General features: G+C 60.9%; 61 protein-coding genes and 1 pseudogene. 23 read left to right on the plus strand and 39 right to left on the minus strand.

The annotated features are described in order from the left end of the window. The 3 genes and pseudogenes from PMI11_RS07635 to PMI11_RS07645 all read right to left on the minus strand — a co-directional run. Positions 1–376 (minus strand): annotated as a pseudogene (locus PMI11_RS07635) (ABC transporter permease); the annotation flags it as partial. Next, positions 373–1,257 carry an ABC transporter permease gene (locus PMI11_RS07640; protein WP_007815209.1) on the minus strand — a complete coding sequence of 295 codons (885 nt, stop codon included), beginning with the start codon at positions 1,255–1,257 and terminating at the stop codon, positions 373–375. The gene PMI11_RS07640 and the pseudogene PMI11_RS07635, both read right to left, overlap by 4 nt. A gap of 228 nt (positions 1,258–1,485) precedes the next feature. Then, positions 1,486–2,268, minus strand: coding sequence for an ABC transporter ATP-binding protein (locus tag PMI11_RS07645; protein WP_007815211.1), 783 nt, complete (start codon positions 2,266–2,268; stop codon positions 1,486–1,488). Positions 2,269–2,362: 94 nt separating this feature from the next. Here PMI11_RS07645 and PMI11_RS07650 point away from each other — a divergent pair, with 94 nt between their 5' ends. Then, entirely contained in the window at positions 2,363–2,776 is a 414-nt protein-coding gene (locus tag PMI11_RS07650) for a cupin domain-containing protein (RefSeq protein WP_007815213.1), read from the plus strand. Between the two features lie 2 nt (positions 2,777–2,778). On the opposite strand, the gene PMI11_RS07655 is transcribed toward PMI11_RS07650, so the two are convergent. The 4 genes from PMI11_RS07655 to PMI11_RS07670 are packed head-to-tail and all read right to left on the minus strand — an operon-like array spanning position 2,779 to position 6,455. Beyond that, positions 2,779–3,156 (minus strand): hypothetical protein, encoded by a 378-nt coding sequence (locus PMI11_RS07655; protein WP_037070883.1) that lies wholly within the window; start codon positions 3,154–3,156, stop codon positions 2,779–2,781. Positions 3,157–3,161: 5 nt separating this feature from the next. After that, positions 3,162–4,616, minus strand: coding sequence for a dihydropyrimidinase (gene hydA / locus PMI11_RS07660; protein WP_007815217.1), 1,455 nt, complete (start codon positions 4,614–4,616; stop codon positions 3,162–3,164). Between the two features lie 16 nt (positions 4,617–4,632). Beyond that, positions 4,633–5,202 (minus strand): endonuclease domain-containing protein, encoded by a 570-nt coding sequence (locus PMI11_RS07665; protein WP_037070897.1) that lies wholly within the window; start codon positions 5,200–5,202, stop codon positions 4,633–4,635. Then, on the minus strand, positions 5,202–6,455 hold the full coding sequence (locus PMI11_RS07670; protein WP_007815221.1) for a Zn-dependent hydrolase: 1,254 nt from the start codon (positions 6,453–6,455) through the stop codon (positions 5,202–5,204). Before PMI11_RS07670 ends, PMI11_RS07665 begins: the two co-directional genes overlap by 1 nt. 310 nt (positions 6,456–6,765) lie before the next feature. On the opposite strand from PMI11_RS07670, the gene PMI11_RS07675 reads away from it, so the two are divergent. Continuing rightward, positions 6,766–7,416 (plus strand): TetR family transcriptional regulator C-terminal domain-containing protein, encoded by a 651-nt coding sequence (locus PMI11_RS07675; RefSeq protein WP_007815224.1) that lies wholly within the window; start codon positions 6,766–6,768, stop codon positions 7,414–7,416. A 29-nt stretch (positions 7,417–7,445) separates the two neighbouring features. On the opposite strand, the gene PMI11_RS07680 is transcribed toward PMI11_RS07675, so the two are convergent. The 3 genes from PMI11_RS07680 to PMI11_RS07690 all read right to left on the minus strand — a co-directional run bounded on the left by PMI11_RS07680 (position 7,446) and on the right by PMI11_RS07690 (position 11,220). Continuing rightward, on the minus strand, positions 7,446–10,019 hold the full coding sequence (locus PMI11_RS07680; RefSeq protein WP_007815225.1) for an HWE histidine kinase domain-containing protein: 2,574 nt from the start codon (positions 10,017–10,019) through the stop codon (positions 7,446–7,448). Then, positions 10,019–10,552 carry a biliverdin-producing heme oxygenase gene (locus PMI11_RS07685; RefSeq protein ID WP_007815227.1) on the minus strand — a complete coding sequence of 178 codons (534 nt, stop codon included), beginning with the start codon at positions 10,550–10,552 and terminating at the stop codon, positions 10,019–10,021. Before PMI11_RS07685 ends, PMI11_RS07680 begins: the two co-directional genes overlap by 1 nt. A gap of 257 nt (positions 10,553–10,809) precedes the next feature. Next, positions 10,810–11,220 carry a rhodanese-like domain-containing protein gene (locus PMI11_RS07690; protein ID WP_007815229.1) on the minus strand — a complete coding sequence of 137 codons (411 nt, stop codon included), beginning with the start codon at positions 11,218–11,220 and terminating at the stop codon, positions 10,810–10,812. 72 nt (positions 11,221–11,292) lie between these two features. Between PMI11_RS07690 and ftrA the strand changes: the two genes are divergently transcribed. Continuing rightward, positions 11,293–12,294, plus strand: a complete 1,002-nt coding sequence (ftrA, locus tag PMI11_RS07695) for a transcriptional regulator FtrA (protein WP_007815231.1) — start codon at positions 11,293–11,295, stop codon at positions 12,292–12,294. A 68-nt stretch (positions 12,295–12,362) separates the two neighbouring features. Here the strand turns inward: ftrA and preA are convergent, their stop codons facing one another. From preA to PMI11_RS07715, 4 genes are all read right to left on the minus strand, one after another. Further along, entirely contained in the window at positions 12,363–13,676 is a 1,314-nt protein-coding gene (gene preA / locus PMI11_RS07700) for an NAD-dependent dihydropyrimidine dehydrogenase subunit PreA (RefSeq protein ID WP_007815233.1), read from the minus strand. A 15-nt stretch (positions 13,677–13,691) separates the two neighbouring features. After that, positions 13,692–15,053 carry an NAD(P)-dependent oxidoreductase gene (locus tag PMI11_RS07705; protein WP_007815235.1) on the minus strand — a complete coding sequence of 454 codons (1,362 nt, stop codon included), beginning with the start codon at positions 15,051–15,053 and terminating at the stop codon, positions 13,692–13,694. A 458-nt stretch (positions 15,054–15,511) separates the two neighbouring features. After that, positions 15,512–16,507: a sensor histidine kinase gene (locus PMI11_RS07710; protein ID WP_037070884.1), complete on the minus strand. Its 996-nt coding sequence runs from the start codon at positions 16,505–16,507 to the stop codon at positions 15,512–15,514. A 193-nt stretch (positions 16,508–16,700) separates the two neighbouring features. Beyond that, entirely contained in the window at positions 16,701–17,495 is a 795-nt protein-coding gene (locus tag PMI11_RS07715) for a response regulator (protein WP_007815240.1), read from the minus strand. A gap of 274 nt (positions 17,496–17,769) precedes the next feature. On the opposite strand from PMI11_RS07715, the gene PMI11_RS07720 reads away from it, so the two are divergent. After that, the gene (locus tag PMI11_RS07720; protein ID WP_007815242.1) at positions 17,770–17,976 is read left to right on the plus strand and encodes a NepR family anti-sigma factor; all 207 of its coding nucleotides are present in this window, start codon (positions 17,770–17,772) and stop codon (positions 17,974–17,976) included. 10 nt (positions 17,977–17,986) lie between these two features. Then, entirely contained in the window at positions 17,987–18,541 is a 555-nt protein-coding gene (locus PMI11_RS07725) for an RNA polymerase sigma factor (RefSeq protein ID WP_007815244.1), read from the plus strand. A 224-nt stretch (positions 18,542–18,765) separates the two neighbouring features. On the opposite strand, the gene PMI11_RS07730 is transcribed toward PMI11_RS07725, so the two are convergent. The 7 genes from PMI11_RS07730 to hemP all read right to left on the minus strand — a co-directional run bounded on the left by PMI11_RS07730 (position 18,766) and on the right by hemP (position 23,768). Further along, on the minus strand, positions 18,766–19,167 hold the full coding sequence (locus PMI11_RS07730) for a hypothetical protein (RefSeq protein ID WP_007815246.1): 402 nt from the start codon (positions 19,165–19,167) through the stop codon (positions 18,766–18,768). An 8-nt stretch (positions 19,168–19,175) separates the two neighbouring features. Further along, entirely contained in the window at positions 19,176–19,520 is a 345-nt protein-coding gene (locus PMI11_RS07735) for a DUF883 family protein (RefSeq protein WP_007815248.1), read from the minus strand. A gap of 134 nt (positions 19,521–19,654) precedes the next feature. After that, positions 19,655–20,449 (minus strand): heme ABC transporter ATP-binding protein, encoded by a 795-nt coding sequence (locus tag PMI11_RS07740; RefSeq protein WP_007815250.1) that lies wholly within the window; start codon positions 20,447–20,449, stop codon positions 19,655–19,657. Positions 20,450–20,459: 10 nt separating this feature from the next. Then, complete coding sequence (locus PMI11_RS07745) at positions 20,460–21,569, minus strand: FecCD family ABC transporter permease (RefSeq protein WP_007815252.1); 1,110 nt, start codon at positions 21,567–21,569, stop codon at positions 20,460–20,462. A gap of 2 nt (positions 21,570–21,571) precedes the next feature. Further along, the gene (locus PMI11_RS07750) at positions 21,572–22,501 is read right to left on the minus strand and encodes a heme/hemin ABC transporter substrate-binding protein (protein WP_007815254.1); all 930 of its coding nucleotides are present in this window, start codon (positions 22,499–22,501) and stop codon (positions 21,572–21,574) included. An 11-nt stretch (positions 22,502–22,512) separates the two neighbouring features. Beyond that, positions 22,513–23,562: a hemin-degrading factor gene (locus PMI11_RS07755; RefSeq protein WP_007815257.1), complete on the minus strand. Its 1,050-nt coding sequence runs from the start codon at positions 23,560–23,562 to the stop codon at positions 22,513–22,515. 20 nt (positions 23,563–23,582) lie between these two features. After that, complete coding sequence (gene hemP / locus PMI11_RS07760; RefSeq protein ID WP_007815260.1) at positions 23,583–23,768, minus strand: hemin uptake protein HemP; 186 nt, start codon at positions 23,766–23,768, stop codon at positions 23,583–23,585. Between the two features lie 180 nt (positions 23,769–23,948). Between hemP and PMI11_RS07765 the strand changes: the two genes are divergently transcribed. The 6 genes from PMI11_RS07765 (at position 23,949) to PMI11_RS07790 (ending at position 27,281) form a co-directional block, all read left to right on the plus strand. Next, complete coding sequence (locus tag PMI11_RS07765) at positions 23,949–24,377, plus strand: hypothetical protein (RefSeq protein WP_037070899.1); 429 nt, start codon at positions 23,949–23,951, stop codon at positions 24,375–24,377. 55 nt (positions 24,378–24,432) lie between these two features. After that, positions 24,433–25,809 (plus strand): energy transducer TonB, encoded by a 1,377-nt coding sequence (locus PMI11_RS07770; RefSeq protein WP_007815265.1) that lies wholly within the window; start codon positions 24,433–24,435, stop codon positions 25,807–25,809. 108 nt (positions 25,810–25,917) lie between these two features. Then, complete coding sequence (locus PMI11_RS07775) at positions 25,918–26,325, plus strand: DUF2325 domain-containing protein (RefSeq protein WP_007815267.1); 408 nt, start codon at positions 25,918–25,920, stop codon at positions 26,323–26,325. Then, positions 26,322–26,594, plus strand: a complete 273-nt coding sequence (locus PMI11_RS07780) for a hypothetical protein (RefSeq protein ID WP_007815270.1) — start codon at positions 26,322–26,324, stop codon at positions 26,592–26,594. Before PMI11_RS07775 ends, PMI11_RS07780 begins: the two co-directional genes overlap by 4 nt. A gap of 10 nt (positions 26,595–26,604) precedes the next feature. Beyond that, complete coding sequence (locus PMI11_RS07785; protein WP_007815272.1) at positions 26,605–26,919, plus strand: antibiotic biosynthesis monooxygenase family protein; 315 nt, start codon at positions 26,605–26,607, stop codon at positions 26,917–26,919. Further along, complete coding sequence (locus PMI11_RS07790; protein WP_007815274.1) at positions 26,916–27,281, plus strand: bleomycin resistance protein; 366 nt, start codon at positions 26,916–26,918, stop codon at positions 27,279–27,281. Before PMI11_RS07785 ends, PMI11_RS07790 begins: the two co-directional genes overlap by 4 nt. Positions 27,282–27,284: 3 nt before the next feature. Here PMI11_RS07790 and PMI11_RS07795 read toward each other — a convergent pair whose 3' ends face one another. Beyond that, positions 27,285–27,656 carry a DUF423 domain-containing protein gene (locus tag PMI11_RS07795; protein ID WP_007815276.1) on the minus strand — a complete coding sequence of 124 codons (372 nt, stop codon included), beginning with the start codon at positions 27,654–27,656 and terminating at the stop codon, positions 27,285–27,287. A gap of 2 nt (positions 27,657–27,658) precedes the next feature. After that, complete coding sequence (locus tag PMI11_RS07800) at positions 27,659–28,060, minus strand: group II truncated hemoglobin (RefSeq protein WP_007815278.1); 402 nt, start codon at positions 28,058–28,060, stop codon at positions 27,659–27,661. A 247-nt stretch (positions 28,061–28,307) separates the two neighbouring features. On the opposite strand from PMI11_RS07800, the gene PMI11_RS07805 reads away from it, so the two are divergent. The 5 genes from PMI11_RS07805 (at position 28,308) to PMI11_RS07825 (ending at position 32,272) form a co-directional block, all read left to right on the plus strand. Beyond that, positions 28,308–28,871 carry a TetR/AcrR family transcriptional regulator gene (locus tag PMI11_RS07805; RefSeq protein WP_007815280.1) on the plus strand — a complete coding sequence of 188 codons (564 nt, stop codon included), beginning with the start codon at positions 28,308–28,310 and terminating at the stop codon, positions 28,869–28,871. A 19-nt stretch (positions 28,872–28,890) separates the two neighbouring features. Further along, positions 28,891–29,232: a DMT family transporter gene (locus tag PMI11_RS07810; RefSeq protein WP_007815282.1), complete on the plus strand. Its 342-nt coding sequence runs from the start codon at positions 28,891–28,893 to the stop codon at positions 29,230–29,232. A gap of 183 nt (positions 29,233–29,415) precedes the next feature. Next, complete coding sequence (locus tag PMI11_RS07815; RefSeq protein ID WP_007815285.1) at positions 29,416–30,201, plus strand: ThuA domain-containing protein; 786 nt, start codon at positions 29,416–29,418, stop codon at positions 30,199–30,201. 9 nt (positions 30,202–30,210) lie between these two features. Further along, positions 30,211–31,254, plus strand: a complete 1,044-nt coding sequence (locus PMI11_RS07820; RefSeq protein WP_007815287.1) for a Gfo/Idh/MocA family protein — start codon at positions 30,211–30,213, stop codon at positions 31,252–31,254. Between the two features lie 178 nt (positions 31,255–31,432). After that, on the plus strand, positions 31,433–32,272 hold the full coding sequence (locus PMI11_RS07825) for an aspartyl/asparaginyl beta-hydroxylase domain-containing protein (protein WP_007815288.1): 840 nt from the start codon (positions 31,433–31,435) through the stop codon (positions 32,270–32,272). A 37-nt stretch (positions 32,273–32,309) separates the two neighbouring features. On the opposite strand, the gene PMI11_RS07830 is transcribed toward PMI11_RS07825, so the two are convergent. The 6 genes from PMI11_RS07830 to PMI11_RS07855 all read right to left on the minus strand — a co-directional run bounded on the left by PMI11_RS07830 (position 32,310) and on the right by PMI11_RS07855 (position 38,560). After that, positions 32,310–32,705 carry a DUF1236 domain-containing protein gene (locus PMI11_RS07830; protein ID WP_007815290.1) on the minus strand — a complete coding sequence of 132 codons (396 nt, stop codon included), beginning with the start codon at positions 32,703–32,705 and terminating at the stop codon, positions 32,310–32,312. Positions 32,706–32,889: 184 nt separating this feature from the next. Continuing rightward, a complete protein-coding gene (locus tag PMI11_RS07835; RefSeq protein WP_007815292.1) occupies positions 32,890–34,002 on the minus strand; it encodes an ABC transporter permease in 1,113 nt (370 codons plus the stop codon). A 1-nt stretch (position 34,003) separates the two neighbouring features. Continuing rightward, positions 34,004–35,128 (minus strand): ABC transporter permease, encoded by a 1,125-nt coding sequence (locus PMI11_RS07840; protein WP_007815294.1) that lies wholly within the window; start codon positions 35,126–35,128, stop codon positions 34,004–34,006. Then, positions 35,125–36,870: an ATP-binding cassette domain-containing protein gene (locus tag PMI11_RS07845; protein WP_007815295.1), complete on the minus strand. Its 1,746-nt coding sequence runs from the start codon at positions 36,868–36,870 to the stop codon at positions 35,125–35,127. The genes PMI11_RS07840 and PMI11_RS07845 overlap by 4 nt, the downstream gene beginning before the upstream one ends. Beyond that, positions 36,867–37,874, minus strand: a complete 1,008-nt coding sequence (gene hlyD / locus PMI11_RS07850) for a secretion protein HlyD (RefSeq protein ID WP_007815298.1) — start codon at positions 37,872–37,874, stop codon at positions 36,867–36,869. Before hlyD ends, PMI11_RS07845 begins: the two co-directional genes overlap by 4 nt. Then, positions 37,871–38,560: a CerR family C-terminal domain-containing protein gene (locus PMI11_RS07855; protein WP_007815299.1), complete on the minus strand. Its 690-nt coding sequence runs from the start codon at positions 38,558–38,560 to the stop codon at positions 37,871–37,873. The genes hlyD and PMI11_RS07855 overlap by 4 nt, the downstream gene beginning before the upstream one ends. A gap of 192 nt (positions 38,561–38,752) precedes the next feature. On the opposite strand from PMI11_RS07855, the gene PMI11_RS07860 reads away from it, so the two are divergent. Then, a complete protein-coding gene (locus PMI11_RS07860) occupies positions 38,753–39,040 on the plus strand; it encodes a hypothetical protein (RefSeq protein ID WP_157179600.1) in 288 nt (95 codons plus the stop codon). 64 nt (positions 39,041–39,104) lie between these two features. On the opposite strand, the gene PMI11_RS07865 is transcribed toward PMI11_RS07860, so the two are convergent. From PMI11_RS07865 to PMI11_RS07885, 6 genes are all read right to left on the minus strand, one after another. Continuing rightward, on the minus strand, positions 39,105–39,983 hold the full coding sequence (locus PMI11_RS07865) for an SDR family NAD(P)-dependent oxidoreductase (RefSeq protein WP_007815301.1): 879 nt from the start codon (positions 39,981–39,983) through the stop codon (positions 39,105–39,107). After that, positions 39,980–40,765: a hypothetical protein gene (locus tag PMI11_RS07870; protein ID WP_007815303.1), complete on the minus strand. Its 786-nt coding sequence runs from the start codon at positions 40,763–40,765 to the stop codon at positions 39,980–39,982. The genes PMI11_RS07865 and PMI11_RS07870 overlap by 4 nt, the downstream gene beginning before the upstream one ends. Before the next feature lie 114 nt (positions 40,766–40,879). After that, on the minus strand, positions 40,880–41,467 hold the full coding sequence (locus PMI11_RS07875) for a protein-S-isoprenylcysteine O-methyltransferase (RefSeq protein ID WP_037070906.1): 588 nt from the start codon (positions 41,465–41,467) through the stop codon (positions 40,880–40,882). A 60-nt stretch (positions 41,468–41,527) separates the two neighbouring features. Then, positions 41,528–42,112 carry a hypothetical protein gene (locus tag PMI11_RS07880; protein WP_007815307.1) on the minus strand — a complete coding sequence of 195 codons (585 nt, stop codon included), beginning with the start codon at positions 42,110–42,112 and terminating at the stop codon, positions 41,528–41,530. Positions 42,113–42,272: 160 nt separating this feature from the next. After that, the gene (locus PMI11_RS36360) at positions 42,273–42,395 is read right to left on the minus strand and encodes a hypothetical protein (protein WP_007815309.1); all 123 of its coding nucleotides are present in this window, start codon (positions 42,393–42,395) and stop codon (positions 42,273–42,275) included. A gap of 164 nt (positions 42,396–42,559) precedes the next feature. Next, positions 42,560–43,156 carry a L,D-transpeptidase gene (locus PMI11_RS07885; RefSeq protein ID WP_007815312.1) on the minus strand — a complete coding sequence of 199 codons (597 nt, stop codon included), beginning with the start codon at positions 43,154–43,156 and terminating at the stop codon, positions 42,560–42,562. Between the two features lie 275 nt (positions 43,157–43,431). Here PMI11_RS07885 and fabG point away from each other — a divergent pair, with 275 nt between their 5' ends. From fabG to PMI11_RS07910, 5 genes are all read left to right on the plus strand, one after another. Continuing rightward, positions 43,432–44,187 carry an SDR family NAD(P)-dependent oxidoreductase gene (gene fabG, locus PMI11_RS07890; RefSeq protein ID WP_007815314.1) on the plus strand — a complete coding sequence of 252 codons (756 nt, stop codon included), beginning with the start codon at positions 43,432–43,434 and terminating at the stop codon, positions 44,185–44,187. A gap of 148 nt (positions 44,188–44,335) precedes the next feature. Continuing rightward, positions 44,336–45,526 (plus strand): M14 family metallopeptidase, encoded by a 1,191-nt coding sequence (locus PMI11_RS07895; protein ID WP_007815318.1) that lies wholly within the window; start codon positions 44,336–44,338, stop codon positions 45,524–45,526. Between the two features lie 215 nt (positions 45,527–45,741). Beyond that, the gene (locus PMI11_RS07900; RefSeq protein ID WP_007815320.1) at positions 45,742–46,824 is read left to right on the plus strand and encodes a substrate-binding domain-containing protein; all 1,083 of its coding nucleotides are present in this window, start codon (positions 45,742–45,744) and stop codon (positions 46,822–46,824) included. A gap of 102 nt (positions 46,825–46,926) precedes the next feature. Next, positions 46,927–49,182 carry an ABC transporter permease gene (locus tag PMI11_RS07905; RefSeq protein ID WP_007815322.1) on the plus strand — a complete coding sequence of 752 codons (2,256 nt, stop codon included), beginning with the start codon at positions 46,927–46,929 and terminating at the stop codon, positions 49,180–49,182. Continuing rightward, positions 49,175–49,957: an ATP-binding cassette domain-containing protein gene (locus PMI11_RS07910; protein ID WP_007815323.1), complete on the plus strand. Its 783-nt coding sequence runs from the start codon at positions 49,175–49,177 to the stop codon at positions 49,955–49,957. Before PMI11_RS07905 ends, PMI11_RS07910 begins: the two co-directional genes overlap by 8 nt. A 151-nt stretch (positions 49,958–50,108) precedes the next feature. Here PMI11_RS07910 and PMI11_RS07915 read toward each other — a convergent pair whose 3' ends face one another. Together PMI11_RS07915 and PMI11_RS37685 are read right to left on the minus strand one after the other, a co-directional pair. Further along, the gene (locus PMI11_RS07915; RefSeq protein ID WP_007815325.1) at positions 50,109–50,792 is read right to left on the minus strand and encodes a hypothetical protein; all 684 of its coding nucleotides are present in this window, start codon (positions 50,790–50,792) and stop codon (positions 50,109–50,111) included. Between the two features lie 344 nt (positions 50,793–51,136). Further along, entirely contained in the window at positions 51,137–51,283 is a 147-nt protein-coding gene (locus PMI11_RS37685) for a hypothetical protein (RefSeq protein WP_007815328.1), read from the minus strand. A gap of 231 nt (positions 51,284–51,514) precedes the next feature. On the opposite strand from PMI11_RS37685, the gene PMI11_RS07920 reads away from it, so the two are divergent. Then, entirely contained in the window at positions 51,515–51,745 is a 231-nt protein-coding gene (locus PMI11_RS07920; protein ID WP_037070895.1) for a hypothetical protein, read from the plus strand. A 372-nt stretch (positions 51,746–52,117) separates the two neighbouring features. Here PMI11_RS07920 and PMI11_RS07925 read toward each other — a convergent pair whose 3' ends face one another. Together PMI11_RS07925 and PMI11_RS07930 are read right to left on the minus strand one after the other, a co-directional pair. Continuing rightward, positions 52,118–52,381: a DUF982 domain-containing protein gene (locus PMI11_RS07925; RefSeq protein ID WP_007815330.1), complete on the minus strand. Its 264-nt coding sequence runs from the start codon at positions 52,379–52,381 to the stop codon at positions 52,118–52,120. Positions 52,382–52,765: 384 nt separating this feature from the next. Continuing rightward, positions 52,766–53,584 (minus strand): alpha/beta fold hydrolase, encoded by an 819-nt coding sequence (locus PMI11_RS07930; RefSeq protein WP_007815332.1) that lies wholly within the window; start codon positions 53,582–53,584, stop codon positions 52,766–52,768. Positions 53,585–53,629 lie beyond the last annotated feature (45 nt).

Consider the following 53,629-nt stretch of genomic DNA (forward strand, 5'->3'; position numbering starts at 1 on the left):
GCACCAGCCACTGGCTGGCGGGGGTTGTCGGCTTGAGTTCCGAAAGCTCCGTCACGCAGCGCCAGGCAAGCAGCCAGCAGGCGGCCAGTAGCAGGAAGAAGGAGGTACCGGCGAAGCCTTCATTGCCGGAGAGCGTGCCGAGCAGCAGCCATGCCGTGCCATGGGCGCCGATGAAGAGGGCGGTTGCGACAAGCGATGTGGACAGGGGTGCGAAGGAGATCAGTGCCGCGACGATCGCAATCAGAGCGATCAGGATGACGGTTCCTGCGGACGGAGGCTGTGTGGCACCGGCCCCAAAGACAGGCAGCATGACCATTGCGCCTGTCACGCAGAGGAGGGCGATCAGGCCCTGCCAGGACAACACGACTTGCTTCATGCCGGCCTCCCGCCCATGGCGCGGTCGACGATCTTCGCGACGAGGCCGACGATGGCGACAAGGATGGCCGCGAGGACCGAGCCGGCGACCAGTGCTGCCCAGATATCGATCGTCTGGCTGTAATAGGAGCCGGCAAGCAGCTTGGAGCCAATGCCAGCGACAGCGCCGGTCGGCAGTTCGCCGACGATAGCGCCGACGAGGCTTGCGGCGATCGCCACCTTCATCGAGGTGAAGAGGAAGGGGATGGAGGCGGGCACGCGCAGCTTCCAGAAGGTTTGCGCGGCCGTGGCATTATAGGTGCGCATCAGATCGAGATGCATGACCTCGGGCGAGCGCAGCCCCTTCACCATGCCGACCGTGACCGGGAAGAAGGAGAGGTAGGTGGATATCAGCGCCTTCGGGATGAGGCCGGTGATGTTGATCGAGCCGAGCACCACGATGACCATCGGCGCGATCGCCAGGATCGGCACGGTTTGGGATGCGATAATCCAGGGCATCAGGCTGCGGTCGAGCGCCTTGATATGGATGATGCCGACGGCGATCACGATGCCGAGCAACGTACCGAGCGCAAAGCCAAGCGCGGTGGAAGAAAGGGTGACGCCTGCGTGGTAAACGAGGCTACGATTGCTGGAGAGCTTTCGCAGGAAGGTGTTTTCGAAGACGTTCTGCGCCACCTGATGCGGCGCCGGCAGGATGGGCTTCGGCTGAGAGAGTGTCCTGCCGATGAAGTCCGCCGTCGTCGAGGTGATGTTGTTGCGGGTATCCATGTCACGCTGGAACGGCGCGTTGAGGAAGACGGCGGCGACATACCAGATGGCGATCAGCACCAGCAGGATGGTGAGGACGGGGATGATCTTGTCCTTGAGGGTGTCGGGTTTCATGCGGCCTCCCTCCAAGTATGGAGTACGCGGCTACCCCCCTCTGTCCTGCCGGACATCTCCCCCACAAGGGGGGAGATCGACAAGCGGCCCGACTTTCGCACATCTTTAAGGCTGCGCAGTTCGCAATGTTCGTTGTTTGGAGAAACCGGCGCCCCCAGCCAATCTCCCCCCTTGTGGGGGAGATGTCCGGCAGGACAGAGGGGGGTAGCAACCGAACGCAAAGTCTTATTACTCATAACTATGCCCCGCCCTCAGCCCTTCGCGCACGCGATGGGCGATTTCCAGGAATTCCGGTGTCTCGCGGATGTCGAGCGGTCGCTCCTTCGGCAGTGTCGAGTCGATGACGTCGGTCACGCGGCCGGGGCGTGGCGACATGACGACGATCTTGGTGGAGAGGTAGACAGCTTCCGGAATGGAATGGGTGACGAAACAGATCGTCTTGTTGGTGCGCGACCACAGTTTCAGAAGTGCTGCATTCAGATGATCGCGGACGATTTCGTCAAGGGCGCCGAAGGGTTCGTCCATCAAGAGCAGGTCTGCATCGAAGGCGAGCGCGCGGGCGATCGAGGCACGCTGCTGCATGCCGCCTGAGAGCTGCCAGGGAAATTTCTTCTCGAAGCCGGAGAGTTCGACGAGGTCAAGCGCCCCATCAATGCGCTTCTTCTGTTCGGGTTTCGAATAACCCATGATCTCCAGTGGCAGCGCGATGTTCTTCTCGATCGTGCGCCACGGATAAAGTGCCGGCGCCTGGAAGACATAGCCATAGGCACGGGCCTTGCGGGCCTCATCCGGTGTCATGCCGTTGATGGCGATGTCGCCGGAGGTCTTGCGCTCGAGATCGGCGATGACGCGCAGGAAAGTCGTCTTGCCGCAGCCGGAAGGGCCAATGAAGGAGACGAACTCGCCCCTGCGGATATCGAGATTGACATCAGCAAGCGCGTGCACCGCGCCGTCATTCGTCTGGTAGCTGAGACAGAGATCCTTGGCGGATACGACGGAGGGTGCTTGCATCAATAAACCAGTCTTGTTTTCGCCGCGCCGTCGCGGTTTTCCGTGATATCATTGCCGCCGGTCTGACCGACAGCACGGTCCTTGGAGGATGAGGATGGACGTAAAATCAAAGCCCACCTGCCATATTGTTCGCCCCAACCACACCTATGACGGCAAGCAGGGGCTGAGCTATTTCCAGGGCATCGCCGCCGAGACGGTCGGTGCGAAGGGCATCTGTATGCATCTTCTGACGATCCCGCCCGGCGTGCGCGCCAAGGCGCATCTGCATGAGGCGCATGAAACGGCGATCTACATGCTCTCCGGCGAGGCGCATACCTGGTACGGCGACAAGCTCGAGAACCACGTTGTCGTGCATGCCGGCGAACTCTTCTACATTCCGGCCGGTGTGCCGCATCTTCCGGCAAACCTCAGCGGCACGCCCTGCACGGCGATCATTGCCCGCACCGATCCGAACGAGCAGGAAAGCGTGATCCTGCTGCCGGAGCTCGATGCGCTGGTGCCGGCGTGAGGCTATTTGCATAGCGGCAGCGGCCCCCACTTGATTGCGGCATCGGCCACGAACCCGATCGTATAGCCTTTAGGCCCTGATGTGATCTTGACGGTGTCGTCGTTACTGCTCTCTTCGCCCTCCGCCTGGCAAGCGACCGTGGCGGTGAAGTCCTTGCCTTCGGTCTTCAGGACTTTCTTGATTTCGCAGTAAGAGGCCGCCGTGGTGATGCCCTCGGAAGTCAGCAGAAAGAAGTTGTCGGAACCTGTGCTTTCGCCGCTCTTGGCGTAGGTGCAGCCATCCTTGTTGCCGTAGCTGCCCTTGATGGGCAGCGTGTCAGCATTCGCCGCGGTGGAAAGCGCGGCCAGGGAAACGATCGTCAGAAGCAGATGGCCGCGCATATGTGTCACACCCCGCTCGCCGGGATGCCCGTGCGTTCGACCTTGCGGGGAGCGGTGATCTCCTTCCAGGTCGACAGTGCCTTGCTGACGGCGGTGACCGGCTCGCGCTTGACGAATTCGCCGTGGCCTGAGCGGGTCTTGACCGTATCCTCCTCGATCGCCACGACGCCACGCGTCAGCGTATAGCGCGGCAGGCCGGTGACCTGCTTGCCTTCGAAGACGTTGTAATCGATCGCCGATTGCTGGCTCTTCGACGAGATGGTCTTGGAGCGCTTCGGGTCCCAGACCACGAGATCGGCATCGGCGCCGACGAGGATGGCACCCTTCTTTGGGTAGATGTTGAGAATCTTGGCAATGTTGGTGGAGGTGACGGCGACGAACTCGTTCATCGTCAGGCGGCCGGTATTGACGCCGTAAGTCCAGAGCATCGGCATACGGTCTTCGAGGCCACCAGTGCCGTTCGGGATCTTGGTGAAGTCACCGACGCCGAAGCGCTTCTGCGCGGTGGTGAAGGCGCAATGGTCGGTCGCCACCACTTGCAGTGAACCCGAGGCGAGGCCGGCCCAGAGGCTGTCCTGATGCTGCTTGTTGCGGAAGGGCGGGGACATGACGCGGCGGGCGGCATGATCCCAGTCCTTGTCGAAATATTCGGTCTCGTCGAGCGTCAGGTGCTGGATCAGCGGCTCGCCATAGGCGCGGATGCCCTTCTGGCGGGCGCGGCGGATCGCTTCATGGGCCTGTTCGCAGGAGGTGTGGACGATATAAACGGGGCAGCCGGCCATGTCGGCGATCATGATGGCGCGGTTGGTCGCTTCGCCCTCGACTTCGGCCGGGCGCGAATAGGCATGTGCCTCGGGGCCGTTATTGCCTTCCGACAGCAGCTTGGCGGAAAGCGAGGCAACGACATCGCCGTTTTCGGCATGGACGAGCGGCAGGGCACCGAGCTCGGCGCAGCGCTGGAAGGAGGCGAACATCTCGTCATCGTTCACCATCAGCGCGCCCTTATAGGCCATGAAGTGCTTGAAGGTGTTGATGCCCTTGTCCTGCACGATCGTCTTCATTTCATTGAAGACCTGTTCGCCCCACCAGGTGATCGCCATGTGGAAGGAATAGTCGCAATTGGCACGCGTGGATTTGTTGTCCCACATGGTCAGCGCTTCGAGCAGCGATTGGCCGGGAGAGGGAAGGGCGAAATCGACGACCATGGTCGTGCCACCGGAAAGGGCCGCCCGCGTACCGCTTTCGAAATCGTCGGAGGAATAGGTGCCCATGAAGGGCATTTCGAGATGGGTGTGCGGATCGATGCCACCAGGCATGATGTAGCAGCCTGTGGCATCCAGCACCTCGTTGCCGGAGAGGTTCTGGCCGATCTCGACGATCTTGCCGCCGTCGATCTTCACATCCGCCTTATAGGTGAGGTCGGCCGTGACGATGGTGCCGTTCTTGATGACTGTAGCCATGATCGTTCCCTACTCTTTATCGTTGTTCGGCAGGCGAATAAAAGCTCGGCAGTTTGGAGCTGAACTCAAGTCGGTCCTGTAGTGCTGCTAGGATCGTTTCAAGAACCGAGCGTCGTTCTCGCGAGATTTCCTGATTCCAGAAGCGCAGGATCGAATAGTTATTTGCGTTGAGCCATTCGGTTCGACGTTGATCGCTGACGCTTTCGGCATGCTGGAAGCCGTCGATCTCAACAATCAGCCGCTCTTCGCGACAGAGGAAATCGACGATGAAGGGGCCGAGCGGAACTTGTCGCGCGAATTTGTAGCCGTTCAGGCGGCGCGCGCGTAAGTCGCTCCAGAGGCGGTATTCCTCTTCGGTTTCGTTGCGGCGAAGTTGACGGGCTTGTCCGGTCTTATTGCTACGATGTTTCCGGATATCTTGCTTGATAACTTTCGTTGCGTCCGGAGCCCCCTCATCCGCCCTTCGGGCACCTTCTCCCCGAGGGGAGAAGGGGGAGACCGCGACGTCTACCGATACCTTCTCCCCAGCGGGGAGAAGGTGGCCCGAAGGGTCGGATGAGGGGGCTCCGGGTGAGACATCAACCATCATACGACAATCTCCGCCGTCTCGACCACCGCATGGAAAAGCACGTCCGCCCCAGCCGTCGCCCACTCCTTGGAAATGTCTTCCGCCTCGTTGTGGCTGAGGCCGCCAACGCAAGGACACATGACCATGGTGGCAGGCGCAACCTTGGCGGCCCAGCAGGCGTCGTGGCCGGCGCCGGAGATGATGTTCATGTGGCTGTAGCCGAGGCGATCCGCGGCGGAACGAACTGACGTGACGAGTTTCTCGTCGAAGGTGACGGGCTCGAAATGGCCGATCGCCTCGACGGAACAGCCGACACCCAGAGCGTCGCAGATCTTCGGGGCTTCGGCCTCGATCTTTGCCCGCATGCGGTCGAGCTTGGCCTTGTCGGGCGAGCGGATATCGACGGTGAAGACCACCTTGCCGGGCAGCACATTGCGGGAGTTGGGCGAGAAGAAGACCTGGCCGACGCCGCCGACGGCGCCCGGCTGTTCGCCCATGGCCACGCCTTGCACCATTTCAAGGATGCGGGACATGGCAAGGCCGGCATTGACGCGCATCGCCATCGGCGTGGAGCCGGTATGGGCTTCCTTGCCGGTCAGCGTGAATTCCAGCCACCACAGGCCCTGACAGTGGGTGACGACGCCGATCTGCTTGTTTTCGGCTTCGAGGATCGGGCCCTGTTCGATGTGATATTCGAAATAGGCGTGCATCTTGCGGGCGCCGACCTCTTCGTCGCCGACCCAGCCGATGCGCTTCAACTCGTCGCCGAAGAGATTGCCTTCGGGGTCTTTGCGATTATAGGCGAAATCTAGGCTGTGTGCGCCGGCGAAAACGCCGGAGGCCAGCATGGCGGGCGCGAATCGGGCGCCTTCCTCATTGGTCCAGTTGGTGACGACGACTGGGTGCTTCGTCCTGATGCCGAGGTCGTTCATGGTCCTGACGGCTTCAAGCGCGCCGAGCACGCCGAGCACGCCATCATATTTGCCGCCGGTCGGCTGAGTGTCGAGATGCGAGCCGACGTAGACGGGCAGAGCATCGGGATCGGTGCCGGCGCGGGTCGCAAACATGGTGCCCATCTTGTCGACGCCGAGCGTCATGCCGGCGTCTTCGCACCATTTTTTGAAAAGGCTGCGGCCTTCAGCATCCGCATCCGTCAGTGTCTGGCGGTTATTGCCGCCGGCAATTCCCGGGCCGATCTTCGCCATGTCCATGAGACTGTCCCAGAGACGGTCCCCATTGACGCGCATGTTTTCGCCTGGCGCTGCCACCATACTGAAAGTCCTCACCTGTTTTGCGGCAGTCATGCGAAGTACATGGCCGCCTTGTTCCCGTGGTCAAATTCCGCTGCTGCTTCTTGTTCTGTCAGCGCCGGAAAATCGCCAGTTGCCTTTGTTTTTTATCTGGCGGATAATTTGACCGATTGGTAAACATTACAACTTCCGTCGCTGCGCTCAAGACGAAATCACGAAAAATAGACACAAAAATACAGGCAAAAATACCGGCAGTTGCCTTTTAAAGCGGCAGGGGAGGCCGCTCTTCCAATCTTGAGCGAAGGAGTTGAATTTCAAGGGGAAAGAGCGAATGGCAATACCGAGAGCGGCGAAGACACTGCGGCGGACGCGCATTCAGGAAGAAAAGGAAGAACAGATCCTGGAAGCGGCGCTCGATGTGTTTTCGGTCAGCGGCTTCCGTGGCTCGACCATCGACCAGATCGCCGAAGTCGCCGGCATGTCGAAGCCGAACCTGCTCTATTATTTCCGCACCAAGGAAGCCATGCATCGGGCGCTGATCGACCGGGTGCTGTTCAACTGGCTTGAGCCGCTGAGGGCCTTCGACGCGGAAGGCAATCCGGAATCGGAGATCCGCAGTTATATCCGCCGCAAGCTGGAAATGGCGCGGGATTTTCCCCGCGAGAGCCGGCTCTTTGCCAACGAGATGCTGCAGGGGGCACCGCACGTTCTCGATATGCTGAAAGGACCGCTGAAAGAGTTGGTCGACGAAAAGGCGGCCGTGATCCGCACCTGGATCAAAAGCGGCAAGATTGCCCGCTGCGACCCCTATCACCTCATCTTCTCGATCTGGTCGACGACGCAGCACTATGCCGATTTTGACGTGCAGGTTCGCGCCGTTCTGGGCGAGGAACGTTCCGGCGACGGGCGCTTCGAGGATGCGGCGCGCTTCCTGGAGCAGCTTTTCATCAATGGTCTGCGCCCGGATCATTCGGGCGCCTGATCGGACGCAAAACCGCTGCGTGCTTTACTTCAGGGCCTTGCCGGAATCGGTATTCGTGCGAGCAAGTCCGTCATCCCCTCTATCGTGTAGGGCTTCTGCAGGACCGGCGCATCCGAATGGCTGTGGGCCTGTGCTATTCCTTCGCCGTAACCAGTCGCAAAAACAAAGGGTACGTTGTTGGCAGCCAAACGGTCGGCAATGGCAAAACTGGTTTCGTCGCCGAGATTGACGTCGAGAAGCGCAAGATCGAAGGACTGGCCGGCAAGGTATTCCATCGCATCGGCAACACTAGGTGCGGTTGCGACTTCCGCACCCAGACGACGCAGTATGTCTTCGCCGTCCATGGCGATGATGAGGTTATTTTCGACAAGCAGCACATTCAGGCCGGCAAGCGGTTGGTTATTTGCGGCGGCCGTCCGGGTGCGTTCGGCAATTTCCAGCGGAGCAGGAATCGAACCTTCGCTTGCGGCGGGCACCGCATTGACATGCTTGCCGGGGATGCAGAAATCGGCCTCCAGCCCATGCTCGATATAGCGGACCTCGGCCTTGCCGCCGAGATCGTAGGGGATCGAGCGAAGGATGATCGTCGAGCCAAAGCCGTGACGCGTCGGTTCAACAACTGGCGGGCCGTCCTTTTCGCGCCAGCGGATATGGAGATTGCCTTCTTCATCCCGCTCCCAGCCGAGTTCGACAAAGCCCGATCCGGACAGGCTTCCATATTTGGCACTGTTCGTCACCAGTTCATGGAAGACCAGAGCCGTGGTCGAAAAGGCTTGCGGTTCCAGTAGCACATCGTCCCCGATCATCCGGATACGCTGGACATTTTTGCCAAGATAGGCGCCGGCTTCCGCCAGCAGCAGCTGCCGCAACGAAGCCGGCGCCCAGTGATCACGGGTGATCTGGTCGTGGGCTCTGGAGAGGGACTGAACGCGGCCTTCGAGCTGCCGGACGTAATCCGGCAGGCCGATCGCTGATGATTGCGATTGCCGGATCAACCCGCCGATAAGGCCGAGAATATTGCGGACGCGATGGTTCAGCTCGGCAATCAGCAGTTCCTGCCGCTCGTTGGCGAGCTGGCGTGCCATGCTTGCTTCGTCGGTCAGGCGCAACACGACTTCGATGAGCGTGACGCGGATGGTTTCCGCAACGCGCCGCTCTGCTTCGGTAAAGGGCAGCGAGCGGCCCCGCACCAGCTCGGACCAGGCTTCAAAACTCTTGCGCGGGGTCAGGCGCGGTCCGTTCGGGCCATATTCGATCGGCTTATGCGGATCGCCGGCCCAACGGACGGTGCGCACGATCTCCTGGCGAAACAGCACGACGTAGTCACGCGGTGAACGGGAGATCGGAATGGCGAGCATGCCCGCGACGGCATCATCGATTTCGAGATCGGGATAGGTTTCTGCAAGCCGATCCACCGCATAAACCCGGCCGGCTGCATTGCGATTGAGGTGTCGGACGAGGGCGGCAAAGCTCTTTTCATCCGGGCCGAGGCCGGCAATCGTCAGCCGCCCGTTGATCCAGACGCCGATACCGTCGGCTGGAATGACGTCTGCCAGGGCGTCGATCAGCCACGTCGGATCATCGAGCAGGCTGGCATTGTCGGCAACGGAAGTGAGGAGCCGGTCGGCGATGCGGCGTGCCTTGGTCTCGTAGTCGAGCGCCAGACGCCGTTCGCGGCTTTCGAGACGAGAGGCGAACATCTGGCCGAAGAGTTCGGCCGTCGAGCGGCTTTCGGCCGAGGGCAGTCGGGCGCCGTAGTGGTGGCATGCAAAGAGGCCCCAGAGCTTGCCATCGACGACGATGGAAATGGAGAGCGAGGCGCCGACACCCATATTCTTCAGATATTCGATGTGGATCGGCGAAACCGAACGCAGCACGGACATGGAGAGATCGAGCGGGCGGCCATGTTCGTCAAGTTCGGGCAGGATCGGCACCGGTGTCGCATTGATATCGGCGATGATGCGGAAGAGATTGCGCAGATAGAGTGCGCGGGCTTGAACGGGAATATCGGACGCGGGGTAATGCAGGCCGAGGAACGAGCCGATGCCCGGCCGGGCGGCTTCAGCCACGACCTCGCCAGAGCCGCTGTCGTCGAAGCGGTAGACCATGACCCGGTCGAAGCCGGTCAGGGCGCGGGCCTGGCGCGCGCCTTCGCGAAAAAAAGTCTCCAGGGTTTCGGTATGGTCGAGACGGGACATCATGCTGCGCATGGAGAGCGACGGAGCGTTGGATTTGCCCTCGTCAAAAGGCTCCCCCTCGATGATGATCTGGCCGTTGCTGACATGCACCGCGACGTCAAAGCGCGCCTCGCCGGCAATGAGCGCAATGCCGAAAATGCGCTCAACGATATCGGGGCCGCGGAGCGTGGCAAGCTTGTTGCGGAGCGCATGGAGCGCTTCAGGGGTAATGAACGACAAAATGGGCCGGCCGACGGCTTCGGTATGCGTTATGCCCAGAAATTCCGAGAGATTTGCCGACGCGCGGCTGACGATCCAGTCCAAGGAGACGGCCAGCAGGAAGCCGAAAGGCTGGACGGAGCCGAGGTGATGGATCGGTTCACGGTCGCAATTGGTGAGATCGACGGGGGCTGTGATCTGGTTCATCAAGCAGCTTCCAGTTCGAGCTGCGCAGCCCTCAGGAAGAGACAGAAGACATCGCGCGCAGCCGCAACTGCGCCTGCGATATCGTCAATGCCACTGGTATCGAGACGTTCCATGAAGGCTCGCATGGAGCCTTTCGGCCCTTGCGGATTGAGGTAGCGGCTCGGCAGATGAGCCGGTACTGCCTTTGCCAGCATGGCGCCACCGAGTTTGGAGCCTTCCAGCACGTAAACCGCCGCCCAGAGTGAGGCCTTATTGCGAAGCTCAGGCTGCGGAAGAGGCGACGTGGCGGGATCGCCGAGTTCGGCTATGTCGGCAAGAAGAAGTGACGTGCGCCGCCGTTCCGGCCAGTCCGGCAACAGCCGGGTAATACCGGACTGCTCCAGTGCGGCTTCGACCGAAGGAACAGCGCGGGCATGGGCACGCAAGAAAGCTCTATAATCGTTGATGTCGGAGAGGTTGAAGTTGCCGAAGAGGGCGTCCACCTCGGCATGGCAATCTGCTGTTTGTGCGCGAAGGGCACTACGAAGTGACATGCTGACCGTGTTCCAAGTAATGTCGCATAGGATGCTGCCCGGACGGGGCCGACGATACTAGCGATATACGGCAGCATCCGCTTATTTCCAGCGAAACATGTAGAAAAACATAGATTTCGGCGTGATTGGCAATCCAGTTTCTCTGGATCCGCCTATCATAGCGGATGCTACGCGGCCGCATATTGATTGCGGTCTGGAAAACATAGCTGGCAAAGGATGAAATTCCCTTCTCCCCGACGGAGAGAAGGGAGCAGAGATCAGGCGGCAGCGCTTGCTCCGCCTTCAAAGGCAAGACCTTCGTCTGCCCATCCGGTCAGGCCGCCAATCATCAGCTTTACGGCGAGACCGAGCCGGGAGAGACGCAGTGCGGCCTTATCTGCGCCGTTGCAATGCGGGCCGGCGCAATAGACCACGAACAGCGTATCATCAGGCCATTCGGACATGCGGTGCGCAGTCATCTTGCCGTGCGGCAGGTTGAGGGCACCCGGAACATGCGAGTGGGCGAAGAGGGCCGGCGAGCGCACATCAAGCAGCACGAAATCGACCTTACCGGAGGCGAAGGCGGCGTTCACATCCGAGCAGTCGGTCTCGAAGGCGAGCTTGCGGGCGAAATGTTCGGCGGCGGTTTCGGGGGAAGCTGTAGGGATTTCGGAAACGGGGCTTGGCATGATCTTTTCCTTTCTTGCTTTGCTGTTGCCGCAGATTATCGCCGATGCTACGGATTGGCGAAATTGGCCATCATGACTGACAACGTAAAGATCATGCCAAAATCGGATACACACCGGACGCAGGGGCCGCATGTCGTGGCACTCGCCTATGACGGGCTCTGCACCTTCGAATTCGGTATCGCCTATGAGGTCTTCGGCCTGTCGCGGCCGGAGATGGGCGAGGACTGGTATCGCTTTTCCGTCGCCGGCATAGAGCCGGGTCCGCTGCGGGCTGCCGGCGGTCTGACGGTCGCGGTCGACAAGGGGCTTGAACTGGTCGCCGAGGCGGATCTGATCATCGCGCCGGGATGGCGGGCGATCGATGCGCCGGTGCCGGAGCCTTTGATCGCTGCCTTGCGTGCCGCCCACGAACGGGGAGCGCGGGTGATGTCGCTCTGCTCCGGCGTCGCCGTCCTTGCCGCGGCTGGCCTGCTGGCCGGGCGGCGGGCGACGACCCATTGGCGTTATGTCGCCTCGATTGCCGCGCGCTACCCCGACATCGCGCTCGATGCCGATGTGCTTTACATGGACGAAGGCAGCATCCTGACGGCGGCGGGCAGTGCCGCCGGCATCGATCTCTGCCTGCATGTGGTACGCGGCGATTTCGGTCCGGATGCTGCCAACAGCGTGGCGCGACGTCTCGTGGTTCCGCCGCATCGCGAGGGCGGGCAGGCGCAGTTCATCGCAGCCCCTGTGCCGGAAGAACGAGAGGGCATTCGCCTTGGACCGCTGATCGAATGGATGCGCGAGAAGCTTTCCGAGGAGCAGCCGATCAGCCTGCTTGCCGGAAAGGCCGGCATGAGCATGCGTACCTTCCAGCGCCGCTTCGAGGCGACGACGGGCGACAGTGTCGGTGAGTGGCTGCTGAAGGAGCGGTTGCGGCATGCCCGCGACCTTCTGGAGAAGGAGCTTGCGGTATCGCTCGACGATATCGCCATCGCCAGCGGCTTCGGCACATTGGCGACGATGCGTCACCATTTCCGCAATAGGCTCGGGACCAGTCCGAGTGCCTACAGGAAGTCTTTTGGGCTTTGAGAGCCGACGATGAGATAAAGAAAAAGCCGCCGTGGATGGGCGGCTTTTTCATCAGGCTTTCGGAGCTCTTACTCCGCAGCCTGGCGCGCCATCGGGTTGTTCGGGTGGGTGGTCCAGTTGGCGTAGTTCGGGTCGACCACCTTGCCGGTGCGCTTGTCGAGGGCGCCGGCCGGAAGCTGCTCCATGGTGATGCAGTTTTCGACAGGGCAGACGCTGACGCAGAGATTGCAGCCGACGCATTCCTCGTCCATCACTTCGAAATGGCGGACGCCGTCGACGAAGTTGGTGATTGCCTGGTGCGAGGTGTCCTCGCAGGCGATGTAGCAGCGGCCGCATTTGATGCAGGCGTCCTGATCGATCTTCGCCTTGGCGATGTAGTTGAGGTTGAGGTACTGCCAATCGGTGACGTTCTGCACGGCGCGGCCGGTGATGTCGTCGAGGGTCTTGTGGCCCTTTTCGTCCATCCAGTCCGAGAGGCCCGTGATCATTTCCTGTACGATCTTGAAGCCGTAGGTCATGGCGGCGGTGCAGACCTGGACGTTGCCGGCGCCGAGCACCAGGAATTCCGCCGCATCGCGCCAGGTGGTGATGCCGCCGATGCCTGAGATCGGCAAGCCCTGAGTTTCCGGATCGCGGGCGATTTCGGCGACCATGTTGAGCGCGATCGGTTTCACTGCCGGGCCGCAATAGCCGCCGTGGCTGCCTTTACCGCCGACGGTCGGGTTGGGCGCGAAGTTGTCGAGATCGACCGAGACGATCGAGTTGATCGTATTGATCAGCGAGACGGCATCCGTGCCGCCGGCCTTGGCGGCGCGGGCAGGGCGGCGGATATCGGTGATATTGGGTGTCAGCTTGGTTATGACGGGCATGCGGGTGTACTGCTTGCACCAGCGCACGACCATTTCGATATATTCCGGTACCTGGCCGACAGCCGAGCCCATGCCGCGCTCGGACATGCCGTGCGGACAGCCGAAGTTCAGTTCGATGCCGTCTGCCTCGGTCTCTTCCACCAGCGGCAGGATGGCCTTCCATGCCTGCTCCTCGCAGGGGACCATGATCGAGGCGATGAGCGCCCGGTCCGGCCAGTTCATCTTGACCTGCTTCATTTCGCGCAGGTTGGTCTGCAGGTCGCGGTCGGTGATGAGCTCGATATTGTTCAGGCCGAGCAGGCGGCGGTCAGCACCCCAGATCGCGCCGTAACGCGGGCCGTTGACGTTGACGACCGGCGGACCTTCCTCGCCGAGCGTTTTCCAGACCACGCCGCCCCAGCCCGCCTTGAAGGCGCGCTCGACATTGTAGGCCTTGTCGGTCGGCGGTGCGGATGCCAGCCAGAAGGGGTTCGGGGATTTGATGCCGACGAAATCATTGCGGAGATCAGCCATTGTTCATTCTCCCCTTCAGGCGACCGCGACAGCCGGAGCGGCTGCGGCAGACAGGGTGCGGTGAATGGATTCGGCCGCATCGCGGCCGTGGGCGACGGCAGACACCGTAAGGTCGTCACCGCCGAAGACACAGTCGCCGCCAGCCCAGACGCCATCAATCGATGTGCGGCCTTCAGCATCGACGGAGATACGGCCGGTTTCCATGCGCAGTGCGCCGAGCCCCGAGGTTTCGAAGGTCTGGCCGATCGCCTTGAAGATCTGGTCGGTGGCGATCACGCCGGTCTCGCCGGTGCCGGAAAGGCGGCCATCGACGAGCGCGGTATATTCCACCTCGATGGCTGCGACCTTGCCATCCTGAGAAAGGATGGATTTCGGGGCTAGCCAATGGCGGATGATGACGCCCTTGGAGGTGGCGAGATCCTGCTCGAATTCCGAGGCGTTCATGTGTTCCTTGCCGCGGCGGTAGCAGATGGTCACTTCTTCGGCGCCGAGAAGCTTTGCCTGCACGGCGGCATCGATTGCCGTCATGCCGCCGCCGAGAACGACGACGCGGCGGCCGATGGCGATGTCGCCCTTGTCGCCGGCTTGGCGCAGGGCGGCGATGAAATCGACGGCGTCGTCGACACCGGGCAGGTTTTCATTATCGACGCGGAGCGCATTGACGCCGGCGAGGCCGAGGCCGAGGAAGACGGCGTCATACTGGCCCTGGAGATCGGAAAGCGAGAAATCACGGCCGAGCTGCTGGTCGTGCTTCACTTCGATACCGCCGATGGAGAGGACGTAATCGACCTCCTTTTGGGCGAAGTCGTCGACCGTCTTGTAGGTAGCGATGCCATATTCGTTGAGGCCGCCTGATTTCGGTCTGGCGTCGTAGATCACGACCTCATTGCCCTTGACGGCGAGGCGATGGGCTGCCGCGAGGCCGGCGGGACCGGCGCCGACGACGGCGATCTTCTTGCCGGTCGACTCAGCACGCCGGTAGAACTGCTTGTCGGCGGCCATTGCCGCATCCGTCGCGTAGCGTTGGAGGCGGCCGATCTCGACGGGGCGCTCTTCTGCGGTGTTGCGCACACACGCCTGCTCGCAGAGCTCTTCGGTGGGACAGACGCGGGCGCACATGCCGCCAAGGATATTCTGGTCGAAGATCGTCTTAGCCGAGCCGATCGGATTACCGGTCGAAATCTGGCGGATGAAGAGCGGAATATCGATGGAGGTGGGACAGGCCGTCATGCACGGCGCGTCATAGCAGAAATAACAGCGGTCGGCGGCGACCAGCGCTTCGTGGTTGTCGAGGCGCGGATGAAGATCGGAAAAATTAGCCTCGTACTCGGCGGACGAAAGCCGGCCGGCACGAATCCCAGTTTCCAGGCGTTCCATTGAAGTTCCCTCTTTATTGGTAACGACTAGTGAGGGAATCGTAACTCAGGTTCAAAAATTTATCAAACGGTAAAATTTTGGCAATTTCTTTCGTATGCGCCATGTAAGTAATTGATTTTGTTTGTCATGATAATTCTTTAGGCAGGCCCTGCCTTCCGATTGGGGTGGATCTGAGTGGCAACCCAGTTCGGGTGTCCGAGAAAAAATTGACAAAAGGCCAAATTTTTTTCGAACCGGGGGAACAAAAGTTAACGCGCGTAGTTAATGCGATATCCGGATGATGACCGCATCGACCCAACATGCGCGCCCCCAACCCATCATTCGGACGAACTCACGGTCCCCTCCCGGTGAGTGGAGACAGCCGGTGCGCCGCCCTCGCACCGGCTGTTTTTCCGTCTAGGCCCCAACAATTTCAGCAAGCAGGCAATTACGGCAAAAACGTGCAGCGGTAAAACGTCTCAAGTGCGTTTAAGGATTTCGAATTCCGTTTCCGGAACGGTCAGGTGATATTCAATGCGGCCGGGTACGAGCGTCAGTTCGGCCTTGCCGTTGACGGAGGAGGGCACGACACGCTCCAGCACCGTGCGGCCGAAGCTGTTTTCGCTGAATTCGTGCACATCGGCGCTGTTTGGAAGCACTTCCACCCAGGCGAGTTCGATTGCCCGGCGGCCGGCGATATCAGCCTCCCGGCAGTTCAGCGTGACCGACGTCGCCCCGCTGGCGATTGCGCCATAGGAGGCGGAATTGACGATCAGTTCATGTAGCGCCAGGCCGACATGCACGGCGGCGTTCGGCGTCAGATGGGCGTTGATGCCAAAGATCGGCATGGAGCCTGATGTTTCCGGCCAGTAGGGGGCGAACTGCTTTCCGGCGAGCTCGAACAGGAAGGCGCCGCGCCAGCTGGAATCGGTGATCAGATCCTGCGAGTTGGAGAGCGACTGAAGACGGCCGCGGAACTTCATCAGGAAAGCATCGAGAGAAATGGTGTTGCGTGCGGTCTGCGTGGCGATACCCTGGATGATGGCAAGCAGGTTCTTGGAGCGGTGGGAAAGCTCGCGCAGCAGCGATTTCAGCACCTTTTCGCGATGCCGGCTTTCGGTAATCTCCGAGATGACGGAGAGCAGGCCGTAATTGCCGTGCGCGCCGGTGCGTTGAACGTTCAGTTCGAATGTCCTGACTTCGCCGTCGATTGCAACATCGACCTCGGCATTGCTGGAGGCGCCGGTCTCAAGCACCATCTGCTTCATCGCGGCAAGGGATTTGCCGTGTGCCTCGCCAAACAGCGAACCGTCATCACCGCCGGCGACAAAACGCTTCCGGAAATAGGGGAGAAGATTTTCGGCATAGACTATGGCAAGGCCCGCATCCTGATACAGGATCGAGATAGCGGCGCTGGCGAGCGCGCGCTCCATAATGGCCGCCTTGCCTTCGGTGGTGAAAGGCGTTCCGGACAATGGTCCAGTCGTATTCACTCGGCCGCCTTTCCTCAGTCCCTTCGAACATACGGAGGGATGTTACCCCTCCCGACAAAACTGCCGGTCATTCTAAAATCAAGCGCTGCAAAAACCGTTAAAATCGCCAATACGCTCCGGCAGAGCCGGAACGCATCGCTACCGGAATGGTTCCGGCGCGGCTGAAATTCATGTTTCAGGCCGCCACACGGGTCGTTTCATTGAAGAAAAGCGCCTGACTGATCAGAGCCTTGACCATGTCGGGGTTGAAGGGCTTGGTCACGAGGAAAGTGGGCTCCGGCCGCTCCCCCGTCAGCAATCTCTCGGGGAAGGCGGTGATGAAGATGACGGGCACACTCGATGTCTTCAGGATATCGTTGACGGCATCGATGCCCGAGCTGCCGTCGGCAAGCTGGATGTCGGCCAGCACCATGCTTGGCTTGGTCTTGTTATAGAGTGCCACGGCTTCGGTATGGGTGCGGGCGATGCCGGTGACGCGGTGGCCGAGGCTTTCGACCATCTGCTCGATATCCATGGCGATCAGCGGTTCGTCCTCGATGATCATGATATCGGTGGCCACCTGGCGCGAGATCTCGTGCGAAGCCTTGTCGAGGAGCTCCATGGTTTCGTCATCGCTGATTTCGAGAATGTCGGCGATCTCGGAGACCCGGAAATTCTCGACGGAGGCGAGCAGGAAAGCCTGCCGGGCGAGGGGCGAAACCTTCGAGAGGTTCAGCGTCGCGCGCTGCTCCCAGGCATAGGGAGAGGATGGTTCGGGAATCTCGACCGCAGTGGAACCAAACAGTTGCGTGAACAGTTTGTAGAGTGCGACGCGGTCATTCGCGGTATCCGGGAAGATGGTGAGATCGGCGATGATCGCTTCCAGGACGGCGGCGACGTAAGCGTCGCCAGAAGTCTGGGTGCCGGTAAGCGCGCGGGAATAGCGACGCAGATAAGGAAGGTGCGGCGCAATTCGAGTGGAAAGTGTCATTAAAAACTCCCGTCTACAGGCCATGAATAGCTGTAATGACGTAAAAACGCGGTCTTGATAAAAAAGTTCCTGATGTGAGGAACTTTTTTTGCATCGCCGCATTATCCTAGCCGACAAATGAAGGGCGTTACGTTTTGACCCATGTGAGCGGAATGGATCTATTGCATCAAGGGTTTGAAAGAACCGGCTTGATCGATTGGATATACATTCCATTTAGCTTTCACAGCAGACTTTGCCTTTTATCCCGAGACAACAGGCAAGAAGTGATCAGTTGATGACGACAGCAAAGACAGAAGCACCGGACGAGCGCCAGCTGGAACTGCGGGCGAGCGACATACTGGATCCGAACAATCAGATCGGCGTCAGGCTGCGGTCGCTCTATGCCGCCGCGCAGGAGGAAGCTATTCCCGACCGCTTTCTCGACCTGCTGGAAAAGCTCGACCAGGCCGAATTGATGGCTTCCGCCAAGATGGCCGAATAGGAATACCCGCATGGAAAAAGCGCAACCGAGCTTCAAGCGCGAACTCCTGGCGGCCCTGCCAAGCCTTCGCGCTTTCGCCATATCCCTGATCGGCCGGCACGATCGCGCCGACGACCTGGTTCAAGACACCATCATGAAGGCCTGGGCCAAGCAGGACCATTTTGAGATGGGCACCAACATGAAGGCCTGGCTCTTCACGATCCTGCGCAACGAGCTTTACAGCCAGATGCGCAAGAGCGGCCGTGAGGTGCAGGACAGCGACGGTTTGTTTACCGAATCCATGGCGACGCACCCGTCCCAATACGGTGCACTCGATCTGCAGGACTTCAAGAAGGCGCTGGACCAGCTGCCGCCTGACCAGCGCGAAGCGATCATCCTCGTCGGTGCATCAGGCTTCTCTTACGAGGAAGCGGCGGAAATCTGCGGCTGCGCCGTCGGTACCATCAAGAGCCGTGTGAACCGCGCGCGCCAGCGTCTGCAGGATCTCCTGCAAATATCAGGCGAGGCGGATTTCGGCCCGGATGCCACGTCGGCGCCGCTGACGTCGAAGGCCTTTGCCTTCTGATCAACGTGTTTCCGTGGGAGGAAGGAAGGCCGGTTGCCCTACGGGGCGCCGGCTTTTTATTTGGCGTCCGGGTGCATCTGCCTGAGCTCGTCGCCGAAAACCGGGCCACCGCAGCGTCGGTGCGATCACTCGCTCGAATCCAGTATCCCGCGCCCAAGGATTTGGGCGCGGGATATATTTGCGACAAAAGCACTGTCGGGAAAGTGAAGAGGTGCTGCGGAACGTCAGTCGTCCCGCTTCGAACCCACGAGATTGGCGGCGACAAGAGCGGCCACTATGCCCGCAGTCAATAGCGGTTGGGACCGGACCAGGCCGATGCCGACGGTTGCCAGGGATTCAAGTGCGGCGCGACGTTCGCGGGCGCGGCGGGCTTCCTGGCGATTCATGATAGCCATGATAACGAAGACGATGATCGCGATCAGCAATGCGCAGGCCGCCAGGAAAAGCGAGGCGCCGATCGGCCCATAGATGCCTGCCAGCCAGATCGCCCCAGCGGTCACGCCAAGCGCATAGGCGGTCAGCAGAAAAAGCAACGCAACGGCGATGAAGATGCCGTTGCGCTTGGTGCGTTCCACTGTGCGGTGAACGCTGGTGCCTACGAGCAGGCTCAGGATCGGGTAGAGCATCGAGCCTCCTAGCGGCGGGCGAGCATGGCGATAAGTAGGCCGAAGGCGGCAGCGGCACCGACTGTTGCCAGCGGGTGACGGCGGACCGTATTGCGTACTTCGCTTGCGCCGCGCAGGTAACTCTGCTGCAGTTCGTTCAGCAGATCCTCGCTGCGGCCGAGGATGTCCTCGTAGCTTGCGGATGCATGCGAGCGCAGTTTCTCGCCCTGACGGCGCGAGGTCTTGCCGAGAACCTGCGTCAATTCGGCGAGCTCTTCGCGCAGGGCTTCGATCTGATCTTCGACACTGGCTTCGAGATTGTGGAGAGCGCCGTTGCGGCGGCTGCGGCTGGATTGGAATAACGAATAGGCCATGACTGTCTCCATAGCTGGGCGCGGACAAGCACCGCCCGGTTTCACACAGGGTCAGCGCCATCAATGGCACGGAGGAGAGCGCCCGGCTTTGACCCAAATCATTGCGGACAACGCATTTGGGGTGGAAAGGTTCCTCAGTTGGCGGGAAGCGCGCTGTGCGCAAGCACGAAGGGCGTGCCGTCGACTGGCACCTGATTGACGCGCAACGGGCAGCCGAAGACGGATTGCATGGTTTCGTCCGTCAGTACCTCACGCACATTGCCAGCGGCTGCCAGCCGGCCGGATTTCATCAATACGATCCTGTCGGCGAAGAGGGCCGTCAGGTTGAGATCGTGCATGACAGCGATCACCCCGCCGCCGCGCTCGCAGAAATTTCGCGCCAGCGTCATGATCGTCAGCTGGTGGCTGATGTCGAGACTGGAGACCGGCTCGTCGAGCAGCAGCCAGCAGGGTTTGCCGTCAACGACCGGCTCGGCGATCTGGCAGAGCACGCGGGCAAGCTGAACGCGCTGCTGCTCGCCGCCCGAGAGCTCCTGGTAGAAGCGCCCTTCGAAGCCGGTGAGATCGACGGCGGCTAGCGCCTTTGCGGCCGTCTCATCGGCCTGATCGGCGTGAAGGTTGAGGCCGGAGGTCAGACCCATGCGGACGATTTCACGCACGGTGAAGGGAAAGGAGATGCTGCTTGCCTGTGGCAGGACCCCGCGAATGGAGGCAAGCTGCCACGGCTTCAGTGCGCGCACCTCTTCGCCGTTGAGGCGCACGGAACCTTCATAGGCAAGCTCGCCGGAAACGGCTTTCATCGTCGTCGTCTTGCCGGAGCCGTTCGGGCCGGCAATGGCGGTCAATTCGCCCGCCTTCGCAGTGAAGGCGACGTCGCGCACGATGATCTTGCCGGAGAGGCGCACGCTGACGCCGGAAACTTCGATCATTGTAGGAAACTCAAAGGGCGAGGCGCGAGCGCTGCCGCAGCAGGATCCAGAGGAAGAAGGGGCCGCCGACCGCTGCCGTGATGATGCCGATCGGCAGTTCGGCCGGGGCGACGATGGTGCGGGCGAGCACGTCGGCAAAGATCAGCAGCGAGCCGCCAAGCAGGGCCGAGGCCGGCAGGAGGAAGCGATGGTCGGGGCCGATCACCATACGCAAGATATGCGGCACGACGATGCCGACGAAGCCGATGCCGCCGCTGACGGCAACCGAAGCGCCGGTTGCAGCCGCAACGGTGACGATGGCGATATTCTTCAGCCGCTGGACCGGCACGCCCATGTGGAAAGCCGCGGCCTCGCCGAGTGTGATTGCGTTCAGGCCGCGTGCCATGAAGGGCAGGGCAATGAAGGACAGAAGGATGATAGGGCCGGCTGCTGATATCTTGACCCAGGTTGCGCCGGCAAGCGAGCCCATGCCCCAGAAGGTGAGGTCACGCAGCTGCTGGTCGTTCGCCATGTAGATCAGCACGCCTGTCAGCGCCCCAGCCAAGGCTCCGAGCGCGATGCCGGCAAGCAGCATGGTGGCGACCGAAGTCTGGCCATTGCTGGTGGCGACCCGGTAGAGCAGCAGCGTGGTGGCGAGACCGCCGCCGAAGGCGGCAAGCGGCAGGGCATAGATGCCGAGCGCCAGATAAAATGGAGCGGCGATGGTGCCGCCGAGCACGATCATCACGACGGCGCCAAGGCCTGCGCCCGAGGAGACGCCGACAAGGCCGGGGTCGGCCAGCGGGTTGCGGAACAGGCCCTGCATGACGGCGCCGGAGACGGCGAGCGATCCGCCGATCAGGAAGCCAAGGATGGCGCGGGGCAGGCGGATATCGAAGATGATGATCCGATCACGGGCGCTGAGCGCCGTTTCGGAGCCCGCCATGTTTCTGATGACATCGAGGATGGAGGCGTCCGACGCCCCCGTCGTGATGGAGAAGAGCAGGGCGAAGACGGAAGCCACGACAAGGAAGGCGATGCCCAGCAGAGCGAGCTCGGTTCTGTCGCCCGCCTGCCGGGGTCTGCGGAATGCCGCCGAGAAGGATCGCCTGTTTTCCATCATGGCTTCCGAAACGGCCATCGTCAGCCCCCGTAGATCGCCGCGTTGAGTTCGCGAACAGCACTTGCCGTGCGCGGACCGAAGCCCAGGAGATGCAGGCCATCCATGCGGATGATCGCCTTCTTCTCGCCGGCCGGCGTCAGCGCGATCGAGGGCTGTGCCAGCAGATCCTCGTTTTTGGTGCCGGCACCATCGCCGCGGTTCATCATCAGGATCACGTCCGGCTTGGCGCTGATGATCGCCTCGTCGGTGAGCGGCTTGTAGCCCGGGAATTCGCCGACCGCATTGATGGCGCCGGCAAGCTTGATGACGCCGTCTGCGGCGGTGCCGGTGCCCGACGCCATGATACGGCCGTTCTGGGCGCTGAGGATGAAGAGAACGCGCTTGCGCTCGGCCTCGGGGCGCTTTTCAGCATCGGCGACGGCGGCATCGATGTCGGCGCCGACCTTTTCCTTAAGCGCCTTCGCCTTGTCCGGCACGTTCAGCAGCGTACCGACGCGATCAATCTTGGCGATGATACCGTCGCGCGTATAGGCATTCGGAACGGTTTCGAAGGGCACGCTGGCATTCTTCAGGACGTTCAGCGCTTCCTGCGGTCCGGAGCCCTCGACGGCGATGATCGCCGTCGGGTTCATGGCAAGAATGCCTTCCGGCGAAAGGGCGCGCATGTAGCCGACATCAGGCAGCTTCAGGGCGGCTTCGGGAAACATGCTCGTGGTATCGCGGGCGATCAGCCTGTTTTCTTCTCCAAGCGCGTAGATGATCTCGGTGACGTCGCCGCCGACCGAAACCAGCCGCGAGGTGTCGAGCTTCTTTTCCTCAGCGTGCGCGGCGCGGACGAAAGCATAGTTCTCGCCGGCTGGTGCTGCCGGGATCAGTGGCAGGGCCATGACGGCCGCCGTCAGGGCCAGCTCCCAGAGGCGGATCCGGCGCAGGTTTCTAAGCATCTTCATCGTTGCGATCCTTATGCGGCGACGCTTGTGGCCCGCGGCAGGTTTTCCATGATGTCACGCCATCCGGCATTCTCGTCGGAGCCGTCCTTCCGCTTGCCGAAGAACTGGATGATCATGTTGCCGTTGGCGTCATAGGCTTCGAGCGAGGTGACGTGGCCGTCCTTGGTCGGCTTGCGCACGGCCCAGGTCTCGGCAATGTGGTCCTGGCGCAGGTGTAGGTGGAAGGTTTCGTCGAGGATGTTGATCCACGGACCCATCGGCTGGACGTTGAAGATCGGGCCGGAATGGATCTGCACGATGCCGTTATTGGCGACGAAGCACATGATCGGCAGGCCTGATTTGACGGAGGCATGCATCATCTCTGCCGTCGCCGTATTTTCGAGCTTCCAGGCATAGTCGTCGCCAACCGTGCGCACGGCGGCCTGGCGGCCGATCTTCAGGCGCTTCAGCATGCCGAAGAATTCATGCGTGTCGGTCATCTTGCTCCAGTTGTCGCGCAGCTCTTCGCGGCTGACATCGCCGTCTTCGCCAACATCCGGGGAAGCCTCCGCTTCGACGAGTTCCTGGCCCTGGTCATCGAGCTTCAGCTCGGCGACGATGCGATGGTAGGCCTCGACATTGGATGCCGGGCGCAGGTGGATCTTGTGGACGGCGTTGCCCGTCTTGTCGAAATACTGGAGGCTGAGGCGCTCGGTGTCGCCGTCCTTCTTGGTGACGGCAAAGGCGTGGACCCAGCGGCTTGGAAAGACGCGCAGATCGATGTTTTCGCCGAGTACGATGGCGTTGTGCTCGCCGACCTTGATGTTTTCGTAGACACCGATCTTCTCGTGTACGGCGCTTTCGTTGCGCGACAGGGCCATGACTTCACCGAGATCGGCGACACGTTCGAGCAGCTTGACGGCGCTGGCATCGATTCTGATAGCACTGACGCCGACTTCGGCGGCGACGAGGGCCGCCTCGGAGATCTTGAGCTGCGCGGCGATATCGCGCTCGCGCATCTTCGGATTTTCAGCGCGGAATGCGCGGATTTCGGATGGTGCCGGTCTGGTCTGCTCGGTCATGTTCTACCCTGCTATTGAGCTTATTTGTTGAGAATGAGTTTGCCCTGACGGGTGATCTTCAGGCGGTAGATCACGCCGTCGTGCCGAATCATGATCTCGTTTGAGCCGGCAAAAAGATCGCCGCTTTCGAGAACGCGGATCTCGGCCACCGCAGGTCCGTTCCGCGGCGGTGCGAGCTTAAAGGTATCTGGCTTTTCAACCATCATTTCGGTTGGCTTATTCCGTGATTGCGGGGGTGAAGGCCCCGGTTCCGGTTACAATTAACTTGACTCTCATACTCATAGTTTTTTAAAGACGCAATAATTGAAGACAAAAGCAGTCGAGTTTTTGATCCTGCTGTTTTGAAGCCGCTGGACGGCGGTCAATTTGCTTATGGAGAGGCGATGATGACGGGTCGGTTTGCTGCGTTTGGGGCTAGTGTGCTGTTTTCGGTGTCGGGCGTGGCACAGGCCTATGCGCAGGATGCGGCCGCCGCCAAGCTCGATGTCGAGCTCAATGCGCTGGCACCTTCGCAGAAGGGCTGCATGATGACCTTCGTTGCCGAGAACAATCTGCAGACACCGATCAACAAGATCTCCTTCGAACTCGCCTTCTTCAACGACAGGAATGCCGTCGACCGTATCACCGTGCTCGATTTCCGCGATCTGCCGCAGGGCAAGAAGCGCGTGCGCCAGTTCGATATGCCGAACGTCAAGTGCGAGACGGTCACGCGCATCCTCATCAACGACACACCGGTCTGCGACGGCCCGGCAGCCGGCGAATGCATGAAGGGTCTCGTGACCCGTTCGCAGATAACAGTTCCTTTCGAAGGTTAAGACGAAAGCCGGGATGAAGCCCGGCGCGCATGTTCCAGGCTGTCCGAGGCGTCAAATGGCAATTTCAGCGAAGTCCAGATCGAGACAGGTGCTCATCGAGGAGGCGAGCGCTGACGAGAGCCTGAACGACAACACTCCTGGCATGCATCCTGGCCACGAGCTTTCCGATCTGCGCAATGCGCAGCGCCAGCCGGCCGGCGAACAGGTCATCCATTATGCGCGTTTCGCGCAGATCTCGTCTTTCCCGGATCATCCGGAAACCACAGCGGCATCTTCCGTCACACCGCCGCCGATGGATGCGACGGTAGAGAAGCAGGAAGACGAGAAGGCACCGGTACGGCGCCGGCTGACGGTCACCTGCATCTGCTCGCTGATCTTTCACGCGGCACTGGCGGTCGCGCTGATCGTTGCCTTTCCCAAGGCGCCCGAGGAGGCGATTGAAGAAGCCGGCCAGGCGATGAGCGTCGTCATGTATGGCGATTCCGACGTCGACCAGACGGCGGCCGGCGAAACGGAAACGACTGTGCAGCAGGAAATCATTCCGGAAGAGGTGCAGCCCGACACGATCCAGCCGACGGAGACGGCGGAGGTTCAGCCGGAAGCCGTGCAGCCGACCGAGGTCGTGCCTGTCGAGACGCAGGATCCCATCCAGCAGGCGCCGACGCCGGAAGTGACGCGTGTTTCGCCTGAGACGGCTGCGGCTGTCGAGCCCGAGATTCTGGTGTCCGAAGTGCCGGCGGAAGAGTCTGTCGCGCAACCGATGTCGACGGTCGTTCCCGAACAGCAGCAGGTGCCGGTCGATACGGTCCCGCCTGAGGTGCTGCCCACCGAAGTACAGCAGACTGCGGTCCAGCCGACCGAAGTGCAGCCTGCAGAGACTCGGCCGGAAGTCGCGGAGACGCCGCAAGAGGTCAAGCCCGTCGAAACCGCCGAAGTACAGCCGGAGCCGGAGCAGCCCGAGGAGGTTGTCACGCCGACGCCGAAGCCCAAAGCGGAAACGCAGGAAAAGCCTAAGCCGGTCGAGAAGAAGCGTCCGCCGCAGAAGGCGGCAGGCAGGGAAGGCGAGCAGCAGCAGAATTCTCAGCGCGGTGTTGCTGAAGGCGATCCGTCAGCCCAGTCCGACCGTAATTCGCAAGCTGCCAGCAACAATAACGGGGTCGGCACAGCCGCTCGCGCCAATTACGGGGGAAAGGTTCGCGCCCGCATCCGGCGTGCGCTTCGCGAGCCTCGCGGCGTCGATGGGACGGCGGGAGTGACGTTGACCATCGGCGGTAGCGGTAATCTTGTCTCTGCCGTCATTTATAGAAGTTCGGGCGTTCCGGAGATCGATCAGGCGGCTACCGAGGCTGTGCGGCGCGCATCGCCTTTCAGCCCGCCGCCGGGAGGGCAGTCCGTGAGTTTCAAGCAGGAAATTCAGGTCGGCAGGAATTAAATATGATAAAAATAATCAACTTTATACTTTACTCTAAAAATCAAGTTTAATAAGGTCCGTTCGCACACGCAGGAATCGTGTGACGATCAACGAGCGAACGGGTGGTAAATGGCTCGAAAGGCGAAGAAGGGGGCGAACCGGGAGATCCGTGTTCAGGCCGATCAGGAGACGAAAGAGATCTCCTCGGGCCGCTCCAAGCTGGATGGCCGCAGTTTCCTCTATGTTGGCGGTCGTGATTGCCAGGTGGCGCATCTTCGCCAGATCGCCAGCAATTTCGGCGCCGAGCTCATCCACCATGATGGCGGTCTTCGCGAAGCCGTTTCCCGCATCGATACGTTGCTTCCCTCGGTCGACTGCGTCTTCTGCCCCATCGACTGTATCAGCCACGATGCCTGCCTGCGTGTGAAGACCGGCTGCAAGAAGTTCAGCAAGGCCTTCATCCCGCTACGCAATGGCAGCAAGTCCAGCCTGGAACGTGCGCTGCAGACGATGAACGAACGAGACAATTCCCGATGAATGATGGGCGCCCTGACGGGTTTACAATGATCGGCCTGCATAAGCTCGCCGCTCACGGTGGCGACGGCCTGGTGCCGGAGCTTTACGAGGTTTTCCTGGAAAATGCTGCGCGCCAGCGCAGCTATCCCAATGTGGTACTGTTTCCCGCCTGGGAGGCGCGCATGCCCGGCGAAGCTGCTACAAAACCCATTGGCGCGGACGCTGGTGATGGCAATAATATCGTCGCCTTTCCGCGTTATGCGGAGCGGGCGGACAAGAAAAAGGCGTGAGGAGTTTTCCATGTATATCGCGATGAACCGCTTCAAGGTGGCCGCCGGCGCCGAGGGTGATTTCGAGGCTGTCTGGCGTAATCGCGATTCCAGCCTTTCCGAAGTTCCTGGCTTCGTCGAGTTTCGGCTGCTGCGCGGCAAGGCCAATGCGGAGGAGGGCTATACGCTGTTTTCTTCCCACACGCTCTGGCGCAGCGAAGAGGATTTTCTGAACTGGACGAAGTCGGAGAATTTCCGCGCTGCACATCGCAATGCAGGCGACAACAAGGGCCTGTATGAGGGCCCGCCGGTATTCGAAGGCTTCAACGTCGTTGACGGCATATGAGCGGCGATCCCGATCGTATTGAAGTCCTGCCGGTCCTGCCGTCGCTCGATATCGCAGAGACGCTCGCCTTCTATCGCGATCAGCTCGGCTTTGCCAAAATCGTGCACCAGACGCCGGATTATCTGATCCTCAGGCGCGGCGAGATGGAGCTGCATTTCTGGCTGACGGATGATCGAAGCCTGCCGGAAAAGACATCCGTCTACCTGCGCGGCGGCGGCATTGCCGCCCTTCATGCGGAATACCGTACGAAGGGCGTTTCACGCCTGTCGGATATGGAGGTGCGGCCGTGGAACATGGAGGAATTCTATATCCATGATCCGCACGGCAATCTCCTGCGCTTTGGCCGCATACCGCAGCCGTAGAGTTTAACTCTTGACGCGGAAGAAGGCGCTCGCCGAAACTGCCAGCCAGCCCAGCATCATGGCCCAGCCGCCCGTCGGCGCGGCATAGGGAAAGAGGCTGGAGCCGGTAAAGCGCAGGGTGACGAGATCGCCCGCAAAGAGCAACGTCCCCACAATCATCAGCAAACCGGCCAGCCAGGCGCTTTTGATTTTGCCGGCACCCAGCGCCAGTGCCAGCAGGGCAGGGGCGTGAGCAAGGCACATGGCAGAGGCCGAGGTGGCCAGATGCGCGTCACCACCGCCATGGGCGGCGAGGGCGGCCAGCGCCACGCCTGCGAGGCCGAACAGGCCGGCAAAGAGATAGAGCACCGGTTCCAGACGCGCGTTCAGGCTCATGACTATTCCTTGTTCTGCATGTGATGGGCGAGGCGCTCGACCGGCGCCCAGATGAGGTCGCGCAGCGCCTGGCTGGCGATGGTTTCATCCATGGCGCGGCGGAAGCAGAGCAGCCATTCGTCGCGTTCGACGGGGCCGATCTCGGCAACGAAATGACGGCTGCGCAGACGGGGATGGCCACGCTTGTCGGTATAGAGCGGCGGACCGCCGAGATAACCGGTCATGTATTCGTAGAATTTCTCTTCACTGCCTTCGAGGCTTGGTGGATGCACGGCGCGTACGTTTTTCGCCTCCGGCAACGTATCCATCAGTTCGTAGAAACGATGCGTCAAAGCCCGAACGACCGGATCGCCGCCGATCGCCTCATACAAAGTCGTCACCTGTGAAGTTGCCTGCTCCGGCACGAAACCATCCCTTTAATACCCACTCCAGAGCGCCGGCGTTCCCTCCGCCACTCTGGATTTTTGTTCCAGCATCGGATTGTCCGAAAACCGTTTCACACCTTTCGGTCCGATGCTTTAGATGCACCCGATCAAAAAGGATCGCAACTGTCATCAAAACAGCGCGTCATTTCGCGCATAATCCCTGTGAGGCAGGGTTCTCAGCCGATTCTTCTTGACAAAACCGTCCGGACGGTATCTTTGTAAATCCATGTCGAACGCTCATCATCGCAAGAAACAACCCGTGCTCGTGCGCCAGCAGTTGCTGGAGGTCGCCGCACGTCTTGCTGGTGAGAGTGGCATGAGCGCTGTCACGCTCGATGCGGTCTCGGCTGCATCAGGCGTCAGCAAGGGCGGACTGCTGCATCACTTCCCCACGAAGAATGCGCTCCTGGACGCCCTGTTCGAGAGCCTGCTGGAGAAGTTCGACGCCGATATAGACGAGCTGATGCGCGCCGATCCGCTGCCGCAGGGCCGTTTCTCGCGGGCCTATCTGCAGGCGGTGTCCGGGCTGAAGGATCGTCCCGACGATTCCAGAAGCTGGACGCAGGTGACGATCGCGCTTCTCGCCGAACCCCGGCTGCGCCTCCGATGGCGCCAATGGGTGGCGGCAAGAGCCGAGGAATATATCGGCACCGACTCGGCGCTCGACACTCTGATCGTGCGTTTTGCCGCCGACGGTCTGTGGTTCGCAGATACGTTGGAAAGCCATGATATCAGTGGCGCTCTGAGGCGAGAGCTGATCGCCCGCCTCATCGAGCTGACCCACAAGTAGATTAAGAAGGAATACCGCCATGAACCCGGCTGCCGTCTATGGGCTGCTCGTTGCAGCCATCGTGCTTGAAGTTATCGGCACGACAGCACTTCAGCTCTCCCAGCAGTTTACCCGCCTCGGGCCGACGGTGCTTGTCGTCGCCTGCTATGGGGCTGCCTTCTACTGCCTGTCGCTGACGCTGAAGCATATTCCTGTTGGAATCGCCTATGCGATTTGGAGCGCTTTGGGAATCGTGCTGATTTCCTCCGTCGGCCTCATCTTTTTCAAGCAGCGGCTGGATACGCCCGCCATCATCGGCCTCGGCCTGATCATCTCTGGCGTCGTCGTCGTCAACCTGTTTTCCAAGTCCATTTCCCATTGATGTGACAAGGGATTTTTCCCGGTCGTGAAACCGGGAAAAATCCTCTTTGTCAAAATACCGACAAAGGTCTATGTCTTCCTCTGACGTGGAGGAGGGACTGCTTTGGCTGGCCATCTTTCCAAAGCGCTTTGAATCCCACCTTCCTGCTTGCCAAAAATCCAAAGGTTCTAGAGGAGCATAGCCATGGCCATTCGCACCGTCGTATGGGGAGAGAACATCCATGAGACAACCAATGAGATCGTCCGGGGCATTTACCCCGAGGGCATGCACACTACGATCGCCAAGGCGCTGAACACCGATCCGGCGATTTCCGCGACCACGGCAACGCTGCAGGAACCGGAACATGGCCTCAGCGAAGCCCGGCTTGCCGAGACCGACGTTCTGACCTGGTGGGGTCACAAGGATCACGGCGCGGTTTCTGACGTCGTCGTCGAGCGCGTCGCCAAGCGGGTCTGGGAAGGCATGGGTCTGCTCGTGCTGCATTCCGGCCATTTCTCCAAGATCTTCAAGCGGCTGATGGGCACGCCCTGTGCACTGAAATGGCGCGAGGCGGGTGAGCGCGAGCGTCTGTGGACGATCAATCAGCGCCATCCGATCGCTGCCGGGATCGGCGAGCATTTCGAGCTTGAAAACGAGGAAATGTATGGCGAGCAGTTCTCCGTACCGGAGCCACTGGAAACGGTGTTCATCTCCTGGTTCCAGGGCGGCGAAGTCTTCCGGTCTGGCCTGACCTGGCGGCGCGGGGCCGGCAACATCTTCTATTTCCGCCCCGGCCACGAAACCTATCCGACCTATCACGATGCGAACGTGCAGAAGGTGCTGATCAACGGCGTGAAATGGGCCTATAACCCCGAGGGTGCGTTGACTGGTATCACCGACGCCCCAAATGTGCCGGTAGAGAAGGCACTGGAGCGGATCGTCGAACGCGGCCCGAGACTGCACCAGGCCGGCGAAGCCGGTTACCGCTGAGGAGCATCCATGCGACTACTCGTTCTTGGTACGGGCGTGATGGCGAAAAACCAGCTCGCCCATTTCGCGAATATGGACGGCGTGACCGTGGTCGGCGCCGTTGATACGGATTCCGACCGCCTTGCCGCATTCGCCGATAAGTTCAATATCGAGAAGCGGTTTCTGACGCTGGAGGAGGCGATCGCCTGGGGCGAGTTCGATGCGGCGACGAATATCACGCCTGACCGAATCCATTACCCGACCACCATGGCGCTGATCGCGGCCGGCAAGCATGTGCTGTGTGAGAAGCCGCTGGCGGAAAACTATCCCAAGGCGCTGGAGATGACGGAAGCGGCTGAGACCGCCGGCGTCATCAACATGGTCAATCTCACCTATCGCAACGTCGCACCGCTGCAGCGCGCCCGCGAGATGGTGCTGTCAGGCGAGCTCGGAACAATCAAGCATGTGGAGGCCTCCTATCTCCAGAGCTGGCTGGTATCCCGCGCCTGGGGCGATTGGCGTACGGAATCGACCTGGCTGTGGAGGCTTTCCACCGGCCACGGTTCGAACGGCGTGCTCGGCGATGTCGGCATTCATATCCTCGACTTCGCGGCCTATGGCGCTGCGACCGATATCGATCATGTCTTCGCCCGGCTGAAGACCTTCAACAAAGTGCCGGGCGGCCAGATCGGCGAATATATGCTCGATGCCAATGACAGCTTCACTATGTCGGTTGATTTCGCCAATGGCGCCCTCGGCGTCATCCATGCCAGCCGCTGGGCGACCGGGCATCTGAACGAGCTGAAGCTGCGCATCTATGGCGAGAAGGGCAGCCTCGAGGTCATCCACCGTCCAAGCGGCTCCGAGCTGCATGGCTGCCTCGGCGACGATGTCGAAACTGCGACCTGGAAGCCGGTCGACGTGCCGCCGGTTCCAACCAACTATCAGCGCTTTGCCGAAGCTGTGGCAACGGGCGTCCAGTACGACCCGAACTTCCGTCATGCGGCCAACCTGCAGAAGGTGCTCGACCTTGCCATGGTCACCGAGCGCGAACGCCGCGAGCTGAAAGTCTGATTGTTTTCAATGAAACCGCCGCCCTTGTTGGCGGCGGTTCCCTGCGGCATTTGACCGCTGAACCTTCACTTGAGACGACGTCGGGACTATCCATATGTAGGAAATGGTCAACGCGGTGATGTCGTGTCGGCTCCTGCGCGGAAGGCCATGCAATTTCCTGGTCTGCGATGGAAAGCCCATGACTGACGTTATCTCCAATTCACCCCTTCCCAAAAAATCAGCACCCACCCCCAAGACGCAGGATTTCGAAACTGCGGGGATCTCTTCCCTCAATCGCCCTAGCATCATAACGCGCTTCTTCATGAGCATCGTTGCCTGGGCCGAAGGCCTGAACTTCAAATACGCAAAGCTCGGCAATCCGCCTGTTTACGACAACGCCACCTTCCCCTGGGCCCAGGAGGTCGAGAAGGCCTGGCCTGAGATCCGCGCGGAACTCGACCGGGTGCTGGTGCGCCAGAGCGAGCTGCCGAGCTTCCAGGAAATCTCCACCGACGTGCAGACCATTTCCAAGGACAATCGCTGGAAGACCTTCTTCCTCGTCGGTTTCGGCGTGAAGTCGGAGCAGAATATCCAAGCCTGCCCGGAAACCTGGAAGGCGGTGCAGAATATCCCGGGTCTGAAGACGGCGATGTTTTCGATCTTCGAGCCCGGCAAACATCTGCCGGCCCATCGCGGCCCCTATAATGGCGTGCTGCGCCTGCATCTCGGCATGATCGTGCCTGATGCGACCGATAAGCTCGCCATCCGCGTCAAGGACCAGATTTGCCACTGGCAGGAAGGCAAGGCGCTGATCTTCGACGACGCCTATGAGCATGAAGCCTGGAACCACACGGACAAGACGCGTGTCGTTCTGTTCATCGATTTCGTGAAGCCGCTGAAATTCCCGGCGCGGCTGATCAACTGGGCTCTGCTCAATCTTGCGATTTTCACGCCGTTCATTCGCGAAGGGCTCGATAATCACAAGGAATGGGAAAAGAAGTTCTATGCGCAGGCGGAAGCCCTGCGGAACCGTACATAGAAAAAGGCCCCGCTGAAGCAAGCGGGGCCAGTCCCTGTTATTCGATCACCTGAACCACACGATGGGTCTGCGGCTCGACAATCACATGGCGGTCGTTGATGACGGTATAGGCATAGCGCGGATTATCCGGCACCGGGATCACCTGAACATCTGCGGGCAGCGGCTTGCCGACCACGATCGGCTGCTGCACCACCACTGCTGACGGCGGGGCCGGCTGCTGCTGGACGTAGGTTACGACCTCGCGCGGCGGCGGATCGACGACAGCGCCGGCTACACCGCCTGCCACGCCGCCAATTGCAGCGCCGACGGGACCGCCGACAATGGCGCCGGTGATTGCGCCGCCGGCAGCACCCGTCACGGCTCCATCGGCCATCGCATGCGTGGCCAGAGACGAGAGCGCAAGCGCGCTCGATACAAGAATGACCTTGTACATTTTGCTTCTCCTTAGCTTTATGTCTTTGTTTTCAAGCCAAATTCCGGATGCAGAACCGCTATACGCTTCTGCTGGAATTGCTTTGGTCTGCACTGAGGTAACGAGCCCATCCTGTCGATGTTCCGGCCGGAGAAGCGTTTCGGAGTCACGGTTTGGAAGCGCAGGTCACATAGTGTGAGGTGTGCTATTCCAACCTGCGGCGGAACAGCCAGGCGGCAGCACCAAGTGTCGCGCAGGCGATCAGCGCCAGCGGAATGGTCTGGTTCAGCACCTCGGCGGCCGGAATATCCTTCAGGAAGACGCCTTTGACGATGATGAGGAAATAGCGCAGCGGATTGACAATCGTCACGGGCTGCAGCCAGTCCGGCATGTTCTCGATCGGGGTTGCGAAACCCGAAAGCAGCATGGCCGGCACCATGAACAGGAAGGCTCCGAGGATCGCCTGCTGCTGTGTCATCGAGAGCGCCGAGATGAAGAGGCCGAGGCCTGCCACCGAACCCAGATAGAAGATCGAGCTGCCATAGAGCAGGAAGAGCGAGCCGCGTAGGGGAACGCCGAAGATGAAGATCGCCGCCAGCACATAAAGCGTCATGTGGAAGAGGCCGATCATCATCGGCGGAATGAGCTTGCCGATCAGGATTTCATGGACGCGCAGCGGCGAGACCATCAGCTGGTCGAAAGTGCCGAGTTCCCGTTCGCGGGCAATGGAAAGCGCTGTGACGATGAGGCCGATGAGCAAGGCGATGCTGGCGATCAGGTTCGGCACCATGAACCATTGGTAGGTGAGGTTGGCGTTGAACCAGTTGCGCGGCACGGTCGCGACCGTCTTCGCCATGGCGCGCCGACCTGCCGGCGTCTCAGTCGAAAGTGTCATGCCGATTTGAGTGAGATAGCCGGAGACGATCTGGGAAGCGTTGGAGCGGCGCCCATCGAGGATGATCTGCAGGTCGGCGGGGATACCGGCCTCGATGTTGCGGGAGAAATCCGGGCCGATCTCTATTGCGGCAATGACGGACTGGCCGTCGATCGCCTCGCGGATATCGGTCTGGTTATCGGTGGTCTCGATGCGCCGGAAGGTCGGGGAGCCCTGGATGCGCTGGATCAGTTCCTGCCCCCAATGGCCGCTGTCGCGGTTCAGCACCATGACATCGACATTGCGCACTTCAAGCGTCGCCGCATAGGAAAAGACGAGGAGCTGCATGAGGGGCGGCACGATCAGCACGAAGCGACCCTTGGGGTCGCGCATCACGGCGAGCAGTTCCTTGACGATGAGGGCCTTCAGCCGGGTCCACCACATCTCAGCCGATCCTCTTTCTGGTGCTGCGGGCGGCGAGCACAAACATGATGCCGCCGATCGTGAGCATGACGGCGATGGAGCGGGCGAACATTGGCCAGATATCGCCTGCCAGGAACACCGTCTGCAGGCTGGGGATCAGATAGCGGGCCGGCACGATGATGGTGATCCACTGGATGATTGCGGGCATGGAATTGATCTCGAAGAGAAAGCCCGACAGCAGGAAGGCCGGCAGAAAGGCCGTGATCAGCGCGATCTGCGAGGCGAGGAACTGGTTCTTGGTTGCCGTGGAGATCAACAGGCCCTGGCCGAGCGCGGGGATCAGGAAGGCGGCTGACAGGGCATAGAGCGCTGCGACCGAGCCGCGGAACGGCACGCCGAAGAGGAAGACGGCCAGCAGCACGCAGAGCGTCATCGAGGCGAGGCCGAGCAGGAAATAGGGAAGGATCTTGCCGGCAAGCAGCTCGGCAGATGTTACAGGTGTCGCCATCACCGCCTCCATCGTGCCTCGCTCCCATTCGCGGGCGACGACGAGAGAGGTGAGCAGCGTGCCGACCAGCGTCATGACGATGGCGATAGAGCCGGGGACGAGGAAGTTGCGGCTCGTGAGCTCCGGATTGAACCAGAAGCGCTGCTCGATGGAGATCGGCGGACCGGCGGCCACCGTCTCGGATTGCCGCTGCCGCTCCCAATTGGCGACGGTCCCTTGCGCATAGTTCTGCACGAAATTGGCGGTATTCGGGTCCGAACCGTCGACGAGAACCTGGATCTGCGGGTGGTTGCCGGCGGCATAGTCTGTCGTGAAATCGGCGGGGATGACGACGATGCCGCGCACATTGCCGAGAACGAGATCCTCTTCGAACATGCGCCGGTCGCGGCCAACAGTGACGGAGAAATAGCGGGAGGCCTGGAAGCTTGCCGCGAGGTCCTGCGTCAAGGGTGTGGCCTGTTCCAGCACGAGGCCGATGCGGGTGCGGGTCGTATCCAGCGACACGCCATAGCCGAAGAGGAAGAGCAGGATCAGCGGCAACACGAAGGCGATGAGAATGGTGCTGGGATCACGGATCGCCTGATAGCTTTCCTTGCGCACGAGGGCGACGAAGCGGCGGATGCGGGAAGAGGTGCTCACGCGGCTTCCCCTTCCGTTTCCGACTCCTGAACAAGGGCGATGAAGGCGTCCTCCATCGTCGGGTCCGGCTGCTCCCTGGTGGCGACACGCGCCTTCAGCTCATCGGGCGAGCCGAGCGCGATCGAGCGGCCGCGATAGATCAGCGAGATGCGGTCGCAATATTCGGCCTCGTCCATGAAATGCGTCGTCACGAGCACCGTGACGCCCTTTTCGACGAGTGCATTGATATGGGTCCAGAATTCGCGCCGCGTGATCGGATCGACGCCTGATGTGGGTTCGTCGAGGAAGAGGGCGCGCGGTTCATGCATAACGGCGCAGGCAAGCGCCAGGCGCTGTTTCAGGCCGAGCGGCAGGTCCTTGGCCGAATGGCGCGCGTGGCGGCCGAAATCGAATATATCGGTCATCAACTCGATGCGCTCGCGCCGGCGATTGCCGGAGAGGCCGTAGACGCCGGCGAAGAATTCGAGATTCTGCATGACGGTGAGATCGCCATAGAGCGAGAATTTCTGCGCCATGTAGCCGAGCTGGTTGCGCGCTTCGGCGGCATCCTTGCGCAGGTCGAAGCCGGCAACACGGCCTTCGCCCTCCGTCGGCTTCAACAGGCCGCAGAGCATCTTGAAAGTGGTGGACTTGCCCGCACCATTCGGGCCGAGCAGGCCGAAGATCTCGCCGCGGCTTATATCGAAGGTGATCTTGTCGGCAGCGGTGAAATCTCCGAAGCGCTTGGTCAGGCCATGCGCCTCGATGACGGGACGATCACCCATCTCGCTTGGCGCCGCTTGCGCTTCGGCGAGTTTCGAGCGCCCGCCGGGGCCACCGCCGAGCATATCGATGAAGGCATCCTCGAAGCGGGGAGGGGTGGGCGCGAGCTTTGCTTCACCGCCGGCACCGCCGATATCAGGCGTCTCATCCTTGCCGGTGACGAGGCGGATGGCATCGCCTTGGATGACGCCATCGATGACACCCTTTGTCTGCAGCAGTTCGGCCAGCACCTGCCGCCTGCGGCCCGTCACGCCCGATACCTTGAAGACGCGGTCTTCCACGCGGCCGGTCAGGTCATGCGGCTTGCCGGAAAAGAGCAGCTTGCCCTGATTGAGCAGCAGAACGTGATCACAGGCCTCTGCCTCATCCAGATAGGCGGTCGACCAGAGCACGCCGATGCCTTCCTGCGTCAGGTTCTCGACCATCTTCCAGAGGTCGCGCCGCGAGATCGGATCGACGCCGACGCCGGGCTCATCGAGCAGCAGCAGGCGCGGCTTCTTCAGCAGTGCGCAGGCAAGGCCGAGCTTCTGTTTCATGCCGCCCGAGAGCTTACCGGCAAGCCGCGTCGTGAAGCGCTTGAGATCGGTGAAGGTCAGCAGTTCCTCGAAGGAGGCTGCGCGTTCGGCCTTTGGGAGGCCGCGCAGATCGGCGTAGAGATCGAGATTTTCCTGAACCGACAGATCCTCATAGAGGCCGAAGCGCTGCGGCATGTAGCCGATCGAGGCCTGGATGGCGGCCGGGTTCTTCTGCGTATCGAAGCCCAGCACCTCCACCGTGCCGCTATCGGGCATCATCAGGCCGGTCATCAGTCGGATCAGCGTCGTCTTGCCGGCGCCGTCGGGGCCGACGAGGCCGGTGATCGCGCCGCCCTTCACCTCGCCGGAGACGGCATCGAGTGCCGGCGGGCCATCGCTGAAGCGCTTGGTTACATCGGCAAGCCGCACCAGCGCTTCATCCTTTGGGGCGGGAGACGCGCTCATTGTGCGGCCAGCGAGGGAAAGCGCACGGTGACCGGCATGCCCTGGCGCAGGTCCGGGCCGGGCTTGTCGATGACGATGCGCAGGCGATAGACGAGATCGGTGCGAAGCTCCGGCGTCTCGACCGATTTCGGCGTGAATTCGGCGACCGGCGAAATGAAGCCGATCGTGCCTTCATAGGGCTTGTCGGCTCGAGTATCGGAGGTGACCTCGACCTTCATGCCGGGATGCAGGCGGCCGAGATCGCCTTCGGCCACATAGCTGCGCACCCAGACCGGCTGCGTCAGCGAGAGAACATAGACGGTATCAGCCGGCGAAACGATGGCGCCGGGTTCCCGCACGCGAGAGAGGATGACGCCGTCATTCGGCGCGCGCAATTCGGTATCGGCAAGTGAGATGCGGGCAGAGGCCAGTGCAGATTGCGCGGCCTTCAATTGCGCCTCGGCATTGGCAATGTCTTCCACGCGGCTGCCTTCCTGCAGGAGTTTCAGCGCTTCATTGACGGAATCCGCACGTGCTGCCGCCATCGAGCGATTGGCGGTCGCCTGGTCGAGGTTCGCCTCTGATATCGTGCCCTGAGGACGGAGCTGGCGGGCGCGGTCATAGGCGATATTGGCATTGCGCAGTGCGGCAAGGCTTTCCTCATAGGAGGCTTGCGCCTGGGCAATCTCCGTCGGGCGCGGACCGGCCTTCAGCTTGTCGAGCGTCGCCTGCAGGGCAGCGACATTGGCCTCAGCCGAAGCGACGGCCGCTTGGAAAGGTGCGACGTCGAGCTTGCCGAGTACCTCGCCGCTCCTGATCATGTCGCCCTCATCGACGGCCAGCGAGGCAAGCCGGCCATTGACGCGGAAGCCGAGGGAGACCTGGCGGATATCGACATTGCCATAGAGCGCGAATTCCCTCGATCGTTCCGGCAGCCAGCCGAGTTTCTGAGGCAGCCCATACCACCAGGCGGCGGCACCCGCAGCGAGGAGAATGAGGATGGCAAGGGGGAGGATCCGTCTCATCGGGTATTTCCTTTCGCCGGACGTAGTTGGCCGACAAGCTCTGCAACGAGGTTGCGCAGGGTCTGGAGTTGTTCAGGGCCAACCGACTGCCACTCCATCTGGGCAAGAACGGCGGCATGGGCGACGCGGAAAACCATGATGTTGCCGACGAAGGCGAGGGTGCGCAGCCGCACATGTTCGCTGGCCGGGTCTTCCTGCAGGATGGTGCCGATCATGCGGCGCGCCATTTCGATCATCGGACGCATGAGGCCCTGATAGACACGGGCGAAGGCCTCTGTCGGCTCCATCTGCTCGCGGATGATGAAGCGCGCCCAGGGCTCGGACTCCTTGCTGACGAAAAGGCCGACCATGGTCGCGCCCATCTCCGTCAACAGGCGCCGCGCATCCTCTTCGCTCAGTGTCTGGCCCGCAGCCTCAAGCGCCATGAGATGGGCGCCGATCTGCTGGCGCAGGGAGCCGACATGGCGGTCGATGCGCGAGACCAGATATTCCGCGGTCGCGACATAGAGGCCTTCCTTGCCGCCGAAATAATAGGGAATGGCCTGCAGGTTGACGCCCGCAGCCTCGCTCAGCTGCCGCGTCGAGGTGCCGTCGAAGCCATAGCGGCCGAAGACATCGAGGGCCGCGGAAAGCAGCTTTTCCCGGGTGATTTCGGCGCGGTTCGGTTGGTTTGATTCATCAGTCATCGCTGATATATACTCCTAACGAAAATTTCAGTCAATCGAATGAATGTTTATTTTACCAAGCCTGCCCTGATGTGTCCTGCCCAGATGTGTATGAGGATTGCGGGCGCGAGCCGCCAGTATATTTACGTTTACTGCCGGCGCATTTACCGTTTCGTACTTCCATAAATGCTAATGTTCTGGCTGAATGGGCTGATGAGAAACCAGCACGTCACGCCAGGAATCGGACGACATGCCTGGAGAGCGCTTGTTACCGGCGCTGCTCTTGCTCTTCCTGTGGCCATGGTTTGCGCTGACGATATTGCGCCCGGAAAAGGCAATCGCATCCAGAACGAGGTGGTGAAGCCATCTCCGCATGACGGACAGCTGACGGCGCCGCATATGAGCGCGATCTGGTGGCTGCGAATCAGGCGAGAGGCACAGCAGGCCGATCAGCCTGATCGTTCAAAGCAGGTTTTCGTGCGCAGCGACAACCAGCCCTAATCCCGGCCAACCTCGGCCGAAGCGCTGCGCGTCCATTCTCAGGCACGAAGGCCGTCTTCTGAGCCTAGACATCGGGCTTTCCGAAGGCCGATTCCGGTTTGCGGGCCGGTGCCGCGGGGCTCGTTTCCGGCCGATGGGGGCTCGGGTCTCTTTTGCGGCGCTGAGCCCGGCCGATTAGACGCAGGGCCAGCGCTGTCGGCAAGATTCTCGCAATGAAGGCGGCGAGCTTCGAGGAGATGCCGGGGATGACGAGGCAGCGGCCGGACTTGAAGCCGCGCCATGCCTGCTCGGCCACATAATCGGCATCGAGCTTGGGTAGGACCTTGAAGAGGGCGGCCCGGTCGGCGCCGGATTTTTCCAGGAAGTCGGTCGAGACAGGGCCGGGGGCGACGCAGGTTACTGTCACACCGAAGCGGCGGACCTCCTCATGAAGGGCGGTCGAGAAGGCGCGCACGAAATTCTTGCTGGCGTAATAAAACGCCATGTATGGGCCTGGCGTGAAACCGGCGACGGAGCCGAGATTGATGACGCCGCCGCTGCGGCGCGCCACCATGCCCGGCAGGAAGCGAAGGGTCATGTCGGCGAGTGCACGGATGTTGACGTCGATGATCCCAAGCTGATCCTCTGCGGGCAGGGAGGTTGCCGCGCCGCGCAGCCCATAACCGGCGCTGTTGACCAGAACGCTGCAGGCGAGCCCGTTTTCGGCGAGATAGGATTCCAGCCGGGCGGATGCATCCGCAGAGGCGAGGTCGAGTTCGATCGTGAAGGCTTCGCCGCCCGCCTGCGTCATCTCGGTTGCGGCAGCCGCAAGGCCTTCGGCGGAGCGCGCCACGAGCACCACGATATTGCCCTCGCGCGCGGCGACCCGGGCAATGGCCCGCCCGATGCCGCGGGACGCTCCGAGAACGACGACAGCCAGGCGCTGCTCGGCGCCTTCGCTCATGGGACAATTCCCGCAATCGATATGCCGGCGGGTTTTCCCGCCTGCGGCAGCCCCCTGACCTCACCGGCGACCTCGCCGTTCAGGATGTTTTCGAACCGCTCCAATGCCCGGGCGATGCTGGCGCCATCCATGACGCGGTGATCATAGTGGATGCGCACGGTGACCGTGCCGTCCGCATCGATCGGGCCGTAATTCAGCAGCGTGGTGAGCGGCGTCAGCGGATTCAAGGATTCGGCGCCGAGGCCGGAATAGACCGAGAGTTGGAACGTGCCGAAATAATGCCCGCGCCGCTTTGCCAGGTTGAGCCCGAGCCACATCATGGACCAGCGGAGCAGGGCGGGCGCCCGGGCAAGTTTGAGCGAACGCCGGAAGTCCTTGATCTCGCCGATCGGCAGCGAGCGGGCTTCGCGGATCAGCTTTTCGAGCTCCGGAATGGGGCGCTGTTCCGGCCCTTTTATCTTGCTCAGGAGGACGATCCGCTCGCCCTCATGCTCGCGCTCATGGGCGATGGAGGCCACGCTTTCGGGATATTCGTAGAGCTGATGAAACGGGAATTTGATATAGGCGCGCCGGAGATCAGGGGTCTCCTTTGAGAGCAGCGCATAGCCTTTCAGGAACAGCACGGTCCATGACGGGCGCGGATCGCAGGCGCTTCGGGCATCCAGCAGCGGGCGGATATTCATCTGCCGCTGCACGGTGACGCGCGGGATGCCGATCGAAAACCGCATGAGATCTCCGACAAGCCGCCTTGCGGGCGAAAGCCTTATTGTGCGTCCCTTCATCGTGCCCTCCTCCTAGAGCATTTCCGTTTTTCCTCGAAACACGGAAATGCTCTATCTCCTTGTTTTCACGCAATTGCGGACGCAAAACCGCTGCACACTTTTGCTGGAATTGCTCTAATAGAGATAAGGGATGATCCGCTTCGTCCTGTCCATGTAGGCGCGGTATTCGGGACCAAAAACATCCATCATCATACGCTCTTCCTTGTCCACCCGCAGGAAGAACAGCACGGCAAAGCCGATAAGGCCAGCCAGACCCGCCACCCAGTTCGACAGGAGGAAAGCCTGGGCAAGGCCCATCAGCATGAAGGAAGTGTACATGGGGTGGCGCACTAGCGCGTAGGGACCTGATGATATCAGCTCGTGCTTCTGGCGGATTTCGAGCGTGATGGACCAGTTTCGTCCCAGCTGCTTGTGTGTCCTGCGAAAGACCCACATGGCGAGCGCGAAGATGGCGGCCCCAAGCACGACCGCCCACAGGTGGGCAGGGTAGTCGGCAGCTTTCGGGATGCCTGTCGCGACGTAAAATCCCGGCACGATCGCAAGCCCGGCGAGAGCCGCCGCAAGGGCTATCTTCTCCGAGACGCTCCGCCGGCTGCTGACGACGGGCACGCGTTTGCCGCGGCGCTCAAACGGGTATCGAATGACGTACCATGCGATAATTCCGAGGACCCAGACGATCTCGCCAATGGTGTGAACTGACAAGTTCAAATCGGCACCAGAACCTTTCCACGATCCGTTTTCCGGGATCGCCCTGCTTTTCTATCAACCCGTATTCATCTCCCGCAGGTTTGTAATGAATTGCTGCGGGCGAAGCCAGATGCCGGGCGTCTTATACCCCATATGCTTGGCGATATCAGCCACGAAGGCGTTGCAATTGAAGACGGTCGCCTCCCAGACGCGGCTGCGCTCCTTGAGTTTGCGAATATAGGCGACCGTATCGTCATATTCTGCGTCCGTCAGCATGACGCGCCAGCTTGCCGAGCGGTATTGCTCCTCGAGGTCGCCGTCCGTTTCGCCTGTCGTGGCGGGCACAGGAATGAAGTGGCCGATGACGTAAGGCGCGGCATCTTCAGAAGCCGGGGCAAGTCCCGCAACCTCGGGATTGATCATTTTTCCGTTCTTGTCGGCGCTCCCGAAGACGACATAGGTGTGACCGTAGGTCAGCGCATAACGCGAGCGGAACTCGATGAAACGCCGCCCCGCCTGGTTTTGAGTCGTGGCCGGTTTCTTCAGGTCACGGGCATCGGACGTATAACGTGGCTGGGGGGCTTTATCTTCTGACTGACACGATGATACCACAACCGCCAAAATAGCGACCAAGCACAAGCGGCTTCTTCCAAGCGCCATCGACACGCTCCATGTGCAGGCTCCTGCGAATGCGGGCCTGATGATGCCAGCTGATGCGCCGTTCCTGCGTCCTGAATGGCAGGCGGGATCAATCCTGGCCGTTTTTGGATGTTAGAGAGAGGAAGGGCCTATCAAGCCCTTCCTAAATGTCATGCGAATTTTACTTGTAGACGGCCGTTGCCGCAGGCGGCGGAGCTTTCCCCTTGCCTTTACCAATCGACCCGCAGGCACTCAGATTGGCCACCGCAAGCGTTGCTAGGATCACGAATAAAATTCTGCTCATTAAGTCCTCTCCTCATCCTGGTGCAGGCCTGAAAGAGCTGCACCTCAAAGTTTGACGATAATCGGCACCTTGGACAGTGCGGGAGTGATGCAATGTGCAACGAATCTACATTAGCAGATACTTACCGGTGTGGCCAACCCCGCAATTTCACATGGTAAACGGCATCAAATGACGACTACACGCGTTCCCACCCGGGTGCGGGAGTAGAGGTCGACGATGTTTGCATTGGTCAGGCGAATGCAGCCGTTCGACACCGCGTGGCCGATCGACCAGGGCGCGTTGGTTCCGTGCAGCCGGAAAAGCGTGTCCTGGCCGCCCTGGTAGAGGTAAAGGGCCGCAGCCCCCAGCGGATTGTCCGGTCCTCCCGGCACGCCATCGGCATATTGGGCGAGCCGCGGCTTGCGCGCGATCATGTCGTCGGTGGGCTTCCAAGAGGGCCACTCCGCCTTGCGGCCGATCGTGGCTTCGCCCTTGAAGCTCAGCCCCTCTTCGCCGACGGCGACACCGTAGCGCGTGGCCTGGCCGCCGTCCTCGACGAAATAGAGATAGCGTGCCCCCGTATCGACGACGATGGTGCCCGGCGGCTCGCCTCCGTCATAGGCCACTTCCTGTCGCCGATAGCGGGGATCGGCATCCGGGTCCCTTCCCAAAACCCGGTAGCCCAGCGGCGGGCCATCCGATGTCGTACTGCATCCATAAAGCATCAGAGTCAGGCCACCCAAAACGAGGCCTCGGCGTGTGACATCTGCCCGTTCGTCCATTTCCACCTGCCAAAGAGTTCAGTCAGATTTGATGATTTCCGCTAGAGCACGGGCATCCATTCGCGGATCTACGCATCAGGATTTCCGAAAATCGATCCCGAATTTCGGGTCGATGCTGCCGGTGGTCGGCCAATTATTCGTTTCTGTGGAACAATGTACGCATCAGGCGGACAAGCTGCGCAACTTGCAATAGTGTTCATTTTAGTCATCCATGAAACTCCTTGCCTCAACCACTCGTTTTGCAGGAGTATTAGCATACTGGAATGGACACAACGATGAAACTTTGCCTGGAAGGAAAAGTCGCGATCGTGACGGGCGCCGGCTCCGGAATTGGGGCAGCGGTTTCCCGGCAGCTCGCTCAGGAGGGTGCCGAGGTCATCATTGCCGATTGCAATGCTGACGGCGCTCACACGATTGCAGCGGCGATTCGGTCGGACGGCGGACAGGCTCGTCCGTTTGTCGTCGATGTGACCGACTTCGAAGGCGTGCAGAAGCTTGTCCATTTTGCCGTCGAGGAATGCGGTGGCCTGGATCTCGCCGTCAACAATGCCGGGGTCGATGGCGTGCGGGCAGCGGTCGCAGACTATCCGCTTGATGACTGGCACAGATTGATGAACGTCAATCTGAACAGCGTTTTCTACTGCATGAAATGCGAGATCGCCGCGATGCTGAAATCGGGCGGGGGAGTAATCGTCAACATGTCTTCTGCGCTTGGGTCCGTCGCACTGCCGACCGCGGCAGCCTATACCGCCGCCAAGCACGGGCTGGTCGGGCTGACGAAAGCCGCCGCGATCGAATATGCGCGCTTTGGGATCCGGATCAATGCCATCGGTCCCGGCTGGATCGATACGCCCCTCCTGTCGGAGCATCTGGAGGCAGCGAGCACACGCCGGATGGCAGCGCTCCAGCCAATGGGAAGGCGTGGCACGCCGGACGAAGTTGCAAATCTCGTTTGCTTCCTTCTGTCTGAACAGGCGAGCTTCATTACAGGCGCTCACTACCTGGTGGATGGGGCCTATACTGCGCATTAAAGCGCATTAAAGCGCCGCAGGTTGGCGCAAATCGCGCGGCCTTGCCAGTTCGGCAGCACACCCTAGATTGAAGTTGTGCGGGATTCCCGCGGCCGCTGTACATGCCGTTGTTCTGAAGTCGATTTTCAATCACAGAGGGGCCTCCATCATGTCGGAGAAATCGAGGAATGGCATCGATCGCCGCGATCTCCTGATCGCTTCCATTGCCACGGTCGGCGCGTCGGCGGCCCTTGCCGTCAGTACCGGTGCTGCGAATGCCGAGGACGCAGCGAAACCCGCTGCCAATCCTGCCGCAGGAACGGTCTATACGGGCGATGTCATCCAAGGGAAAAAGGTCGTCAGCGCGCTCGATGTCAACGACCTGGAGCCCGGGCAGAAGCATTACTTGTATTTTCAGGGTGTGCAGATGCCCACGGGGCAGCACTGGTATGTGTCCGTGACGGTCGCCAAGGGGGCGAAGCCGGGCAAGCGCGGCATCCTGACCAGTGGCGTGCATGGCGATGAAATGAGCAACATTCACACGGTCCAGACCGTGATGAACCAGCTCGATCCGGCGCAGATGTCGGGCACGGTCATGGCGGTCACCGACGTGGCACGCCCTGCTATCGAAGGCATGCAGCGCAGGTGGCCCAATCAGGGCAGGGGCGTAGATCTGATCGATATGAACAGGGAATGGCCGGGGAACGAGAACGGTCTCACCGCGCCCAGCCGACATGCCGGGCTGCTGTTCAACCGGCTGCTGCGGCCGAACGCCGACTTCGCGATCGATTTCCACACCGGAACGACCGGGTTCGAAGTCACCGCATTCAATATCGGCGGCATGGATGTGCCCGAGGTCAAGGCCATGGTGGAGCTCTATCCCGTCGGCCAAATCTACGACAACCATGTCTATCCCGGTGTCCTGCACAACGCGTTCATGGACGAGGGCATCCCTTCCTTCACGCCGGAGATCGGCGCTGCCCGCGTCCTGGACCTCGCGATGATCTCGCTGTTCGTGGAAGGCACGATGAACGTGCTGAAGCATCACGGCATCGTTGCCGGGCCGATGGGCCGGACAGGCAAGGACGTGAATGTCTTCGTCGGCAATAGTGCGTTCCCGATCCTGGCAACCCAGGGCGGGATCGTCGAGCATCTGGTCAAGCTCAACGACAAGGTCGAACCCGGACAGAAGGTGGCCATCCAGCGCAACAGTTTTGGCGAAGTGGTGGCCGAATATACGAGCGGCGTGGCGGGAGAGATAACCGGCCAGCGCAGCGATGCAATGTCCGAGCCCGGCAACCCCCTGGTATTCATCCTCTTCCACAAGGCGGCGGAGGGCGGTGAGTCCTATCCCGAATAATCCGTCGTTCCGCGCATCGTAGAGACGTCTGCCAATCAGAATCGGTTATCGGCTGCTTCCAAAGCAAACAAATTCGCCAGGACTATCAACTTATCCGTTTACTTGGGTCGGAATTGCGCAGAATATTAGCAAATGGGAGGATAAGCCTTCGGCCCCACTCTCGATACATTGCGCCCGAACGGCTTTCCTCCCTTGGTTTCAAGGGAGGACCAATCATGAGGCGGGTATTGTTCTACGCGGCATCGGCCGCGATACTGTCGCTCGGTGTCTCAGATGCATTTGCGCAGTCGGGCGGCGTCGAGAAAGCGGTTGGCGGCTACAACTTCGAGGAAGCCGCAAAAGAGGCCCCCGGCACGAAGGATTTCCATTCGGCTGACGGTCATCTGACCTTCGCGATCGTAACGCATACGGCAGGCAACGGCTTCTTTGACCCTGTCTATGTCGGCGCGACCGTCGCCGGCAATATGATCGGTGCCAAGATATTGCTGCTCGGTTCGGAATCGCCAGTAGACGACCCCGCCCGCGAAATCGAGATCCTGAACCAGATCATTCAGGACCCGACGATCGACGGCATCATCATGACGACGCCGCAGACCGGCGCCTATAACGACATCGTCAAGGCTGCCGAGGCGGCCGGTATCCCGATCGCGACGACCAACTCGTTCGACGGCACCATTCTGCACCGGAGCGCGATCAGCCACACCGGCCAGGATGCGTCGGCGGCGGCAATCGGCGGCGAGGCGCTCGCCAATTGCGTCCTTGCCAGTGGCGCGACCAGCGGCTCGATCGTGCTGCCGTCCTCCACCGCAATGGGCAATATCGAGGTGAACAACCGTGTCACCGCCGCCTTCAATGCCATCGTCAAGACGTTGAAGGATGCCGGCAAGCTCGATGCCTTCAAGGTTGACGCCGGTCCGGAGAATGTCGGCATCGACACCAACCCGAACGATCCCGTCAACGCGCTTGTTTCGCTCTTCGAGTCCCGCGGCGACGTGGTCGGCGCCTTCACAGCCAACAACGTCTTTACGCCGCCGCTCGTCAAGGCGGTTGCCCAGATGGGGAAGACCGGCAAGTTGTGCGCTTATGGTTTCGATCTCGGTCCGGCACAGCAGGAAGGCATCGCAGCGGGGAACCTGACCGGCTCGCTCGGCCAGCAGCCCTTCCTGCAGGGCTTCTGGCCTGTCATGCAGCTCTATCTCCAGATCGATCGCGGTATCTCGGCTGCCAATCTCGACACGCGTGCCCAGCTGGTGACGAAGGATAACGTCGCCAAGGTCGGCAAACGCTTCGAGAACTGATTTCGTTTGGGATGCCTGAAATCGTGGCGGGAGGGCGTGAGCCGTCCCGCCACGCGGCAGTAAGGATCGGTCGGTAGAAACCCATTCGGTCGGTAGAAACTCATGGAGCCCGCCACGACGACATCGCTCGGCCGTGCGCCACCCCAGCTCGTCGGCGGCTGGGAGGCGGGGCTCCTCATGTTTCTTGCGCTGCTCTATATCGGCGGGGCAATCGTCAATCCGGCCTTTTTCGGATCGACAGAAGGCCTTCACGCGCTTCTGCGTGATACGTCCCGCGTGGGGATCATCGCGGTGGGAATGACTTTCGTCATCGTCAACAGGGATCTCGATCTTTCGGTCGGTTCGACCTACGGGCTGGTTGCCGTCGTCTTCGCCAGGCTTTTTGCCCCGAGCTTTCTCGATTTCGGCGTGATCCAGTCGGCGATCCTTTGTCTGCTGCTGGGTACGGCGATCGGTCTGATCAACGGCGTGCTCGTTACCGTCCTGAAAGTGCCTGCCTTCATCGCGACGCTGACGATGCTCTTCATCGGCCGCGGTTTCGTGCTCGCGCTGACGCATGGTCAGGCGATCTATTATTCCGACAAGGCGAAAGACCATCCGCTGTTCTTTCATCTGGGAGAGACGAATCTCCTCGGCTTCAACAACCAGATCGCAATCTTCTTCCTTATCGCTTTGGCTGGGGCCTTTGTGCTTGCCAAGACCCGCTGGGGCTATGAGACTTTCGCCACCGGCGGAAACGAGCAGGCGGCGATCTATGCCGGCATTCGCACGCGCTGGGTGCGCATTCGCGCCTATCTGCTCTCCTCGCTTTGCGCGACCCTTGCCGCTCTCCTGTCGGCCGCGCAGGACAAGGGTGTCACCCCTCTCTACGGCGTCAGCTGGGAACTCACCATTATCGCATCCGTCGTCATCGGCGGAGCATCGATCCTCGGCGGGCGCGGGCGCGTCATCGGGTCCTGCCTGGGTGCTGCGGTCGTCGTGCTGATCGACAAGGTGCTGCGCGAGGGATGGCCGATCACGCGCACCGTCGTGATCGACGGTCAAAGCATCGCAGTCGGCGCCAAGTTCACCCTGCCTGCAGGCGCCGTGCTGGTTTTCCTGGGTCTGCTTCTCGTCCTCGCCGTGCTTATCGAGCCAATTCTTATCAGGCGCCAGGTTGCAGCCCGGCTATGGGCCTGGCTCAGCGGCCGGCCGCCTCCGCCGGCCTACGAGATGGGTGGCGTGGCGATCGAAGGTGTCCAGACCAAGGGGGCGATGGCGACCGACATGGCGCTGTCTGCCACCGGGCTCGGCAAGTTTCTCGCCCGCCGCGACGCACTTGCCATCATCCTGACCGCAGTGTTGTGGCTGACGGGCCTCGCGCTCAGGCCGGACTACTGGTGGAACCTGCCCAACACCTTTGCCATCCTGCTCAACTATACGGAACTCGCTCTCATCGCGGTCGGGCTCACCTATGTCATCGCAGCCGGCGATATCGATCTCTCGGTCGGTGCGGTGCTCGCCCTTGCCGGCAGCACGGCGGCCTATTTCCTGAAGGTGCTCGGCGCCGACCCGTTCACCGCCGTGGCGATGGGCCTGTTTGCGGGGACGTGCGCCGGCGCCGTCAACGCCATGGTCGTCGTCGGCTTCAAACTGCCTGCCTTCATCGCCACGCTCGGCATGTTCTACATTGCCCGGGGGCTCGCCGCCTGGTTCGTCGCGGGACAGCAGCTGACCGGCTGGCCCGAGGGCTATAACCTGCTCGGGCGCAAGGTGAATGACGTTCTCCTGCATTTCGGCCTTGCGCTGCCGCCGGGGATCATTCGCTCGGTCGCCGAGGTCGTCAGCGTCCAGACGATCTGGATGTTTTTCATCGCCGTGATCGCCGGTATCGTGCTTGCCTATACGCCGTTCGGGCTGAAGGTCTGTGCGGCCGGCGGCAACGTGCGCGCCGCAGCCTATGCCGGTATCAACACCAACCGCGTGCGCTTCATCTCGCTCATGCTGTCGGCGCTCTGCGCAACCATGGCCGGGATCATCAATGTCGCCTACTTCCGCAGCTTCAACCCGGTCGCCGGCCAGTTTCGCGAGCTCGATGCGATCGCTTCCGTCATCATCGGCGGCGGATCGATCTTCGGCGGTTACGGCACGATGATCGGTTCGCTTGCGGGTGCCGCCGTCATCACGCTCGTCCGCGCACTGCTTCAACTCAACGTCCAGGGGTTCAGCATGCCGCAGCACTGGATCAACGTCTTTATCGGCGTCATCCTCATCGTCGCGGTGCTGATCGATATATGGGTGCGCCAGGCCAATATTTTCGGACGCCTGCGAGCCCGGCTGAGAAGAGGGGCGTCAACAGGGGACAGCAGTCATGGCTGAGGCGACACCATCCGCGCCGATCGTGGAAATGCGGGGCATCGAAAAAGCCTTCGGGGCCGTGCAGGCGCTTCGCAAGGTTGATCTGACGCTTTATCCCGGTGAGATTCTCGGCCTGGTCGGCGACAATTCCGCCGGCAAATCGACGCTCATGAAGATCCTGACCGGTGCTTACCAGCGCGATGCGGGTGATATCCTCGTTGCCGGGCAACCGGTGCGCTTCAAGAGCCCGCATGAGAGCCGCGGCGTCGGCATCGAGATGATCTACCAGGATTTCGCGCTCTGCGGCAACATGGATGTCGGCCAGAACATCTTCCTTGGTCGCTGGCCGCTCAAAGGCCCTTTCGTTAACAGGCGGAAGATGTATGCGGAAGCCGACAGCGTGCTGAAGCGGCTCAAGGTCGACGTGAACTCCGTCTATCAGAAGGTCGAAAGCCTGTCGGGCGGCCGACAACAATCCGTCGCGATCGCCCGCGCAATCTCGTTCGAGCCGCGCGTCGTGATCCTCGACGAGCCGACCGCCAACCTTTCCGTGATGGCGACGGAACGGCTGCTCGAAACCATGCTGGAACTGAAGAGACAGGGCGTCGCCCAGATAATCATCTCACACCGCCTGGTCGATATTTTTGCCGTGGGTGATCGTGTCATGGTCCTCAAGCGCGGCGAATATGTCGGCGATCGTTACATCAGGAATACCGACGAGCATGAGGTGCTGGAGATTATCGTTTCCGGCACGCGCGAGAGCGCGCGGACAGCCGATGAGGCAAGAAAGATCTGATCGATCGGCTGCTCCGCTTCGCGCCAGAAGCGGATTCGCGGTCCTTAGCTGACCTCTGTGCATTCGAGAGGATATCGTCGAACTCTCCATGCCGGTTCGGACGACCGCGAAATCTTGCGGCTACCGCCGAATCCAATTCCTGATCCGTTGCTCAACGTCCGTCGTCGCCCAGCATGTGATCCGCCAGCCTGTAACAGTGGCTGGCCTGATAGGCGTTCCGGCCGCGGTTCATGTGTGTCAGGTTGAATGCCCGGATAGCCTGCAGCGCACGGGGGGTCGCGAGAAATTTGCCAATTGAGGAGAAGCCGCGGACCTTGACGCCGAAAATGTCCTCGCCTCTGGGAAAGAAATAGCTGACGTCATCAGGCATCATGACACAGGACGCGAGAAAATCCTCGTCTACCTGGCCGTGATCGAGCGAGTGGTCGGTGGTGAAATCGGAAAGGTGCACCAGGAAGAGCGCGCGGATGTCCTCACCATCAGCATAGAGCGAGAAGAGCTCCATCCAGCTCGCATTGACGCGAATGAGTGCTTTGCCCGGGGTCGACGGCAGACAGGAAACCGACCAGTAGTGCCGCTCCGTCCGGCGCGGGATCGGGATGCAGTCGCTTCCGTAGCGCCTGAGAATGTCCAGAACCGCCTGTGCCTGCGGCCGGCGCAGCAGCTTCTCGAACCTCGCGACGTATTTGAGACGCAATTCCAGGGACTCCGGGCGCTCGTCGGCGTCGCGCAGGATCGTCTCACCTCGCATCCAGTCGCGCTGCTGCTCAAGATCGAGGAACCGGCGCAGACCGGCGGTATTCTGGCGGCGCACCGCGCTCACGTCATCTACCATGAAAGCAATCCCAGGCTCCGCTTGCCAACAACGCCTCGCCTTGTCGCGGCGACAGCGCTTTACGAATTTTCTCCCGCTCACCGCATATATCCATCATTTGCTGCGGGAGAACTACGGCCCCTATGCCGAGACACTTGTCGGACCTGCCGCTCAAGCGAAGCCGCAGACAGCCAGAAGCGGGTGTGGAACCACTCTATCTCTTTGTTTTTACGCAATTCCGGACGCAAAACCGCTATGCACTTTTGCTGGAATTGCTCTAACCAGACAGGGTTCGAAAACTGTGATCGATAGGCCGGTTTCCCGAACCCATCGGTGGATCAGCTCTCAATGGAAATCAGCAGCTGCTAATAGCCACCGATATTGCCGCGAACCGGACCAATCCCCAGTGGAGTTGCGTAGGTCGTGTTGTCGCCGCCGGTGCCGGTGGTCGCGCACCCTGAAAGGGTCAGTATCGCGATCGTTACCGCGGCCAAAAGGTATTTTACAGACATGACATTGTCCCCCTTATCAGTCACCGCGCAGGCCTTCAGGGCCAGATCACGAGTATTCCCCAAACCATCGGCATCGGCAACTGTGGCGAGTACCTATTCGACGCGATTGCCTGAAGATATCGGGGCTTGGAATAAGCCCGTTCACTCTCGGCCCGATGGGCCTTTGCGGAAGGCATGGACTGAATTCATTTCCAAGCTGGCGCCTGCCCGGCGGCGGTATTGAAGCCGTGGATGATGGCGTTTACCGCCGGCCAATCTTTTTCGATCGTGCACTCGGGACGGTCGAAGTACACCGGTGGATCGCGACGTTTTTTCGAACCTCAGTCGGTGGTTTCCAATCGCGGGCGTGACGCCGTGCGCGTCTATGTTCGCGGCGATGTGAGCGGCAAGCCGTGGGCGAGATGGGCTGATGGGCGCATCGAGTTCGAATACGGCCCGCGAGTGCGGGAACGCATCTTCTAGAGTGTGTGGGCGTAACGCCTTGGAGGCGCTGGTCATCGGGTAGTTTTTGTTTGCGGCCGACCTACAGAATTGCTTACCGCGCTCACGATTGTGCACTAGGTCGCGTAAGCGAATTTTCCTAATATTTTCAGTGGTTTGTTGTTTTTGGACTTATAGAGATAATCGCGGAACTCAGGTGGAGAGATGGACCGGTTTCCCAAGCGGCTGTTGGCTATCCTCTGAGAGTAGGGGACTTGCCGTGATTTCGTAATTTTGTAAGCCAATCGTTAAGGTGCCGATTTTGTTCAGGAAATGCGCTTACAAGACCTGCCGGCAAATCGCGGCGCTTACAAACTTCGGGCATCAGGCGGCCATTCCCGCGAAAGTGACAGCTCAGTGAAGCACGGCGATGGCGGTAATCCCAGCCTCGGCTGCAGCGCGAATAATCGCCGCTCTCAATTCCCCGGGGGCAGCGTTGCCCTGCACGACATCAAGACAGACCTTGATCGCCGCAAGAAATTCCTCCCCGTCATCGCAGGGGAATTCCTTCATGAGCGCGTTGGCGGCTCCAATAGCCGTTCGGACCGACAGGAGCCTATCCGGATCGTGAAACATCAAGATCACGGGATCGAATTCGATTGGGGTGTCCCATTCCATGACACAATACTCCCGATGGGATGGCGTATTGTTAACAAAGCAAGAGGTGTGCCAGGGGGAGTCGGGGCATGGCAATGCACGGCAAGGCTGAAGGCAATAGGCGCCACAGTTCGGCGGCCTACGCCCTTTGCTAGCCTGCCTTACGGACACCTGTTGATGAATGGAACGCTTTTGTCGGAAAATCCGCTGAGGCCGAATCATCGGTTTACTTTAGGATTTGCAGGTAGCAAGGTGTCGGTCTCGTGCTCCTCGCAGTGGCGGTGCCGCCTGCGCCTGGGCCGGAAAGCACGTTGGCCTGTCAATGGCGACAGGTGTCACCCGGCGCAGCCGGGTGACAGATCGTCCGGCCGACGCTGGGTGACGGCCGCGGTCAGGTCGATGTCATCAAGACCTGATGAACGAGAGCAGGTCGGGGTTGAGGACATCCGCATGTGTGGTCAGCATGCCATGGGGGTAGCCCGGATAGGTCTTCAGCGACCCGTTCTTGAGCAGATTGACTGCACGCGGCACGGAACTTGCGAAGGGGACGACTTGATCGGCCTCGCCATGCATCACCAGCACCGGCACGGTGATCTTCTTGAGGTCTTCGGTATAATCTTCCAGCCAAGAGTCGACAGTCGCATAGTGGGCCAGGGCACCACCGGCCATGCCCTGGCGCCACCAGTTCGCAATGATCGCCTCCGAAGGCTTGGCCCTATCGAGGTTGTAGCCGTAGAACGGATTCTCAGGGACGAAACGGTAGAACTCCGACCGGTTGCCCAGCATGCCTGCCCGGATCGCTTCGAACCACTCCGGCGGCTGACCGGACGGGTTGTCCTCGCTCCGATACATGTTCGGCGTCAGGGAAGCGACCAGTACCGCCTTCGCGACCCGCTCTTGATGGCGAGCGACATAGCGAGCCACCTCACCGCCACCCGTGGAGTGGCCGATGTGGATCGCGTCGCGCAGGTCGAGGTGCTCGGTCAGGGCCGCGAGGTCAGCAACCCAGTGGTCCATGTCGTTGCCGGTGCCGGGCTGGTCGGACCGGCCATGGCCGCGCCGGTCGTGGGCGATCACCCGGTAGCCATGGTGAAGGAAGAACATCATCTGGGCGTCCCAGTCGTCCGCCGACAGCGGCCAGCCGTGGCTGAAAACGATCGGCTGGCCTGAGCCCCAGTCCTTGTAGAAGATGTTTACGCCGTCCGTGGTCGTGATTGTAGGCATCGTGTCGCTCCATCTGCTCTGTTAAACATTCATTTTTGGATACAG

It is taken from the genome of Rhizobium sp. CF142 (genome assembly GCF_000281145.1).
Classification (GTDB): Bacteria; Pseudomonadota; Alphaproteobacteria; order Rhizobiales; family Rhizobiaceae; genus Rhizobium.

Excerpts from the sequence above, each read along its gene's own strand:
- PMI11_RS07720 (WP_007815242.1), top strand. The coding sequence starts at position 17,770 with ATGACGACAGCAAAGACAGAAGCACCGGACGAGCGCCAGCTGGAACTG.
- PMI11_RS07815 (WP_007815285.1), top strand. The coding sequence starts at position 29,416 with ATGGCCATTCGCACCGTCGTATGGGGAGAGAACATCCATGAGACAACC.
- PMI11_RS07895 (WP_007815318.1), top strand. The coding sequence starts at position 44,336 with ATGTCGGAGAAATCGAGGAATGGCATCGATCGCCGCGATCTCCTGATC.
- PMI11_RS07685 (WP_007815227.1), bottom strand. The coding sequence starts at position 10,552 with ATGTCACTTCGTAGTGCCCTTCGCGCACAAACAGCAGATTGCCATGCC.
- PMI11_RS07870 (WP_007815303.1), bottom strand. The coding sequence starts at position 40,765 with ATGAAGGGACGCACAATAAGGCTTTCGCCCGCAAGGCGGCTTGTCGGA.
- PMI11_RS07920 (WP_037070895.1), top strand. The coding sequence starts at position 51,515 with ATGATGGCGTTTACCGCCGGCCAATCTTTTTCGATCGTGCACTCGGGA.
- PMI11_RS07765 (WP_037070899.1), top strand. The coding sequence starts at position 23,949 with ATGACGGGTCGGTTTGCTGCGTTTGGGGCTAGTGTGCTGTTTTCGGTG.
- PMI11_RS36360 (WP_007815309.1), bottom strand. The coding sequence starts at position 42,395 with ATGAGCAGAATTTTATTCGTGATCCTAGCAACGCTTGCGGTGGCCAAT.
- PMI11_RS07900 (WP_007815320.1), top strand. The coding sequence starts at position 45,742 with ATGAGGCGGGTATTGTTCTACGCGGCATCGGCCGCGATACTGTCGCTC.
- PMI11_RS07865 (WP_007815301.1), bottom strand. The coding sequence starts at position 39,983 with ATGAGCGAAGGCGCCGAGCAGCGCCTGGCTGTCGTCGTTCTCGGAGCG.
- PMI11_RS37685 (WP_007815328.1), bottom strand. The coding sequence starts at position 51,283 with ATGTCTGTAAAATACCTTTTGGCCGCGGTAACGATCGCGATACTGACC.
- hlyD (WP_007815298.1), bottom strand. The coding sequence starts at position 37,874 with ATGAGACGGATCCTCCCCCTTGCCATCCTCATTCTCCTCGCTGCGGGT.
- hemP (WP_007815260.1), bottom strand. The coding sequence starts at position 23,768 with ATGATGGTTGAAAAGCCAGATACCTTTAAGCTCGCACCGCCGCGGAAC.
- PMI11_RS07855 (WP_007815299.1), bottom strand. The coding sequence starts at position 38,560 with ATGACTGATGAATCAAACCAACCGAACCGCGCCGAAATCACCCGGGAA.
- PMI11_RS07670 (WP_007815221.1), bottom strand. The coding sequence starts at position 6,455 with ATGGTGGCAGCGCCAGGCGAAAACATGCGCGTCAATGGGGACCGTCTC.
- PMI11_RS07805 (WP_007815280.1), top strand. The coding sequence starts at position 28,308 with ATGTCGAACGCTCATCATCGCAAGAAACAACCCGTGCTCGTGCGCCAG.
- PMI11_RS07725 (WP_007815244.1), top strand. The coding sequence starts at position 17,987 with ATGGAAAAAGCGCAACCGAGCTTCAAGCGCGAACTCCTGGCGGCCCTG.
- PMI11_RS07925 (WP_007815330.1), bottom strand. The coding sequence starts at position 52,381 with ATGGAATGGGACACCCCAATCGAATTCGATCCCGTGATCTTGATGTTT.
- PMI11_RS07675 (WP_007815224.1), top strand. The coding sequence starts at position 6,766 with ATGGCAATACCGAGAGCGGCGAAGACACTGCGGCGGACGCGCATTCAG.
- ftrA (WP_007815231.1), top strand. The coding sequence starts at position 11,293 with ATGACTGACAACGTAAAGATCATGCCAAAATCGGATACACACCGGACG.
- PMI11_RS07880 (WP_007815307.1), bottom strand. The coding sequence starts at position 42,112 with ATGGCGCTTGGAAGAAGCCGCTTGTGCTTGGTCGCTATTTTGGCGGTT.
- PMI11_RS07825 (WP_007815288.1), top strand. The coding sequence starts at position 31,433 with ATGACTGACGTTATCTCCAATTCACCCCTTCCCAAAAAATCAGCACCC.
- PMI11_RS07905 (WP_007815322.1), top strand. The coding sequence starts at position 46,927 with ATGGAGCCCGCCACGACGACATCGCTCGGCCGTGCGCCACCCCAGCTC.
- PMI11_RS07640 (WP_007815209.1), bottom strand. The coding sequence starts at position 1,257 with ATGAAACCCGACACCCTCAAGGACAAGATCATCCCCGTCCTCACCATC.
- PMI11_RS07690 (WP_007815229.1), bottom strand. The coding sequence starts at position 11,220 with ATGCCAAGCCCCGTTTCCGAAATCCCTACAGCTTCCCCCGAAACCGCC.
- fabG (WP_007815314.1), top strand. The coding sequence starts at position 43,432 with ATGAAACTTTGCCTGGAAGGAAAAGTCGCGATCGTGACGGGCGCCGGC.
- PMI11_RS07705 (WP_007815235.1), bottom strand. The coding sequence starts at position 15,053 with ATGGAACGCCTGGAAACTGGGATTCGTGCCGGCCGGCTTTCGTCCGCC.
- PMI11_RS07860 (WP_157179600.1), top strand. The coding sequence starts at position 38,753 with ATGAGAAACCAGCACGTCACGCCAGGAATCGGACGACATGCCTGGAGA.
- PMI11_RS07715 (WP_007815240.1), bottom strand. The coding sequence starts at position 17,495 with ATGACACTTTCCACTCGAATTGCGCCGCACCTTCCTTATCTGCGTCGC.
- PMI11_RS07910 (WP_007815323.1), top strand. The coding sequence starts at position 49,175 with ATGGCTGAGGCGACACCATCCGCGCCGATCGTGGAAATGCGGGGCATC.
- PMI11_RS07740 (WP_007815250.1), bottom strand. The coding sequence starts at position 20,449 with ATGATCGAAGTTTCCGGCGTCAGCGTGCGCCTCTCCGGCAAGATCATC.
- preA (WP_007815233.1), bottom strand. The coding sequence starts at position 13,676 with ATGGCTGATCTCCGCAATGATTTCGTCGGCATCAAATCCCCGAACCCC.
- PMI11_RS07810 (WP_007815282.1), top strand. The coding sequence starts at position 28,891 with ATGAACCCGGCTGCCGTCTATGGGCTGCTCGTTGCAGCCATCGTGCTT.
- PMI11_RS07785 (WP_007815272.1), top strand. The coding sequence starts at position 26,605 with ATGTATATCGCGATGAACCGCTTCAAGGTGGCCGCCGGCGCCGAGGGT.
- PMI11_RS07680 (WP_007815225.1), bottom strand. The coding sequence starts at position 10,019 with ATGAACCAGATCACAGCCCCCGTCGATCTCACCAATTGCGACCGTGAA.
- PMI11_RS07750 (WP_007815254.1), bottom strand. The coding sequence starts at position 22,501 with ATGAAGATGCTTAGAAACCTGCGCCGGATCCGCCTCTGGGAGCTGGCC.
- PMI11_RS07665 (WP_037070897.1), bottom strand. The coding sequence starts at position 5,202 with ATGGTTGATGTCTCACCCGGAGCCCCCTCATCCGACCCTTCGGGCCAC.
- PMI11_RS07650 (WP_007815213.1), top strand. The coding sequence starts at position 2,363 with ATGGACGTAAAATCAAAGCCCACCTGCCATATTGTTCGCCCCAACCAC.
- PMI11_RS07930 (WP_007815332.1), bottom strand. The coding sequence starts at position 53,584 with ATGCCTACAATCACGACCACGGACGGCGTAAACATCTTCTACAAGGAC.
- PMI11_RS07775 (WP_007815267.1), top strand. The coding sequence starts at position 25,918 with ATGGCTCGAAAGGCGAAGAAGGGGGCGAACCGGGAGATCCGTGTTCAG.
- PMI11_RS07755 (WP_007815257.1), bottom strand. The coding sequence starts at position 23,562 with ATGACCGAGCAGACCAGACCGGCACCATCCGAAATCCGCGCATTCCGC.
- PMI11_RS07915 (WP_007815325.1), bottom strand. The coding sequence starts at position 50,792 with ATGGTAGATGACGTGAGCGCGGTGCGCCGCCAGAATACCGCCGGTCTG.
- PMI11_RS07655 (WP_037070883.1), bottom strand. The coding sequence starts at position 3,156 with ATGCGCGGCCATCTGCTTCTGACGATCGTTTCCCTGGCCGCGCTTTCC.
- PMI11_RS07780 (WP_007815270.1), top strand. The coding sequence starts at position 26,322 with ATGAATGATGGGCGCCCTGACGGGTTTACAATGATCGGCCTGCATAAG.
- PMI11_RS07795 (WP_007815276.1), bottom strand. The coding sequence starts at position 27,656 with ATGAGCCTGAACGCGCGTCTGGAACCGGTGCTCTATCTCTTTGCCGGC.
- hydA (WP_007815217.1), bottom strand. The coding sequence starts at position 4,616 with ATGGCTACAGTCATCAAGAACGGCACCATCGTCACGGCCGACCTCACC.
- PMI11_RS07770 (WP_007815265.1), top strand. The coding sequence starts at position 24,433 with ATGGCAATTTCAGCGAAGTCCAGATCGAGACAGGTGCTCATCGAGGAG.
- PMI11_RS07730 (WP_007815246.1), bottom strand. The coding sequence starts at position 19,167 with ATGCTCTACCCGATCCTGAGCCTGCTCGTAGGCACCAGCGTTCACCGC.
- PMI11_RS07845 (WP_007815295.1), bottom strand. The coding sequence starts at position 36,870 with ATGAGCGCGTCTCCCGCCCCAAAGGATGAAGCGCTGGTGCGGCTTGCC.
- PMI11_RS07830 (WP_007815290.1), bottom strand. The coding sequence starts at position 32,705 with ATGTACAAGGTCATTCTTGTATCGAGCGCGCTTGCGCTCTCGTCTCTG.
- PMI11_RS07820 (WP_007815287.1), top strand. The coding sequence starts at position 30,211 with ATGCGACTACTCGTTCTTGGTACGGGCGTGATGGCGAAAAACCAGCTC.
- PMI11_RS07885 (WP_007815312.1), bottom strand. The coding sequence starts at position 43,156 with ATGGACGAACGGGCAGATGTCACACGCCGAGGCCTCGTTTTGGGTGGC.
- PMI11_RS07835 (WP_007815292.1), bottom strand. The coding sequence starts at position 34,002 with ATGTGGTGGACCCGGCTGAAGGCCCTCATCGTCAAGGAACTGCTCGCC.
- PMI11_RS07790 (WP_007815274.1), top strand. The coding sequence starts at position 26,916 with ATGAGCGGCGATCCCGATCGTATTGAAGTCCTGCCGGTCCTGCCGTCG.
- PMI11_RS07645 (WP_007815211.1), bottom strand. The coding sequence starts at position 2,268 with ATGCAAGCACCCTCCGTCGTATCCGCCAAGGATCTCTGTCTCAGCTAC.
- PMI11_RS07735 (WP_007815248.1), bottom strand. The coding sequence starts at position 19,520 with ATGGCCTATTCGTTATTCCAATCCAGCCGCAGCCGCCGCAACGGCGCT.
- PMI11_RS07745 (WP_007815252.1), bottom strand. The coding sequence starts at position 21,569 with ATGGCCGTTTCGGAAGCCATGATGGAAAACAGGCGATCCTTCTCGGCG.